This is a genomic window from Clavibacter sp. B3I6, from assembly GCF_030816895.1.
Classification (GTDB): domain Bacteria; phylum Actinomycetota; class Actinomycetes; order Actinomycetales; family Microbacteriaceae; genus Clavibacter.
On the sequence record NZ_JAUSYL010000001.1, the window covers coordinates 1,976,912 to 2,028,796 of the forward strand.

61 protein-coding genes and 3 pseudogenes (2 of these 64 only partly in view) are annotated in these 51,885 nt (G+C 74.2%); 23 read left to right on the forward strand and 41 right to left on the reverse strand.

Features of this window, described 5'->3' with window-relative positions; translation table 11 throughout:
• Together QFZ62_RS09405 and QFZ62_RS09410 are read right to left on the reverse strand one after the other, a co-directional pair.
• Nucleotides 1–966, reverse strand: partial view of an AAA family ATPase gene (locus QFZ62_RS09405; RefSeq protein ID WP_307504703.1) — the 5' portion only. The gene continues 273 nt to the left of window position 1, outside the view; the window shows 966 of its 1,239 coding nt (coding positions 1–966); the start codon lies at nt 964–966; the stop codon falls past the left edge of the window.
• A gap of 71 nt (nt 967–1,037) precedes the next feature.
• The gene (locus tag QFZ62_RS09410) at nt 1,038–1,496 is read right to left on the reverse strand and encodes an Lrp/AsnC family transcriptional regulator (RefSeq protein WP_307504707.1); all 459 of its coding nucleotides are present in this window, start codon (nt 1,494–1,496) and stop codon (nt 1,038–1,040) included.
• 94 nt (nt 1,497–1,590) lie between these two features.
• Between QFZ62_RS09410 and QFZ62_RS09415 the strand changes: the two genes are divergently transcribed.
• Nucleotides 1,591–2,010, forward strand: coding sequence for a rhodanese-like domain-containing protein (locus QFZ62_RS09415; protein ID WP_307504711.1), 420 nt, complete (start codon nt 1,591–1,593; stop codon nt 2,008–2,010).
• Here QFZ62_RS09415 and QFZ62_RS09420 read toward each other — a convergent pair.
• The 3 genes from QFZ62_RS09420 to QFZ62_RS09430 are packed head-to-tail and all read right to left on the reverse strand — an operon-like array spanning nt 2,003 to nt 3,792.
• Nucleotides 2,003–2,908 carry a serine hydrolase gene (locus QFZ62_RS09420; protein ID WP_307504714.1) on the reverse strand — a complete coding sequence of 302 codons (906 nt, stop codon included), beginning with the start codon at nt 2,906–2,908 and terminating at the stop codon, nt 2,003–2,005. The genes QFZ62_RS09415 and QFZ62_RS09420 overlap by 8 nt on opposite strands.
• Nucleotides 2,909–2,942: 34 nt before the next feature.
• Nucleotides 2,943–3,341, reverse strand: a complete 399-nt coding sequence (locus QFZ62_RS09425; protein WP_307504717.1) for an SRPBCC family protein — start codon at nt 3,339–3,341, stop codon at nt 2,943–2,945.
• Between the two features lie 49 nt (nt 3,342–3,390).
• Nucleotides 3,391–3,792, reverse strand: coding sequence for a helix-turn-helix domain-containing protein (locus tag QFZ62_RS09430; RefSeq protein WP_307504720.1), 402 nt, complete (start codon nt 3,790–3,792; stop codon nt 3,391–3,393).
• A gap of 90 nt (nt 3,793–3,882) precedes the next feature.
• On the opposite strand from QFZ62_RS09430, the gene QFZ62_RS09435 reads away from it, so the two are divergent.
• Nucleotides 3,883–4,293 (forward strand): Rid family hydrolase, encoded by a 411-nt coding sequence (locus QFZ62_RS09435; protein ID WP_307504723.1) that lies wholly within the window; start codon nt 3,883–3,885, stop codon nt 4,291–4,293.
• Nucleotides 4,294–4,329: 36 nt separating this feature from the next.
• Here the strand turns inward: QFZ62_RS09435 and QFZ62_RS09440 are convergent, their stop codons facing one another.
• Nucleotides 4,330–5,010 (reverse strand): SDR family NAD(P)-dependent oxidoreductase, encoded by a 681-nt coding sequence (locus tag QFZ62_RS09440; protein ID WP_307504728.1) that lies wholly within the window; start codon nt 5,008–5,010, stop codon nt 4,330–4,332.
• A 101-nt stretch (nt 5,011–5,111) separates the two neighbouring features.
• On the opposite strand from QFZ62_RS09440, the gene QFZ62_RS09445 reads away from it, so the two are divergent.
• Complete coding sequence (locus QFZ62_RS09445) at nt 5,112–5,969, forward strand: helix-turn-helix transcriptional regulator (protein WP_307504731.1); 858 nt, start codon at nt 5,112–5,114, stop codon at nt 5,967–5,969.
• A gap of 40 nt (nt 5,970–6,009) precedes the next feature.
• On the opposite strand, the gene QFZ62_RS09450 is transcribed toward QFZ62_RS09445, so the two are convergent.
• Complete coding sequence (locus QFZ62_RS09450; RefSeq protein ID WP_307504735.1) at nt 6,010–6,759, reverse strand: TetR/AcrR family transcriptional regulator; 750 nt, start codon at nt 6,757–6,759, stop codon at nt 6,010–6,012.
• Between the two features lie 86 nt (nt 6,760–6,845).
• Here QFZ62_RS09450 and QFZ62_RS09455 point away from each other — a divergent pair, with 86 nt between their 5' ends.
• Complete coding sequence (locus tag QFZ62_RS09455; RefSeq protein WP_307504738.1) at nt 6,846–7,694, forward strand: SDR family oxidoreductase; 849 nt, start codon at nt 6,846–6,848, stop codon at nt 7,692–7,694.
• A gap of 87 nt (nt 7,695–7,781) precedes the next feature.
• Here the strand turns inward: QFZ62_RS09455 and QFZ62_RS09460 are convergent, their stop codons facing one another.
• The 4 genes and pseudogenes from QFZ62_RS09460 to QFZ62_RS09475 all read right to left on the reverse strand — a co-directional run bounded on the left by QFZ62_RS09460 (nt 7,782) and on the right by QFZ62_RS09475 (nt 13,365).
• Nucleotides 7,782–10,136: a glycoside hydrolase family 3 N-terminal domain-containing protein gene (locus QFZ62_RS09460; protein ID WP_307504741.1), complete on the reverse strand. Its 2,355-nt coding sequence runs from the start codon at nt 10,134–10,136 to the stop codon at nt 7,782–7,784.
• Nucleotides 10,133–11,040 (reverse strand): annotated as a pseudogene (locus QFZ62_RS09465) (carbohydrate ABC transporter permease). Before QFZ62_RS09465 ends, QFZ62_RS09460 begins: the two are co-directional and overlap by 4 nt.
• Entirely contained in the window at nt 11,037–12,065 is a 1,029-nt protein-coding gene (locus QFZ62_RS09470) for a carbohydrate ABC transporter permease (protein WP_307504744.1), read from the reverse strand. The pseudogene QFZ62_RS09465 and the gene QFZ62_RS09470 overlap by 4 nt, the downstream one beginning before the upstream one ends.
• A gap of 10 nt (nt 12,066–12,075) precedes the next feature.
• Nucleotides 12,076–13,365 carry an extracellular solute-binding protein gene (locus QFZ62_RS09475; RefSeq protein ID WP_307504747.1) on the reverse strand — a complete coding sequence of 430 codons (1,290 nt, stop codon included), beginning with the start codon at nt 13,363–13,365 and terminating at the stop codon, nt 12,076–12,078.
• Between the two features lie 222 nt (nt 13,366–13,587).
• Between QFZ62_RS09475 and QFZ62_RS09480 the strand changes: the two genes are divergently transcribed.
• The 3 genes from QFZ62_RS09480 (at nt 13,588) to QFZ62_RS09490 (ending at nt 16,213) form a co-directional block, all read left to right on the forward strand.
• Entirely contained in the window at nt 13,588–14,595 is a 1,008-nt protein-coding gene (locus QFZ62_RS09480; RefSeq protein WP_307504750.1) for a LacI family DNA-binding transcriptional regulator, read from the forward strand.
• Nucleotides 14,596–15,459: 864 nt separating this feature from the next.
• Nucleotides 15,460–15,972, forward strand: a complete 513-nt coding sequence (locus QFZ62_RS09485; protein ID WP_307504752.1) for a tetratricopeptide repeat protein — start codon at nt 15,460–15,462, stop codon at nt 15,970–15,972.
• Between the two features lie 4 nt (nt 15,973–15,976).
• Nucleotides 15,977–16,213, forward strand: coding sequence for a hypothetical protein (locus tag QFZ62_RS09490; RefSeq protein WP_307504754.1), 237 nt, complete (start codon nt 15,977–15,979; stop codon nt 16,211–16,213).
• Here the strand turns inward: QFZ62_RS09490 and QFZ62_RS09495 are convergent.
• From QFZ62_RS09495 to QFZ62_RS09515, 5 genes are all read right to left on the reverse strand, one after another.
• Complete coding sequence (locus tag QFZ62_RS09495; RefSeq protein WP_307504757.1) at nt 16,210–17,577, reverse strand: MFS transporter; 1,368 nt, start codon at nt 17,575–17,577, stop codon at nt 16,210–16,212. The genes QFZ62_RS09490 and QFZ62_RS09495 overlap by 4 nt on opposite strands.
• Nucleotides 17,578–17,675: 98 nt before the next feature.
• Nucleotides 17,676–18,137: a hypothetical protein gene (locus QFZ62_RS09500; RefSeq protein ID WP_307504760.1), complete on the reverse strand. Its 462-nt coding sequence runs from the start codon at nt 18,135–18,137 to the stop codon at nt 17,676–17,678.
• Between the two features lie 108 nt (nt 18,138–18,245).
• Complete coding sequence (locus QFZ62_RS09505; protein WP_307504763.1) at nt 18,246–18,821, reverse strand: helix-turn-helix domain-containing protein; 576 nt, start codon at nt 18,819–18,821, stop codon at nt 18,246–18,248.
• A 54-nt stretch (nt 18,822–18,875) separates the two neighbouring features.
• Entirely contained in the window at nt 18,876–19,691 is an 816-nt protein-coding gene (locus QFZ62_RS09510; protein WP_307504766.1) for an anti-sigma factor, read from the reverse strand.
• Nucleotides 19,688–20,194 carry a sigma-70 family RNA polymerase sigma factor gene (locus QFZ62_RS09515; RefSeq protein ID WP_307504769.1) on the reverse strand — a complete coding sequence of 169 codons (507 nt, stop codon included), beginning with the start codon at nt 20,192–20,194 and terminating at the stop codon, nt 19,688–19,690. The genes QFZ62_RS09510 and QFZ62_RS09515 overlap by 4 nt, the downstream gene beginning before the upstream one ends.
• A gap of 191 nt (nt 20,195–20,385) precedes the next feature.
• Between QFZ62_RS09515 and QFZ62_RS09520 the strand changes: the two genes are divergently transcribed.
• Nucleotides 20,386–21,078 (forward strand): YceI family protein, encoded by a 693-nt coding sequence (locus tag QFZ62_RS09520; protein ID WP_307504773.1) that lies wholly within the window; start codon nt 20,386–20,388, stop codon nt 21,076–21,078.
• A 113-nt stretch (nt 21,079–21,191) separates the two neighbouring features.
• On the opposite strand, the gene QFZ62_RS09525 is transcribed toward QFZ62_RS09520, so the two are convergent.
• On the reverse strand, nt 21,192–21,566 hold the full coding sequence (locus tag QFZ62_RS09525) for a PH domain-containing protein (protein ID WP_307504776.1): 375 nt from the start codon (nt 21,564–21,566) through the stop codon (nt 21,192–21,194).
• A 72-nt stretch (nt 21,567–21,638) separates the two neighbouring features.
• Nucleotides 21,639–22,307, reverse strand: a complete 669-nt coding sequence (locus QFZ62_RS09530; RefSeq protein ID WP_307504779.1) for an SDR family oxidoreductase — start codon at nt 22,305–22,307, stop codon at nt 21,639–21,641.
• Nucleotides 22,308–22,429: 122 nt separating this feature from the next.
• On the opposite strand from QFZ62_RS09530, the gene QFZ62_RS09535 reads away from it, so the two are divergent.
• Nucleotides 22,430–22,906 (forward strand): hypothetical protein, encoded by a 477-nt coding sequence (locus QFZ62_RS09535; RefSeq protein ID WP_307504783.1) that lies wholly within the window; start codon nt 22,430–22,432, stop codon nt 22,904–22,906.
• Between the two features lie 9 nt (nt 22,907–22,915).
• Here QFZ62_RS09535 and QFZ62_RS09540 read toward each other — a convergent pair whose 3' ends face one another.
• Complete coding sequence (locus tag QFZ62_RS09540) at nt 22,916–23,365, reverse strand: HIT family protein (protein ID WP_307504786.1); 450 nt, start codon at nt 23,363–23,365, stop codon at nt 22,916–22,918.
• Entirely contained in the window at nt 23,362–23,988 is a 627-nt protein-coding gene (locus QFZ62_RS09545; protein ID WP_307504788.1) for a TetR/AcrR family transcriptional regulator, read from the reverse strand. The genes QFZ62_RS09540 and QFZ62_RS09545 overlap by 4 nt, the downstream gene beginning before the upstream one ends.
• A gap of 33 nt (nt 23,989–24,021) precedes the next feature.
• Between QFZ62_RS09545 and QFZ62_RS09550 the strand changes: the two genes are divergently transcribed.
• From QFZ62_RS09550 to QFZ62_RS09560, 3 genes are all read left to right on the forward strand, one after another.
• A complete protein-coding gene (locus QFZ62_RS09550; RefSeq protein ID WP_307504792.1) occupies nt 24,022–24,972 on the forward strand; it encodes a DMT family transporter in 951 nt (316 codons plus the stop codon).
• A 9-nt stretch (nt 24,973–24,981) separates the two neighbouring features.
• On the forward strand, nt 24,982–25,197 hold the full coding sequence (locus QFZ62_RS09555; RefSeq protein ID WP_307504794.1) for an AsnC family protein: 216 nt from the start codon (nt 24,982–24,984) through the stop codon (nt 25,195–25,197).
• 140 nt (nt 25,198–25,337) lie between these two features.
• Nucleotides 25,338–26,321: a serine hydrolase gene (locus tag QFZ62_RS09560; protein ID WP_307504797.1), complete on the forward strand. Its 984-nt coding sequence runs from the start codon at nt 25,338–25,340 to the stop codon at nt 26,319–26,321.
• A 22-nt stretch (nt 26,322–26,343) separates the two neighbouring features.
• Here the strand turns inward: QFZ62_RS09560 and QFZ62_RS09565 are convergent, their stop codons facing one another.
• The gene (locus tag QFZ62_RS09565; RefSeq protein WP_307504800.1) at nt 26,344–26,946 is read right to left on the reverse strand and encodes an AAA family ATPase; all 603 of its coding nucleotides are present in this window, start codon (nt 26,944–26,946) and stop codon (nt 26,344–26,346) included.
• A 66-nt stretch (nt 26,947–27,012) separates the two neighbouring features.
• Here QFZ62_RS09565 and QFZ62_RS09570 point away from each other — a divergent pair, with 66 nt between their 5' ends.
• From QFZ62_RS09570 to QFZ62_RS09580, 3 genes are all read left to right on the forward strand, one after another.
• Nucleotides 27,013–27,462 (forward strand): MSMEG_6728 family protein, encoded by a 450-nt coding sequence (locus tag QFZ62_RS09570; protein WP_307504803.1) that lies wholly within the window; start codon nt 27,013–27,015, stop codon nt 27,460–27,462.
• A 240-nt stretch (nt 27,463–27,702) separates the two neighbouring features.
• A complete protein-coding gene (locus QFZ62_RS09575) occupies nt 27,703–28,194 on the forward strand; it encodes an FBP domain-containing protein (RefSeq protein ID WP_307504806.1) in 492 nt (163 codons plus the stop codon).
• 88 nt (nt 28,195–28,282) lie between these two features.
• Entirely contained in the window at nt 28,283–28,621 is a 339-nt protein-coding gene (locus tag QFZ62_RS09580) for a YnfA family protein (protein WP_307504808.1), read from the forward strand.
• A 57-nt stretch (nt 28,622–28,678) separates the two neighbouring features.
• Here the strand turns inward: QFZ62_RS09580 and QFZ62_RS09585 are convergent, their stop codons facing one another.
• The 5 genes and pseudogenes from QFZ62_RS09585 to QFZ62_RS09605 all read right to left on the reverse strand — a co-directional run bounded on the left by QFZ62_RS09585 (nt 28,679) and on the right by QFZ62_RS09605 (nt 33,905).
• A complete protein-coding gene (locus QFZ62_RS09585; protein ID WP_307504811.1) occupies nt 28,679–29,896 on the reverse strand; it encodes a glycoside hydrolase family 26 protein in 1,218 nt (405 codons plus the stop codon).
• Between the two features lie 61 nt (nt 29,897–29,957).
• Nucleotides 29,958–30,632: a response regulator transcription factor gene (locus QFZ62_RS09590; protein ID WP_307504814.1), complete on the reverse strand. Its 675-nt coding sequence runs from the start codon at nt 30,630–30,632 to the stop codon at nt 29,958–29,960.
• Complete coding sequence (locus tag QFZ62_RS09595) at nt 30,629–32,014, reverse strand: sensor histidine kinase (protein ID WP_307504817.1); 1,386 nt, start codon at nt 32,012–32,014, stop codon at nt 30,629–30,631. The genes QFZ62_RS09590 and QFZ62_RS09595 overlap by 4 nt, the downstream gene beginning before the upstream one ends.
• A gap of 79 nt (nt 32,015–32,093) precedes the next feature.
• Nucleotides 32,094–32,927, reverse strand: coding sequence for an ABC transporter permease (locus tag QFZ62_RS09600; protein ID WP_307504820.1), 834 nt, complete (start codon nt 32,925–32,927; stop codon nt 32,094–32,096).
• A pseudogene (locus QFZ62_RS09605) lies at nt 32,924–33,905 on the reverse strand (ATP-binding cassette domain-containing protein). Before QFZ62_RS09605 ends, QFZ62_RS09600 begins: the two are co-directional and overlap by 4 nt.
• Nucleotides 33,906–34,090: 185 nt before the next feature.
• Between QFZ62_RS09605 and QFZ62_RS09610 the strand changes: the two are divergent.
• A complete protein-coding gene (locus tag QFZ62_RS09610) occupies nt 34,091–35,089 on the forward strand; it encodes a hypothetical protein (protein ID WP_307504822.1) in 999 nt (332 codons plus the stop codon).
• Here QFZ62_RS09610 and QFZ62_RS09615 read toward each other — a convergent pair.
• The 8 genes from QFZ62_RS09615 to QFZ62_RS09650 all read right to left on the reverse strand — a co-directional run bounded on the left by QFZ62_RS09615 (nt 35,086) and on the right by QFZ62_RS09650 (nt 42,540).
• Entirely contained in the window at nt 35,086–35,307 is a 222-nt protein-coding gene (locus QFZ62_RS09615) for a hypothetical protein (RefSeq protein WP_307504825.1), read from the reverse strand. The genes QFZ62_RS09610 and QFZ62_RS09615 overlap by 4 nt on opposite strands.
• A gap of 56 nt (nt 35,308–35,363) precedes the next feature.
• On the reverse strand, nt 35,364–36,020 hold the full coding sequence (locus QFZ62_RS09620; RefSeq protein WP_307504827.1) for an HAD family phosphatase: 657 nt from the start codon (nt 36,018–36,020) through the stop codon (nt 35,364–35,366).
• Complete coding sequence (locus QFZ62_RS09625) at nt 36,017–37,333, reverse strand: ROK family transcriptional regulator (RefSeq protein ID WP_307504830.1); 1,317 nt, start codon at nt 37,331–37,333, stop codon at nt 36,017–36,019. The genes QFZ62_RS09620 and QFZ62_RS09625 overlap by 4 nt, the downstream gene beginning before the upstream one ends.
• Before the next feature lie 20 nt (nt 37,334–37,353).
• Nucleotides 37,354–38,586, reverse strand: a complete 1,233-nt coding sequence (locus QFZ62_RS09630; protein ID WP_307504832.1) for a Gfo/Idh/MocA family protein — start codon at nt 38,584–38,586, stop codon at nt 37,354–37,356.
• On the reverse strand, nt 38,583–39,356 hold the full coding sequence (locus tag QFZ62_RS09635) for a ThuA domain-containing protein (RefSeq protein WP_307504835.1): 774 nt from the start codon (nt 39,354–39,356) through the stop codon (nt 38,583–38,585). Before QFZ62_RS09635 ends, QFZ62_RS09630 begins: the two co-directional genes overlap by 4 nt.
• 79 nt (nt 39,357–39,435) lie before the next feature.
• Nucleotides 39,436–40,317, reverse strand: a complete 882-nt coding sequence (locus QFZ62_RS09640; RefSeq protein WP_307504839.1) for a carbohydrate ABC transporter permease — start codon at nt 40,315–40,317, stop codon at nt 39,436–39,438.
• On the reverse strand, nt 40,310–41,299 hold the full coding sequence (locus QFZ62_RS09645) for a carbohydrate ABC transporter permease (RefSeq protein ID WP_307504842.1): 990 nt from the start codon (nt 41,297–41,299) through the stop codon (nt 40,310–40,312). The genes QFZ62_RS09640 and QFZ62_RS09645 overlap by 8 nt, the downstream gene beginning before the upstream one ends.
• Nucleotides 41,299–42,540 (reverse strand): sugar ABC transporter substrate-binding protein, encoded by a 1,242-nt coding sequence (locus QFZ62_RS09650; RefSeq protein WP_307504845.1) that lies wholly within the window; start codon nt 42,538–42,540, stop codon nt 41,299–41,301. The genes QFZ62_RS09645 and QFZ62_RS09650 overlap by 1 nt, the downstream gene beginning before the upstream one ends.
• Before the next feature lie 231 nt (nt 42,541–42,771).
• Between QFZ62_RS09650 and QFZ62_RS09655 the strand changes: the two genes are divergently transcribed.
• Both QFZ62_RS09655 and QFZ62_RS09660 read left to right on the forward strand, forming a co-directional pair.
• A complete protein-coding gene (locus QFZ62_RS09655; protein ID WP_307504848.1) occupies nt 42,772–43,317 on the forward strand; it encodes a dihydrofolate reductase family protein in 546 nt (181 codons plus the stop codon).
• 21 nt (nt 43,318–43,338) lie between these two features.
• Nucleotides 43,339–43,500 carry a hypothetical protein gene (locus QFZ62_RS09660; protein WP_307504851.1) on the forward strand — a complete coding sequence of 54 codons (162 nt, stop codon included), beginning with the start codon at nt 43,339–43,341 and terminating at the stop codon, nt 43,498–43,500.
• A gap of 46 nt (nt 43,501–43,546) precedes the next feature.
• Here the strand turns inward: QFZ62_RS09660 and QFZ62_RS09665 are convergent, their stop codons facing one another.
• From QFZ62_RS09665 to QFZ62_RS09680, 4 genes are all read right to left on the reverse strand, one after another.
• A complete protein-coding gene (locus tag QFZ62_RS09665; RefSeq protein ID WP_307504854.1) occupies nt 43,547–44,152 on the reverse strand; it encodes an NUDIX hydrolase in 606 nt (201 codons plus the stop codon).
• A 50-nt stretch (nt 44,153–44,202) separates the two neighbouring features.
• Nucleotides 44,203–44,583 (reverse strand): CrcB family protein, encoded by a 381-nt coding sequence (locus tag QFZ62_RS09670; protein WP_307504857.1) that lies wholly within the window; start codon nt 44,581–44,583, stop codon nt 44,203–44,205.
• Entirely contained in the window at nt 44,580–45,071 is a 492-nt protein-coding gene (locus tag QFZ62_RS09675) for a CrcB family protein (protein WP_307504860.1), read from the reverse strand. The genes QFZ62_RS09670 and QFZ62_RS09675 overlap by 4 nt, the downstream gene beginning before the upstream one ends.
• A gap of 88 nt (nt 45,072–45,159) precedes the next feature.
• Nucleotides 45,160–45,432, reverse strand: a complete 273-nt coding sequence (locus QFZ62_RS09680) for a hypothetical protein (RefSeq protein ID WP_307504863.1) — start codon at nt 45,430–45,432, stop codon at nt 45,160–45,162.
• A gap of 200 nt (nt 45,433–45,632) precedes the next feature.
• On the opposite strand from QFZ62_RS09680, the gene QFZ62_RS09685 reads away from it, so the two are divergent.
• The 3 genes from QFZ62_RS09685 to QFZ62_RS09695 all read left to right on the forward strand — a co-directional run bounded on the left by QFZ62_RS09685 (nt 45,633) and on the right by QFZ62_RS09695 (nt 47,681).
• Nucleotides 45,633–45,887: a DUF4287 domain-containing protein gene (locus QFZ62_RS09685; protein ID WP_307504867.1), complete on the forward strand. Its 255-nt coding sequence runs from the start codon at nt 45,633–45,635 to the stop codon at nt 45,885–45,887.
• A gap of 59 nt (nt 45,888–45,946) precedes the next feature.
• A complete protein-coding gene (locus QFZ62_RS09690) occupies nt 45,947–46,555 on the forward strand; it encodes a YdcF family protein (RefSeq protein ID WP_307504870.1) in 609 nt (202 codons plus the stop codon).
• Between the two features lie 112 nt (nt 46,556–46,667).
• A complete protein-coding gene (locus tag QFZ62_RS09695; RefSeq protein ID WP_307504872.1) occupies nt 46,668–47,681 on the forward strand; it encodes a LacI family DNA-binding transcriptional regulator in 1,014 nt (337 codons plus the stop codon).
• Between the two features lie 40 nt (nt 47,682–47,721).
• Here QFZ62_RS09695 and QFZ62_RS09700 read toward each other — a convergent pair whose 3' ends face one another.
• Entirely contained in the window at nt 47,722–48,936 is a 1,215-nt protein-coding gene (locus QFZ62_RS09700; RefSeq protein WP_307504875.1) for a Gfo/Idh/MocA family protein, read from the reverse strand.
• 170 nt (nt 48,937–49,106) lie between these two features.
• On the opposite strand from QFZ62_RS09700, the gene QFZ62_RS09705 reads away from it, so the two are divergent.
• Nucleotides 49,107–49,652 (forward strand): hypothetical protein, encoded by a 546-nt coding sequence (locus QFZ62_RS09705; protein ID WP_307504878.1) that lies wholly within the window; start codon nt 49,107–49,109, stop codon nt 49,650–49,652.
• 16 nt (nt 49,653–49,668) lie between these two features.
• Here the strand turns inward: QFZ62_RS09705 and QFZ62_RS09710 are convergent, their stop codons facing one another.
• Entirely contained in the window at nt 49,669–50,163 is a 495-nt protein-coding gene (locus QFZ62_RS09710) for a MarR family winged helix-turn-helix transcriptional regulator (protein ID WP_307504880.1), read from the reverse strand.
• 226 nt (nt 50,164–50,389) lie between these two features.
• Between QFZ62_RS09710 and QFZ62_RS09715 the strand changes: the two are divergent.
• A pseudogene (locus QFZ62_RS09715) lies at nt 50,390–51,025 on the forward strand (NADP-dependent oxidoreductase); the annotation flags it as partial.
• A gap of 179 nt (nt 51,026–51,204) precedes the next feature.
• Here the strand turns inward: QFZ62_RS09715 and QFZ62_RS09720 are convergent.
• Nucleotides 51,205–51,885, reverse strand: the 3' portion of a protein-coding gene (locus QFZ62_RS09720; RefSeq protein ID WP_307504885.1) for a TetR/AcrR family transcriptional regulator C-terminal domain-containing protein. The gene runs 108 nt beyond the window's last position; the window shows 681 of its 789 coding nt (coding positions 109–789); the start codon falls outside the window, past its right edge — the gene reads right to left on this strand; its stop codon occupies nt 51,205–51,207.

Below are 51,885 nucleotides of genomic sequence, written 5' to 3' on the forward strand. Positions count from 1 at the left end.
CGCGCCCCGCCAGCCCGCGTGGACCTCATCGCGGGTGATCGTGGGGCCGGACCCGGCGTACCAGGCACGCTCCCCGGCCAGCTGGAAGAGGAACGGCTCCCCGCGGCACAGGTCGACGACGGCGGCGGCGGCGGCCTGGTCCATGCGGACCCGGCGGGTGCGGCCGGATCCGTCCGCCACCTCCCAGCCGGGCACCACGAAGTCCTGCAGCGCGGCCCGGATGTCCTCGTCGTCGATGGCGGTGAGGACGGTCGTGCGGAAGCGCCGCGCGAAGGTGGCGCCCTTGTGGGCACCCGCCCGGTCCTCGAAGTCCGGCAGGCCCGTGAGGTACACCGCGATGGGCAGGGATCGGCGCACGTGACCGCCACCCGGGATCGCGACCTCCTCCTCGTGCGTGAGGGCGTCACCGAGGGCGATGAGCAGCTGGGAGAGCGTCCGCTCGTCGGTGAGGTTCTGCACCTCGTCGACGTGCACCAGCGCGACCCGGTCGTGCCGCATCGCCGCCCGACCCACCTCGACGAGCAGGGCGGTCAACGCCGTGTACGGCTCGGGGCCGCTCCGCTCGGATCCGCGCACCGTGAGCGACACCCCGGCGGCTGCGACCGTCTCCACCCGGGCGATGGCCTCCCGGATCCGCTTCTCCCGCGCAGCAGGGAGGCCCGCGGCACGCGCGAGCTCCAGCACGGCGGCCGCGACCGGCTTCAGCGGATCGGCGCCGAGGGGGATGCGGAGCTGCGGCGTGACCCAGTCCCCGTCGCGAGCCGCCATCTGGGCGATGCGCCGCACAAGCGAGGACTTGCCGAGACCGGGCTCCCCGAGCACCGTGCGCCCGCGCTCGGGCAGGCCGCGGAGCAGTCGAGGACGGACCACGTCGCGCCAGTCGCTGAGCTGCTCCGTGCGGCCCGCCCAGATCTCCGGGACCGTGTCCGAGCCGGGGCTGAACGGATTGTCCGTGGCATCGCGCATGGCGGTAATGTTATCAGGCGGTCACCATCTTGGTAATGTTATCAACCGCCTGCGGCGGCTCGAGTCCTTCGTCACGCCGGCCCCACGTGCCGCCCCGGCACCGGGCTCGAGTACACGACGTGGGTGGTGATCCCGCCGAGGACGGCGAGACGGCCCGTGATGCGCTCGAGGTCGCGCATCGACCGGGCGTGGACCTTGACGATGAAGCAGTCGGCGCCCGTGACGTGGTGCGCCTCGACGATCTCCGGCAGCTCCGCGACCAGCGCGTGGAACGGCCGGTAGTCGCCCGACGGATACGCGAGCCGCACGAACGCGGTCACGGCCCAGCCGAGCGCCTCGGGATCCACCGTGATGGAGTAGCCGGTGATGATGCCCGCGTCCGTGAGCCGGCGCACCCGCTCGGCGGTCGCGCTCGCCGACAGCGACACCGCCCGGCCGAGCTGCGCGACGCTCATCCGGCCGTCGCCCTGGAGCTCGGCGATGATCGCGTGATCGGTGGCGTCGAGGGTCAGCGGGGGATTCGTCGGCATGGGCCAGAACCTACCGGGCGATCCGCGGCCGGACGACCCGCATGCCGGGCGTCGCCCCTTCCTCGCGGGGCAGCCCGGCCGCTTCGATGGAGGCATGCAGACGACCCTCTCCGCCGTGGACTTCCTCACCGCCAAGCTGACCTACGAGACCGACCCCGCCGACCTCGCCGCGGACCGCGCGAGCGGCGCCGGGCCGCTCGTGGTGGACGTGCGATCCGAGGCGTCGTGGCGCCAGGGGCGGATCCCGGGGGCCCTCCACCTCCCCGGCGCCGAGATCGCCGCGCGTGCCGCCGCCGAGCTGCCCGACCCGGACGCGCGCATCGTCGTCTACTGCTGGGGGCCGGGGTGCAACGGCAGCACGCGCGCCGCCCTCGCGCTGGCGATGCTCGGCTACACGCGCGTGCAGGAGCTGATCGGCGGCTTCGAGTACTGGGCGCGGGAGGGGTTCGCCGTCGTCACCGACGAAGGGCGCACGCGCCGGGCGCCGGATCCGCTGGCGGCGCCGGTCAGCTGACGACGGGCTCGGCGGGCACCGCGTCCGCGACGGCCGCGACCGCCAGCTCCGCGAGCAGGTGGTCGCGCTCCTCCTCGTGCGCCGTGATGGTGATGACCGCGTCGCGCGATCCGTCCACCAGCACGTACTGGCCGTAGCGGCCGTCGAGGCGCCAGGCGTCGCCGGGGCCGTCCCAGGTCGCGAGGCCGTAGCGGGCGAACGGCGCCCGTGGATCGTCGTGGCCGGTGTCGACCCAGCTCGCGTGCATCCGGTCGATCCACTCCGCGCTCACGAGCTGCCGGCCCTCCCACGCGCCGCGGTCGCGGAGCAGCCGTCCGATGCACGCGAGCTCGCCGGTGCGGAGCTCCAGGCCGCTGCCGCCCACCACGAAGCCGAGCGGGCAGCGGTGCCACTGCGGGTTCCCGATGCCGAGCGGTGCGAACAGTCGCGGGAGCAGCCAGTCGCGGACGTCGCCGACCGCGGCGGCGAGCATCCGCATGGCGACGTAGGGGCTCGCGTCGCTGTAGCGGAAGGCGCGGTCGCGCGCGGGCAGCCCCAGCATCGCCTGCGCGAGGTCGGGGCCGGGCACGGGCTGGTCGCCGAACCAGGCGAGGTCGATGCCGCTGGTCATGGTGAGGAGGCGCTCGACGGTGACCTCCGCCACGCCGTCGCCGAGGTCGAGGTCGGGGAGCAGCTCGGGGACGCGCGTGTCGAGCCGGAGGATCCCCGCGTCGACGGCGATGCCCACGGCGAGCGCGCACACGCCCTTCGAGACCGAGTACACGTTCTCGCGGTCGTCGCTGCGCCAGCGGTGCGCGACCTCGTCGTCGCCGATCCGCACGACGACGCCGTACGCGCCGAGCCGCTCGCGGTCGATCCCCTCGACGAGGCGGGCGAGGGCGTCGGCGGCGGTGCTCATGGGTCCAGTGTGGCGGTGCGGCGGCGGCTTGACCTCAGCCGCGGGCGACCAGCGCCGCGAGCCGGTCGAGGTCCGCCGCGACGAGCGCCGCGTCTTCCGCGAACGCCTCCTCGGAGACGCCCGGCCGCCGGAAGAGCGTGAAGACGACCTCGCTGCCGTCGTCGTTCGGGAGGACCCGCAGCGGGTTGCGGACCACCGTGCCGTCGGGGAGGGTCACGTCGTGGTCGAGGATCCCGAGCTCGCGCGGCCCCGTGAACGCGATCTCGACGGCGCCCATCGGCGAGTCCGCCAGCCAGCGCCCGTCCTCCAGCCGGATCCCCGAGCTGACGCCCGCCGCCCACTCGGGCAGCCGCGCGGGATCCCCCGCCACGGCGACGACGGAGGCCACGTCGGCCTCGATGGAACGGGTGATGTGGAGTGCGGGCCAGGTCACGCTCCGACGGTACCGGGCAGCGGCGACCTGGTGGGAGGGGGATCCGTCGTCAGTCGACCGCGTCGTCGTACCGCTCGCGGGCCGCCTCGATGCGCGGCATGTGCTCGGCGGCCCAGGCGAGGAGCGCCTCGACGGGCGCGCGCAGGGTCTTGCCGAGCGGCGTGATGCGGTACTCGACCGCGACGGGCCGGGTGCTCAGCACGACGCGCTCGACGATGCCGTTCCGCTCGAGCCGGCGCAGGGTCGCGGTGAGCGACTTCTGGGTGACCGCGGGGATCGCGCGGCGGAGCTCGGAGAACCGGCGCGGCCGCTCGCAGAGCAGGTCGAGGACCTCGAGCGACCACCGGTCGAGCACCTGGTCGAGGAGCTCGCGGTGCGGCCTGGCGATGGCGAAGCGGTCGTCGGGGTCGTGCACGGCGTGGTCGTGCGTGGGCTCCGCGGTATCCGTCACGACACCCAGTCTCGTGGAAGCGACCGCCGGGTACCCGGTATCCAGGAGATACCGGCTCGATCCGCGGCCGGAACCGACGCAAGGAGCCCCATGCCCGTCCACCTCTCCTCCCCCGCCGGCCTGATGCAGCCGGTCCCCTACCACCACGTCGCCGTCGCGACGGGGTCCCGCCAGGTGCACGTGTCCGGCCAGATCGCGCGCACGGCCGACGGATCCCCGGTGGCGCCGGGCGACCTCGCGGGCCAGGTCGCGCACGCCCTCCGGAACGCGCACGCCGGGCTCGCGAGCGCGGGGGCCGGCTTCGGCGACGTCGTGCGTCTCACCTTCTATGTGACCGGCTGGACGCCCGACCGGATGGGCGCCTTCCTGGCGGGCGTCGAGTCGGTGGCCGCCGAGCTCGGGATGCCGAGCCCGATGCCGCCCGCGTCGCTCATCGGCGTGGAGATCCTGTTCGAGCCGGACGTGCTCGTGGAGGTGGAGGCGACCGCGGTGCTCGACTGAGGCCGAGCCGCGGCCGCCCTCCGACCCCGACGCGCGTCAGTACTCGATGCGCCCGTGGCGGCTGTGGAACTCGCCCGTGGGGCCGTCGGGTCCGACCAGCGCCAGCGCGACGGTCGCGTCGGTGCCCTCGGTCACCGTCTGGTGGCCCGTGTTGCCGTTGAACTCGGTCGCGGTGTAGCCGGGATCGCTCGCGTTCACGCGGAAGCCCGGCAGGTTCTTCGCGTACTGCACGGTGGCGGTGATCACCGCGGCCTTCGACGTGGCGTACGGGATCGTGAGCACGTGGCTCTCGTCGGTGCCCTCGCCGCGGAGGGCGCGCGGCCAGCCGACGCCCGAGGCGACGTTCACGATGACGGGCGCGGCGGATGCCCGCAGGAGCGGCAGCGCCGCCTGCGTGACCCGCACCACGGCGACGACGTTCGTCCGCAGCACGGCGAGCATCGCCTCCGGGGTCAGGTCGTCGACGCCCTGCGCCGTGCCGAGGATGCCGGCGTTGTTGACGAGCACGTCCAGCTCCGGCAGCGACGCCAGGGCGCGGTCGACGCTCGCCTGGTCGTCGACGTCGAGCTGGACGGGGTGGGCGCCGATGGCGCGGGCGGCGTCGCCGTCGGCGGTGTCGCGCATGCCGGCGTAGACGGTGTGGCCGGCCTCGACGAGGCGGCGGGCGGTCTCGAGGCCGAGGCCGCGGTTGGATCCGGTGATCAGTGTGGTGGTCATGTGTCGAGCCTGCAGCCCGCCCGCGTCGTCGCCCAGGCACCGGTCGACAGGGGGACCGCGGGTACCAGGGTGATCCGGCGGGCATCGCGCAGGATGGACCCATGACCGAATTCGCGGACGTCCTCCGCTCCTGGCGTGAGCGCGTGCAGCCGGCGGACGTGGGCCTGCCCGCGGGACCGCACCGCCGCACCGCGGGCCTCCGCCGCGAGGAGCTCGCCGCGCTCGCGGGCGTGAGCGTCGACTACGTCGTGCGGCTCGAGCAGGGCAGGGCCGCGAACCCGTCGCCCCAGATGCTCGGCGCGCTCGCCCGCGCCCTCCGCCTCACCGAGCGCGAGACCGACCACCTCCACCGCGTCGCGGGCGTCGCACCTCCGAGCCGCGGCGAGGTGCCGCGCCACATCCCGCCGGGCGTGCACCGGATCCTCGACCGGCTGGGCGACGTGCCCCTCGCGGTGTTCACGGCCACGCACGACCTGGTCCTCTGGAACCCGCTGTGGGCCGCGATCAACGGGGATCCGTCGGACCGCACCGGCTGGGACCGCAACCTCGTCTGGACCCACTTCACCCAGGGTCACGACGGCACCGACTTCGACGACGTGCACGAGGAGGAGTTCGCGCGCGACCTGGCGGCGGACCTCCGCACGGCCGTCGGCCGCTACCCCGCCGACCGGGCGCTCGCCCAGCTGGTGGCCCGGCTCCGCGCGGAGGCGCCCGCGTTCGAGGCGCGATGGGCGGAGGCGCGCGTCGCCGAGCACCGGTCGAGCCGCAAGACCGTCACGAGCACGCCGGTCGGGCCGATCACCATCGACTGCGACGTGCTCACGGTGCCGGGCAGCGACCTCCGCATCGTCGTCTACACGGCGGATCCCGGCAGCACCGACGAGGCCCGGCTCGACCTCCTGCGCGTCACGGGCCTGCAGGCGCTGACGACGGCGCCCGTGGAGGCGGCGGGGGCCTGACACGCGCTGATGCACGTGAGGGCGCGGACCCGCGTCGCGGTCAGCCCGCGGAGATCCGGTCCAGCCACTCGGCGAGGAGCGCGCGCTCGCCGGCGGTCAGCCGGTCCGCGTCCGCCACGTGCGCCCGCAGAGCCACGGCCCGCTCGACGAGGCCGGGCTCGTGCCGGGCGCGCGTGCGTGAAGGCGGCGTGCCCCCGTGGGGCGTGAGGATCCGCTCCTGCACCGCCTCCCACATGGCATCGACGAGGAGGCGGTCGCGCTCGGCGGCCGGCCGGCGGATGGTCGCGAGGAGAGCGCCGGTGGCGGCCGCGTGGATCAGCTCGACCGCCGTCGACTCCGCCACCCGCAGGCGCCCCGCGAGCGCGACGCGGTGCACGCGCTCCTCGAGCAGCGCGATGCCGGCGCGCACGGCGGGCGAGCCGGGTCCCCGGGCCGGATCGCTCATCAGCGCGTACAGCTCCGGGTTGTCGAGGGCGAAGGCGATGGTCGCGTCCCAGCCCGTCCGGAGGTCCTCGACGGCGTCGACCGCGCCCTCCGCGGCGGCACGGATCGCGACGGCCTTGCGGGCGGAGAACCGCGTCATCTCGCTCTCGGCGACGGCGTCGAGGAGGCCCTCCTTGTCGCCGAACAGCCGGTAGATCGTGGGCGCCTGCACGCCGGCGGCCTCCGCGACCGCGCGCGTCGTGACGGCCGTGCGCCCCTGGGCGCGGAGCAGGTCGGCGGCGACGTCCACGATGCGGTCGCGCGTGCCGGGACGCGGGTCGACGGGTGCGGTGGTCTCGGCGGGCATGGAACGACGATAACGCACGAGTGTTAGCGCATTGCTTCCCGTGCTACGTTCTGGGTGTTACCACTGATAACACGAGAGGCACATCCATGATCGTCATCACCGGAGCCACCGGCGCGCTCAACGGCGCTACCGCCGAGCACCTGCTCGAGCGTCTCCCCGCGGCCGAGCTCGCCGTCGTCGCCCGCGACCCCCGGGCGGCGCGGTCGTTCGCCGACCGCGGCGTCGAGGTCCGCCGCGGCGACTACGCCGACCCCGCCTCCCTGCCCGCCGCCTTCGCCGGCGCCGACCAGCTCCTGCTCGTCTCCTCCAGCGACCCGCGGGCGGACGCCGTCGCCCTGCACCGCACGGCGATCGAGGCGGCCGTCACCGCGGGAGCCGGCCGGATCCTGTACACGAGCCACCAGGGCGCCGCGCCCGACTCCCCCTTCGCCCCGGCCCGCGACCACATCGCCACCGAGCGGATCCTGGCCGACTCCGGCACCCCGTGGACGGCGCTCCGCAACGGGTTCTACCTGCACAGCATCGACCTGCTGCTCGGCGCATGGCGCGAGACGGGCGTCATCCGCGTGCCGGCCGACGGCCCCGTGTCGTGGACCTCGCGCGCCGACGCCGCCGAGGGCGCCGCCCGGATCCTGCTCGCGGACGCACCGCTCGACGGCCCCGTCACCCTCACCGCGTCCGCGGCCCCGACCATGGCGGAGGTCGCGGAGCAGGCGTCCGAGCTCGCCGGTCGCGAGGTCCGCCTCGAGATCGTCGACCCCGAGGACTGGATCGCCGGCCTCGTCGCCGTCGGCACCCCCGAGCCCGTCGCGCGCTTCCTCCTCGGCCTCCCCCAGGCGGCGGCCGGCGGGTTCTTCGCGGGCACGGATCCGCTCCTCGCCGACCTCCTCGGCCGCGCGCCCGAGTCGGTGCGCGACCACCTCGCCCGCGGCTGAGCCCCGCACGACGGAGCCGCGCACGACGGAGCCCCGGCCGCCGCGTCTCGAGGACGCGGCGGCCGGGGCTCCGTCGTGCGGGCGGGATCAGCTCGGCTCGAGCACCCGCTCCGACGCGGTGACCGGCGCGACGGACGTCCGCACGTACCGCTCGTCCGCGGTCGTGACGTGGTGCACGGATCCGGTGATCGCGATCGCGGTCCCCGTCTCCTTCACCGCGCTCGACGGGCCGACCCACAGCTCGACCGCGCCCGGCTCGACGATGCGGCGGTACCGCAGGTCGGTGAAGGCGAGGCGCGACGTGGGCACCGTGAAGGTGACCTCCGCCGTCTCGCCGGCCGCGAGGTCCAGCCGCAGGTAGCCGAGCAGCTGCGCGACGGGCCGCGTGACGCTCCCCTGCACGTCGCGGGCGTAGAGCTGCACGACGTCGGTGCCGTCGCGGTCGCCCGTGTTGCGGACCTCGACGGTCGCCGTGAACGACTCCCCCGCCGTGACCTCCGGCGACCCGACCGTGAGGCCGGTGCGCGCGAAGGTCGTGTACGACAGGCCGTGCCCGAACGGGAGGACGGGCGTGGGATCCGCGCTCGTCACCTCCGAGGGGCCCCCGAGGATCGGGTGCAGGTACGAGAACGGCTGCGCGCCCGCGGACCGCGGGAGCGACACCGGCAGGCGGCCCGACGGCGACACCCGGCCGGAGAGGACGCCCGCGATCGCGGATCCGCCCTCCTCGCCCGGGAAGAACGCCTGCAGGACGGCGGCCGGGGCATCCGCGCCCTCGATCGCCCAGGCCACCGCGTACGGCCGGCCGGTGAGCAGCACCAGGACCACGGGGGTCCCGGTGGCGCGCACGGCCTCGACCAGCTCGCGCTGGACGCCCGGGAGGTCGAGGCTCTCGACGTCGTTGCCCTCGCCGACCGTGCCACGGCCGAAGAGGCCCGCCCGGTCGCCGACGACCACGACCGCGAGGTCCGCACCGCGCGCGGCGTCCACCGCGGCGTCGAAGCCGGAACGGTCGTCGCCCTCCACGTCGGCGCCCTCGACGAGAACCAGCTCGCTGTCGGGCAGCTCGAGGCGCAGGGCCTCGGCGACGGTCGGGATCTCGAACCCGAGCGGCGTGCCCGGGTGGTGCGCGAGCACGTGGTTCGCGAACGAGTAGCAGCCCATGAGCGCCTCGGCGCTGTCGGCGTTGGGGCCGATCAGCGCGATGCGCCCGGGAGCCGGACGGTCCGCTGACGCGAGCGGCAGCGTGCCGTCGTTCGCGAGCAGCACCACGGACTCCTCCGCGAGGCGACGCGCGACGTCCCGGTGGGCCGGGGTGTCGAGGTCGATGTGCGCGGGCGGCTCGTCGAACGTCGCGTCGAGGAGGCCCAGCTCCTCCTTCTCGTCGAGCACGCGGAGCACCGCGCGGTCGACGAGCGACTCGTCGGCGAGCCCGGCGCGGATCCGCTCCGCCAGCGGCGCGAGGTACGCGTCGCCGGTGGGCAGCTCCACGTCGATGCCGGCGGCGAGCGCGAGCTCGGCCGCCTCGCCGCGGTCGCCCGCGACGGCGTGCATCACCTGGAGGAACGCGACGGAGAAGTAGTCGGAGACCACGACGCCGTCGAAGCCCCAGCGGCCGCGCAGGATGTCGGTGAGGTACTCGGGCGTCGCGCCGACGGGCGCGCCGTCGATCTCGGCGTACGAGTTCATGACCGAGCGCACCCCGCCGTCGAGCACCGCCATCTCGAAGGGCGGCAGCAGCACGTCCTCCACGAAGCGCGGGCCCACGTGCGCGGGCGCGTGGTTGCGTCCGGACTGCGAGACCGAGTAGCCGACGAAGTGCTTGAGCGTCGCGTGGATCCCCGCGGACTGCAGGCCCCTCACGTACGCCGTGCCGATGGTGCCGACCACGTACGGGTCCTCGGCGATGCACTCGTCCACGCGGCCCCAGCGGGCGTCGCGGATCACGTCGAGCACGGGCGCGAGGCCCTGGTGCACGCCGAGCTCCTTCATCGACCCGCCGATGAGCCCCGCCATCTCCTCCACGAGGCCCGGGTCGAAGGACGCGCCCCACGCGAGCGGCGTGGGGAAGGTCGCGGCCTGCCACGCGGCGAGCCCGGTGAGGCACTCCTCGTGCACGAGCGCCGGGATCCCGAGCCGCGTCTCCGTCTGCAGGCGCCTCTGCTCAGCCCACAGCCAGGACGCGCGCTCGACCGGATCCACGGGACGCGTGCCGTACACGCGGGTGAGGTGCCCGAGGCCGTGCTCGGTCGCCTCCTCGTAGCGGCCGGTCGTGGCCATCTCGCCCTGCATGGGCGCGACGACCTCGCCGCCCTGGTCGACCCAGTAGCCGACGATCTGCGCGAGCTTCTCCTCGAGGGTCATCCGCGCGTGCAGCTCGCGCACGCGGTCCGACACCTCGGGCAGCGCGACGGCGCCGGGGGCCGTCTCCGCCCCGGTCACCCCTTCACCGCGCCGGTGAGGCCGCCGACGATGCGGCGCTCGAAGATGGAGAAGAAGATGAGCGCGGGGATCATCGACAGCGACGTGAACGCGAGCACCTTGGCCGTGTCGACCGAGTACTGCGACGAGAACGACTGCACGCCGAGCGGCAGCGTGTACGCCGACGCGTCGCTGAGGATGAACAGCGGCAGCAGGTAGCTGTTCCAGCTGCCGATGAACGCGAGGATCCCGACCGTGATGACGCCCGGCATCGACAGCCGCACGACCATCCGGAAGAAGAACCCGAGTCGGCTGCACCCGTCGATGAACGCGGCCTCCTGGATCTCGTCCGGGATCGCCCGGAGGAACGGCACCAGGATGATGATCGTCGTCGGCAGCGCGAACGCGATCTGCGGGAGGATGATCCCCGGCAGCGAGTTCGTGAGGCCGAGCGACCGGATCACGATGTGTACAGCGGCGTGATGGCCACCGTGATGGGGAACATGAGGCCCGACGCGAAGACCGCGTAGAGCGCCCCCCGGCCGAAGAACGTGTACCGGGCCAGCACGTAGCTCGCCATCAGGCCGAGCACGACCGCGCCGAGCGTGGTGCCGAGCGCCGCGATGAGCGAGTTGCCCACCTGCCGCCAGAACAGCGAGCCCGTGAGGACGTCGAGGTAGTTCTGGATCTGCCACGGCGACGGGAAGCCTGCCGGGTCGGTCGTGATCTGCGCGTTCGTGCGGAACCCGCCGAGGATGATGTACGCCACCGGCGTCAGCATCAGGGCGATGAGCACGACCGCGACGAGGTACGGGATCGGGTTGTTGCCCTGCCCCGGCGTCTTCGCCCGCTTGGGCTTCGGCGCCTTGGCCGAGTAGGTGGGATCCAGATCCGCGTTGCGCGGAGCTGCGGTGGCGACGGTCACTTCTTCGCCTTCCTTCCTGCACCCGTGAGGGCGCCGGCGGTGTCGCGGTTGAGCACGAACCGCTGGTAGACGAGCGCGACGACCAGGGAGATGAGGAACAGCACCACGGCGACGGCGTTGCCGTACCCGTAGTTGCCGGATCCGCGCCCGTTCGCCACGAGGTACGTGGCCATGGTCGAGGTGCCCGCGGTGGCCGAGATGTACTGGCCCCAGATGATGTAGACGAGGTCGAACAGCTGCAGCGAGCCGATGATCGACAGGAACGCCCAGATGCGCAGCGTCGGCGCGAGCAGCGGCAGCGTGATGCGCCGCTGGATCTGCCAGTACGACGCGCCGTCGATGGCCGCCGCCTCGGAGAGCTCCTCGGGGATGCCCTGGAGGCCCGCGAGGAAGAGGATCACCGCGAAGCCGATGTACTTCCACGTGATGATCGTCATGAGCGACCAGATCGCGATGTCCGGGTTCGCCAGCCAGTCCTGCTGGAGGTCCGCCAGGCCGATGTTCGCGAGGAAGCCGTTGAGCGCGCCGGAGCCCTGGAGCATGAGGCTCCAGCCGGTGCCGACGACGACCTCGGAGATCACGTACGGGACGAAGATCAGCACGCGGATGATCGACTGGCCGCGCAGCTTCCTGTTGAGCAGCAGCGCCACGAGGATCGCGACCGGGCCCTGCAGCACGAGCGACAGGATCACGATGACCGCGTTGTGCATCAGGGCCTCGTGGAACGCGGGGTCCTGGATGATCGTGATGTAGTTCCGGAAGCCCACGAAGACCGTGGGCGGGCCGAAGCCCTGCCAGCTGAAGAAGCCGTAGTAGGCCGCCATCACCACGGGGTAGATGACGAAGCCCACGAAGAAGAGGAGGGCCGGGCCCACGAGGATCAGGACCTCGAGGCGCCCGGACCAACCCAGGCCGCGGCGTCGACCCTTCACCGCCGAGGGCGGCGTCGTCACGACGCCGCCCTCGGGGTGTGCAGGATCAGCCGCGGGACGCTGCTCGTCGAGCGAGCTCTCGCGGAGTGGCATGTCGGGTCGCCTAGGCCTTCTTGGCCGCGTCGCCGACGGTCTGGACGAGCTTCTCCGGGCTGCCGTCGCCCGCCATGAGCTCGACCACGCCGACGTTCATGGCGTTGCCGACGTTCAGGCCGTAGACCGTGTCGAGCCACTGGGAGACGTACGGGGCGTCGTTGTACGCCGCGAGGATCTCCTGGAGGTACGGCTCGGTGACCGCCTCCTGCGACGTCGTGTTCACGGGCGGGGCGTTGAAGGCCGCGTAGTACTCCTTCTGCACGTCCGACGTGGCGATGTAGTTGAGGAAGTCGACGCACTCCTTCGGCGCCTGCGCGGAGCAGGAGTAGCCGTCGATGCCGCCCATGATGGAGCCGGGCTCGCCCTTGCCGCCCTCGATCTCGGGGAAGGGGAACCAGGAGAGGTCCGCGAGCGGCTTCTGGTCGGGGGTCAGGCCCGCGATCACGCCGGGGTTCCAGGCGCCCATGAGCTCCATGGCCGCCTGCTTGTTGGCGATGAGGCCCGCTGAGCTGCCGGCGCCCTGCTGCGCCGCGGTGGTGAGGAAGCCCTCGTTGAAGGGATCCGTGCCCACGAGGTCCGTGAGGTCGTCGCCCGCCTTGATCCAGCAGTCGTCGCTGAAGTCCTTGTCCTTCGCGGCCTTCTCGAGCGTGTCGGAGCTGCACTCGCGGAGCGCGAAGTTGAAGTACCAGTGCGCGGCGGGCCAGGCGTCCTTGCCGCCGAGCGCGATGGGCGCGACGCCCGTGGCCTTCAGCTTGTCGACGGCCGCGTTCAGCTCGTCCATCGTCGTCGGGTTCTCCGTGATGCCGGCCGCCGTGAAGAGGTCCTGGCTGTAGAAGATGCCGCTGGGGAGCACGGCGACGGGCATGGCGTAGGCCTTGCCGTCGATCGTGTTGGCCTCGAACGAGCCCGCGGAGATCTCCTCCTTGGCGGTGGCGGAGATGCCGTCGGTGATGTCCATGATCTGGCCCGCGGCGACCGAGGCGGCGAGCTTGCCGCCACCGCGCTGCAGGAAGACGTCGGGGGCGTCGCCGGAGTTGAGCGCCGTCTGGAGCTTGCCGTCGAGGTCCTCGTTCTGGATCGACGTCGGCGTGATCGTGACGCCGGCGTTCGCGGCGTTGAAGTCGGCCGTGGTCTTGTCCCAGAACTCCTTGCCCGGGCCGGTGGTGGAGTTGTGCCAGAGCGTCATCTCGACGGGGCCGCCGTCGTCGCTGCTGCCGGAGCCGCCGCTGCAGCCGGTGAGGGCGAGAGCCCCCACGAGCAGGGCCGCGGATCCCGTGAGGATCTTCCGTGCCTTCATGTCGTCCTACCTGTCTCTTCTTTGAGCGCACCCTGGCGGGTGTCGGGGGTGTCGTGCACGGGCCGCGTGCCTGGTGCTGTGGTGGGGCCCGGACCGGTCCCCCTGTCGCGTCGTCGCGTCGTCGCTGCGTCGTGACGCGGGGCCGGTCGGGCCAGTCTCAGTCGCCCTCCGATCTTCGTCAAACGTTTTCGAAATCCTTTTCCCAGGCGTAGGGTCCTGTCCATGTCCCGCCGCCCCACCATCCACGACGTCGCCGCTGCCGCCGGCGTCTCGGTGTCGACCGTGTCCAAGGCGGTGAACGGGCGCTACGGCATCTCGGCGGACACCTCGAAGCGCGTGATGGAGGTCGTGGAGCGCCTCGGTTACGAGTCGAGCCTCGTCGCGAGCAGCATGCGCTCCCACCGCACGGGCGTGATCGGCGTGCTCGTGGCGGACTTCGAGCCGTTCAGCGCCGAGATCCTGAAGGGCGTGGGCGCCGCGCTCCGCAGGTCCCGCTACGACCTGCTCGCCTACAGCGGCTCCCGCCAGTCCGACGGCGCGGGCTGGGAGCGCCGGTCGCTCAGCCGACTGAGCGGCACCCTCATCGACGGCGCGATCATGGTCACCCCCACCGTCGTGACCGCCTCCACGGAGATCCCCGTCGTGTCGATCGACCCGCACACGGGGCCCGCCGACCTGCCGAGCGTCGAGTCGGACAGCCTCGGCGGCGCGCTCCAGGCGACCCGGCACCTCCTCGAGCTCGGCCACCGGCGGATCGGGTTCCTGGCGGGCCGCCCCGACCTCCGCTCCGCGAGCCTCCGCGAGGCCGGCTACCGGCGGGCGCTCCAGGAGGCGGGGATCGCGTTCGACCCGGCGCTCGTGCGCTCCGGGTTCTTCCTCACGGCCCCCGCGCGGGAGCCGGCGCGCGCGATGCTCTCCATGCCGGACCGGCCGACGGCGATCTTCGCCGCGAACGACCTCTCGGGCATCGCGATCCTGCAGGTGGCGGCGGAGCTCCTCATCCGCGTGCCCGAGGACCTCTCCGTGATCGGCTTCGACGACATCCCCGAGGCGTCGCAGATGACGCCGCCGCTCACCACCATCCGCCAGCCGATGCAGCGCCTCGGCACGACCGCGGTGGACCTGCTCATGTCGCTCATGGGCGGCACGGAGCCCGACGCCATGCGGGTGCAGCTGCCGACGCGCCTCGTGCGCCGCGCCACCACGGCGCCCCCGCCCCACCGCCGCTGACCGGGGCCCGGCGATGCGCGAGCCGGCCCACGACGGACGCGGAGCCCCGCGAGCCCGGCGCGCGCCCGCCGCACGTCAGACGACCGCCTGGGGACGAAGCCGGCTGCGCCGCCCGCGGTCCCGCTAGCTTTCGGAGCTCACCCGCGGGACGCACCCGACGTCACCAGCGCCGGGTCTCCCCACGACGAGGAAGGCTCACCATGCCCCTGCTCAACCGAAGCACCCGAACGAAGATCGTCGGCGCCTTGCTGACGACCGCTGCGCTCTCCGTGGGCGCCGGCGCCCTGCCTGCCACTGCCGCCCCGTCCTTCAACCCCGACCAAGGGTGGGGAACCATATTCTTCCGTCTGAGGGACGGCGTGAAGTCCGTCCGCGTCGCCGAGCCCGAAGGGGGATGGTCGCCTTGCGCCACGCCTGGCGAGGGAGGTACCACGGCGACCCTGTATCTTCCGCTCGACAGGACGTACTCGGCCCAGGGCTATACGGACACCCACTGCATGTCGCCCGTTGCCAACGCCCGCGGCGACATCGACGGCTCGGGGTCGCGGACCTACTACGTGCACCACTGGGGCTTCAAGAAGCAGTAGAGAACGACCATCGCCCGCTGACACCAGCGGCCCGGAACGGGGCAGCGCCCGAGTCGTGCAGCTCCGCTCCTCCCCGCACGGCCCCGTCGGCATCGCCGACGGGGCCGTCGCCCGTTTCCGGATCCACCTCGCCTCGGCCCGCCGCCCTACCGGATCCGCCATGTCCGGTCTCCTCCATCGTGTGGCGACGATGCCCCCTCCCCGAGGCGCCGCGCCACGGACGCGCTGGCGTCCGCGTCGCCGGCCTGGCGGCGCGCGACCCTGCCAGGCTCAGGGCATGGACCACGACGACTGGGACGACCGGGTCGCCGCCTTCTGGGCGAGCGCCGACGACGAGCGCGCGGAGGAGACGATCGCCGGGATGCGGGCGCTGGTCGCCGAGCGGCCCGACGGGGATCCGCGCGCGCTCTTCGAGCTGGCGTGCGCGCACGACCTCGTGGGGCGCGAGGCGGAGGCCGTGCCGCTGTACCGGGCGGCGCTCGACGGCGGGTTGGATCCGGAGCACCGGCCGTCCGCGGTGATCCAGCTCGCCAGCTCGCTCCGGAACGTCGGCGAGCCCGCGGAGGCGGTCGCCCTGCTCGAGGCCCTGCCCGACGACGCGGACGCGGCCGGACGCGAAGCCTTCCTCGCGCTCGCGCTGCACGACGCGGGCCGGCCGACGGAGGCGCTCGCCGTCGCCCTCCGCCGGCTCGCGCCGACGCTGCCCGGCTACGGTCGCGCCGTCGCCGCCTACGCGGAGGAGCTGGCCGGTCGCGCCCCGACGGCTCCGCGATCCGACCTGCCAGGCTGAGCGCATGGACGCCCGCCTGCCGTACCTCCTCGCCCTGCCCGTCCTCCTGTTCGGCGGGCTCGCCCTCCTCCGGAGCGGTCATGTCGTGCTGGGAGCTGCGGCGCTGATCCTCCTGGCCGTGGTGATCGTGCTCGCGCGTCGCACGCAGAAGGCCGACATGGCACGCGACGCCGCCGCCCATGTGGACGATGCGGACACGAGCGCGCCCGTGGACCGGGGCGGCGCGCGCGGGGAGGGCTAGGCGCCCGGGACCGTCCGAGCCGCGTCCGTCGTCGTCGCCGCATCGGGCGCCGCGTCCGGATCCGCCGCCTCGGCCTCCGCCTTCTTCGCGCGGGCCAGCCGGATCGCGGCGCGGCCCGACGGGAGCGAGACGGCCACGGAGATCACGATCACGGTGATGATGCCGGCCGCGACCAGCAGCGCCTGCACGCTGAACACGTCGGCGAGCGGGCCGAACGCGACCGCGCCGATGGGGGTCGCGAGCGCCATGACGATGCCGACGTAGCTGAAGACGCGGCCGTGCATCTCGGGCTGCACCGTCTCCTGCACGAGCGTCATGAACGGCGCCGAGAACAGCGGCACGAACAGGCCGATCGCGAACATGAAGCCGTAGAACACCCAGAGGTTCGGGCTGAGGCCGAGGCCGGCGGTGAAGATCGCGAAGCCGAAGCAGCTGACGATGATGAGCGTCATGCGGTCGGCCTTCGCGAGCAGCGTCGCCACGAGCGCGCCGCCGCCGAGCATCCCGACGCTGAAGGCGATCTCGAGCACCGTCACCATCCACACCTCGGTGCCGTAGGTGCGGGCGACCAGCAGCGGCGTGATGAACGACGGCGCCACGGTGAGCAGGAAGATGATCGCGAAGACGACGAGGAGCCAGCGCACGACCGGGTTCCCGGCGATGTAGCGCATGCCCTCGACGAGGTCCTCGCGGTAGCTCGTCGTCTTGTCGGCGATGGACGCCAGCGTCGGCACGGCGACCGACAGCAGGAACGCGATGCCGATGGCGGCCGTGATCGCGTCGACGAAGAACAGGGGCACGAGGCCGTAGGCGGCGAAGATCGCGCCCGCGGCGGCCGGCGCGAGCAGGGCCATGGCCGACTGGATGGTGCCGAAGATGCCGTTGATCCGCAGCAGCTGCTCGGGCGGCACGATCTGCGGGATCATCGCCTGCACCGCGGGCGTCTGGAACCCCGCGCCGACGGAGCGCACGGCGACCGCGAGCAGGATGATCCAGAGGTCGGTGACTCCGTTCATCATCAGCAGCGCGAGGGCGAGGGTGACGATCGCGATGGTGCTGTCGGAGATGATCACGAGCACGCGCCGGTTCATGCGGTCGGCGAGGGTGCCGCCGAAGATCGAGACGATGCCCTGCGGGAGGAACGCGGCGACGGCGTAGAGCGCGATCGCGAAGCCCGAGCGGGTCTCGAAGGTGACGTACCACATGACCGCGTACTGGACGAGCATCGAGCCGAACAGCGAGACGGTCTGGCCGCTGAGGAAGAGGGTCGCGTTGCGCTTCCAGCGGGCGGCGACGACGGCCGCGTCGGCCTCGCTCACGGCGGGCGTCTCGGGCACGTCGGCCGGGGCTGCCGGGTCGCTCATCGGATCCTCGCCTGCTCGCGTTTCCTCGGGTGTGGAGGGCACCAGGGTAGGGCGCGGCGCGCGCGGCGCGCCAGGGGGCGATCCGGTGGGAGCGCGGGTCAACCGTCCAGACGAGGCGCGGGCGGGAGCTCGCCGCGAGGCGGCACCCCACCGTCGAGGATGGCGTCCACCATGCGCATCGCCCTCTCGGTCATGCAGTCCCCGGGGTAGTAGGCCTCGAAGACCTCCTCCGCGCCGGCCAGGGAGTCGACACCGCAGATGACCAGGAGCTGCGCGATGTCCTCGTCATCGCGCCCCGGGCGATTCGCGTCGAGCTTCATCGCGAGCAGGGCCTCCGCAGATGCCAGCCGGATCGTCACGCCGTCCCGGTCGAAGATGGTGCGCCATTCGACCGGGCGCCCGTACAGCGGGAGGAAGCCCTTGCCTGCGTCGTTCAGCCAGTCAGCCTGCCATCCGCGCCTGCGAGCCATCAGCTGCAGCAGATCGGTGACGTCCGCGTCGAAGCGGATGCGCGCATCGATGTCGGCGGTGGTGTCACGGTCGAAGGACCCGAGCGACAACGCCGCTTACCCGAAGACCTGCATGTCCCCGGTCGTCCCCCGCTCCAGGAGGAGCGCCGCCAGCTCGCGCAGCCCCGACTCGAGGTCACCCCTGTCGAACACCGCCACCTAGACGCTCACCAGGGTGTCGGCGTCGAGGAGCACGCCATGCCGCAGGAAGGCTGCCGGTACACGAGCTCGATCCACGGGGATGACGTAGCGGCCCGAGCCGAAGGTCCATTCGTCCGACAGGCGTCGCTCGTCGGAGCGGACCCAGGCGGGCAGGGGGAGCCCCTCCTCCTGGAGTCGGTGCTCGACCAGGGCGGCGACGGCTGCGTCCCAGTGCTCGGCACCCGTGGGCGCCGGCTCGGCGATCGTGAGGGCGAACCGGACGCTCTCATGCTCGGCCGCGAGATCGTCGGCGAGCTGGATGAAGTGGCGCACGGCGTGATCGCCGCGCCGGGAAGCAAGACTTCGAGCGATGCCCTCCGCGGCGGCGGCGGCATCCGACCGCCGTGTCGGTATGGCGACGAGCTGATGGCCGGTCGACCGCAGGAGCCGCTCGACGGTCGTGGCGCTCGGGACGCGGCGCCCCGACTCGACGTCCGAGACGGTCGATTGCGCGACGCCCGAGATGCTGCTCACCTCCCGCTGCGACAGGCCGCTGGCACGCCGCGCCGCCTGGATCACCTGCCCGATGGACATGACCACCACCTCCACTGATAGCGCGCACGCTATCACGAGCTGGCGGCGCGTGGGCTAGAGGTCGCGGCTGGCCAGCACCACGTCGGAGTCGGAGGGGGTGATCTGGACCTCGCGGATGCGGTCGATGGGGATGCTCGAGGTGGCCGCGAGCTGGGTCGCCTCCGCCTCGCCCGCGCCCCACGAGGCGACGACCGTGCGGGTGCCGTCCTGGGCGATCGCGACGAGGTCGTAGGCGCCGAGCCCGCCGCCGCCGCCCGCGTACGCGCAGCTCCAGTCGAAGCGCGTGCCCCACGGCTTCGCCGTGACGGCGAGCTGGGCGGTGACGGTGTCGTCGAACTCGGAGCGCATGCTCACGGCGTCGGCGGGGAGGGCCGTGTCCGCCGTCGGGGTCGCGGTGGCGGTCGCGGTGGGACCCGCGACGGGCGCGCTCACGCCCGCCCGGAGAGCGGATCCGAGGCCGGCGCCGCCCACGAGCAGCACGACCGCGGCGGCCGCGAGGAGCCAGGCCCCCGCGCGACGGGACAGCGGGAGCGAGAAGGGCGCGGATCGCGACGGGCGGCGGCGACGCGGCACGCGGTGCCCGGATCCGGACCGGGCACCCGCGGCCGCGGCGGCGGCGGCGGGATCCGCGGAAGCCGGACCGGCGGCAGGGGCCGCGCCGGCCGCGTCCGGCTCGTCGAGGAGCGCGAGCGCGTCCTCGGCGGGCAGCAGCCGCAGCACGCCGGGCAGGCCGGAGAGCTCGGCGAGGGAGCGCATGCACGCGTCGCAGCCCTCGAGGTGGGCCTCGAAGAGCGCGCGGTCGGTGGCGCTCAGGCTGCCGAGCACGTACGCGGCATCCCACTCGTGGATGTCGTCGGCGCGATCGTTCATCGGGTGACTCCTCGTTCCTGCAGGGCGAGCCGGAGCGCCTTGAGCGCGTAGTGGAGGCGGGACTTGATGGTGCCGGGTGGGACGCCCTCCCGTTCGGCGGTCTCCACGACGGTCCGGCCGAGGTGGTAGCAGCTGACCACCGCGCGGCGGTGCTCGGCCGAGAGGGACGCGAGCGCCTCGGCGACGAGCAGGCGGTCGATGATGGCGTCGGACGCGTCGGCGACGGGATCCTCGGGCAGCGTGTCCGTCGGCGTCTCGCGGCCGCGCCAGGCGCTGCGGCGGTCGTCGATCACGAGGTTCCGGACGACCGTGAACAGCCAGCGGCGGGCGGACTCGTCGTCCTCGGCGAGGATCGCCGGCGAGCGCCAGGCCCGCAGCAGCGCCTCCTGCACGACGTCCTCGGCGAGCGCCGGATCGCCCGTCAGCCGCAGCGCGTAGCGCTGGAGCGCGGGTGCGTGCGCATCGTGCAGCGCCCGCATGCTGGCCGTGCTCTCCGTGGTCATCCGTGCCTCCTCCTCCCACGACGAGACGGACGGCCGGAAGGTTCACCGCGGTGGGGGAATGATCCCAGATCCACCCCGAAGCTGGCAGGACCCTGAGCGCGTGAACGTTCTCCGCGGCTGGTCCGTCGTCCCTGATGTCGGCGCATCTTCTCGCGGCGACCAGATGAGCACCATCCGGATCAGGAGACCCCATGCAGAAGAAGACCAAGATCATCCTCGGCACGAGCGCGGCCGTGGTCGTCGTGCTCGGCGTCACCGCCGCCGTGGCCGGACCGGTGTTCTACCGGGACGTCATCGTCGGCGCCCCCGCCGCCGCCCCGTCCGTCTCGGCCGCCCCCGCGGACTCCACGCTGGACACGAGCGACCTGTCCGGCGACTGGGCCATCGGCGCCGGCAGCACCGCCGGCTACCGCGTCGACGAGGTGCTCAACGGCACCGACGTGACCGTGGTCGGCACGACGGAGGACGTGTCCGGCACCATCACGGTCGACGGATCCACCCTCTCCGCCGCCACCGTGACGGTCGACGTCGCGAGCATCGCCACCGACCAGCCGCCGCGCGACTCGTACTTCCGCGACGAGGCCATGCAGGTGTCGCAGTACCCCGACGCGACGTTCACGCTCACGCAGCCGATCGACGCGGCCGTGCCCGCGAGCGGCGAGGTCTCCACGGTCGACGCGACCGGCGAGCTCACCATGCACGGCGTCACGCAGACCGTGACCGTACCGCTGCAGGCGGCGCTCTCGGGCGACGGCGTCCAGGTGAGCGGATCCATCCCCGTCACCTTCTCCGACTACGGCGTCGAGGCCCCGGATCTCGGCTTCGTCAGCGTCGAGGACCAGGGGACCGTCGAGTTCCTGGTGAAGGCCACGCCCGCGGAGTAGTCGCGGACCGGCCCTCGGGGCCGCCCCGGACGAGGGGAGGAGGAGCGCGTTCGGGTCGCTCCTCCTCCTCCTCTTCGCCGTGCGCGGGACCTGATGGACCCCGATCGGCGGGGTCAGTGCGCGTGCAGCACGGCCCACGCGATGAGGCCGTCGATGCGCCGGATGTCCGCGCCCTTGCCGAGCTTCACCTTGATGTGGCCGGCACGCGTCCAGAGCTCCAGCTCCGCGTTGAGGTCGAAGGTGCCCGCGTTCTCGGTCGACCACATGTTGATCGAGCTGTAGGGCAGCGAGTACAGCTCGACCTTCTTGCCCGTGATGCCCTGGGCGTCGCGCACGATGAGGCGCTTCGTCGTGAAGGTGGCGGAGTCGCGGAAGGTGCGGAACGAGGCGACCGCCTGCTCCCCTTCCACGAGCAGCTCGTGCACGTCGGCGGGCACGGGGATCTCGGCGGCGAGGGTCCAGGTCAGCAGGGGTGCGGTGGCTTCCATGCTCCGAGACTGGCAGCCGGGCACGTGTCGCGCAGGCCCCCATCAGGGCGACCCGCGCGATCGGATGTGCGCCTACTCGTCGTCCATGGTGGTGGCGAAGCGCCGGAACTCCCCGCGCTCGACGTGCATCGCCCACAGCGCGTCGGCGAGGACCTGCGGGTCCTTCTTCGGGTGGCCGGGCCGGATCGCCCCGGGGATGATCAGCTGACCGACGTGGATCCCGTCGCCCGCGAGCGCCTCGTGGATCATCTGGCCGTAGGCGGTCTCGCCCGCGAAGCCGATCGAGGTGCCGGCGAATTTGGGCAGCGGCTGCACGGCCGTGCCGCCGTTGACGAACAGCACGGTGCCGCGGCCGAGGACGCGCATCCCCTGGAGCACCTGGTGCACGGCGGCGACCGGGGCCTGGATCGAGAACTCGAACGCGCCGACGAGGTCGCCGGGCGTGGTCTCCAGCACGGGACGCAGGAACTCCTTCTGCGGGAGCGGGCTGTACTGCAGGACCTCGACGGGGCCGAGGTCCTGCGCGGCCCGGTCGAGCGCGGCGGCGAGCGCGACGTGGTCGCGGACGTTCGCCGCGTAGCCGCGCGCGGCGATCCCCTCGTCGGAGAGGGTGCGCGCGAGGTCGTCGACGCGCTCCTGGCTGCGCGAGAGGAGGGCGACGGCGAAGCCCTCGGCTCCGAAGCGGCGGGCGACGGCGGCGCCGAGGCCGGTGCCGGCCCCCACGATGGCGAGTGTGGTCATGGTGCTCCTCCTGAAGGGTGGATCGCGGCGCCCGGGCATCGGTGCGCTCGGGACGCGTCCCCTCGACGCTAGGCCGTCCGGGCGGCGGCGTCCGAGGAGGGGCCGCCCGATAGCGTGGCCGGATGCAGCTGACCCCCGAGCTCGCCGCGCAGCTCGCCCGGGTGCCGCGGACGCACGACGGCCTCCTCGCGCCGTGCCGGATCACGCTGCGGTCGGGCCACGTGCGCGACCGCGTGCTCGTCGGCGAGCGCGGGGCCGTCGCGCGCGCCGGCCACCGCGTGCGCGCCGCCTTCGAGGTCGAGGACGTCGCGCGCATCGAGGACAGCCCGCTGCGGCTGCCCGCGGAGCTGGCCGAGCGGATCCACGCGGCGGGCGAGTCGGGCATGGGGTACCTGCGGTTCCTCGTGCGGATGCGCGACGGATCCACCCTGCCGTTCGTCACCGCCGGCTCCGCCGACTTCCCCGCCTGGCCGCCCGGGGTCTCCCCCGCCGACGCCGTCGACGTGGTCCCGCACGGCGGCCGCGAGCTCCTCCTGCACCGCCCGCCGACGCCGCACGAGAGCGCGGCGCCGTCGCTCTGGCTGCTGTACGACGCGTAGGGCTGCGTCTCAGGCGGGGAGGGCCTCCCGCAGCAGCCGCGCGAACGGCAGCCGCTCCTCGGGCGGCGCGAACCCGGGCAGCGGATCGGACCGGTACAGGTCGTCGTCCGGGAAGCGCGGGAAGACGTGGACGTGCAGGTGGAACACGTCCTGTCCGCCCGCCGGCTCGTTGTGCTGGCGCGTGGAGATGCCGGAGCACCCGTAGGTAGCCCGCATCGCGACGGCGACCTCCTGCACCAGGTCGACGACCCCGTGGTGATCCTCGCGCTCGATCGCGTACAGGTCGGCGACGTGCGTCCGCGGCACCACCAGGGCATGGCCCCGGTTCCGCGGCCACCAGCGCGGCGCGATGACGGCGACGGCCCGCTCGCGCTCGGCGACGACGTCCGGCGGAAGCGGCGCCGCCATGGGCTCGCCCGTCAGGAGAGCGCAGAACGGGCACATCGCGACGTCGCTCATCGACCGGCCGCAGCCGGGATCGCCGCCTCGAGGATCCCGCGGGCCGCGTCGCGCGCCGCCTCGAAGGGTCGGGCGAACGTGCGCATGCCGACCGTGACGAGGGCGCCCTCGTAGAGGAGCATCAGGCTGCGGGCCGTGGTGGCGGGATCCGCGGCGCCGGCCTCGCGGCACGCGTCGCGGATCAGCTCGAGCATCCACGCCTTCTGCCGCATGACCTCGGGGAGCACGTCGTGGCCGTCGTCGTCGGCGTCCGACGCCTCGGCGCCCAGCTCGGCGCGGGCGTTGATCGCGCCGCAGCCCTTGGGCAGGTTCGCGTCCGCCCACGTGATGGCCGCGTCGAACAGCGCGAGCACCCGCGGGATCCCCGGCTCGGGCACCCGCGCGAGGTGCGCCTCGAGGTGCGCGCGCCACCGGGCGTCGCGGTGCTGCAGGTACGCGACCACGAGCCGCTCCTTGGAGCCGAAGCGGTCGTAGATCGTCTTCTTCGTCACGCCCGCGGCGGCCGCGACCGCATCCACGCCGACCACGTGGATCCCCCGCGCGTAGAACAGCTCGGACGCCGCGTCGAGCACGCGGCGGGCTCCCGGGGTGAGCGGGGCGAGGTCCGGGGCGGGGGTGCGCATGCCATCACTATACCGATCTGTATAGTCGACCTCATGACCAGTACACAGATCGGTATACCTCGACGCCTCGTGACCGTGGCCGCCGCGGCCGGGTTCGTGCTCGCGTGGAGCTCCGGCTTCCTCATCGCGGCCATCGGCACGGTCGAGGTGCCCGCGACGACGCTGCTCCTCTGGCGCTTCGCGCCGCTCGCGGTGGTGCTCGCGGCGCTCGTCGTCGTGACCGGCGCGGCCCGCGGGATCGCCCCGCGGACGCTCGGCCGGCAGGCGCTCATCGGCGGCTTCGCGCAGCTCGGCTACTGCGCGTTCGTGTACGCGGCGATCGGCGCGGGGATCGCGACCGGCACCACGGCGCTCATCGACGCGGTGCAGCCGCTCGTCGTCGCGACCCTCGTGGGCCCGCTGCTCGGGCTGCGCGTGCGCGGCGCGCAGTGGGGCGGGCTCGCGCTCGGCGCGGTGGGGGTGGTGCTCGTGGTGCGGTCGCAGGCGGGGGCGGCGGATGCGGATCCCGTCGCGTACCTGCTCCCCGCGGCGGCGATGGCGTGCCTCGTGGCCGGCACGTTCCTCGAGCGCCGGTCCAACGGGCGGCCGCCCGTGCTCGTGACCCTGACCGTGCACGTCGCCGTCACCTCGGTGGCCCTGCTGGTCGCCGCCGCCGCGACGGGGACGCTCGCCCCGCCCGCGGATCCCGCCTTCTGGATCACCACCGTCCTCGCCGCCCTCGTGCCCACCCTCGGCGCCTACGGCCTGTACTGGTGGCTGCTCGAGCGGGTCGGGATCACGGCGCTCAACGCCCTGCTCTTCCTGGTCGCCCCGACCACGGCGGCGGCGGGCGCGCTGCTGCTCGGTGAGCGGATCACGCTCGTGACGCTCGCCGGGTTCGCGCTGTGCGGCGCAGGAGTGGCCGTGGTGCTGGCGACGGAGGGGCGGCGACGCACGTCGCCGTCGGCCCGCCCCGCCCGGCCGGCCCGCGCGGCCGTCAACTAGCATCGACGGATGACCGCGGACGGACTGCAGGGACTCGTCGCCTCCCTGCGAGACCAGGGCCCGGCCGACGCCCTCCGCACCGTCGCCCGGCTGCGCGGCGAGCTCGCGCGCACGGAGGCGGGCCTCGTCCGCAGCGCGCGCCAGGCCGGGCTCTCCTGGGAGGCCATCGCGGAGTGCCTCGGCGTGACGAAGCAGGCCGTCCACCGCCGGTACGGCAAGCAGTAACGCCGGCCCCGCGGACGTCAACACACGTTGACGCCGTCCCTCGGTTCCGCTACCGTCGGCCGGGAGGATCCGTCAACACACGTTGACGACCGTGGGCCGCGGAGGCCGACGGCGGATCCGGCATCGGAGGAGGCGACGACGTGACGGCACGCGGATGGACGGGGGACGCGGAGCTGCTCGGCCCGGTCGGGCGGGCGCTGCGGACGTCGTGGCCGGCGGCGGTGGCGGTGGCCACGCCCGGGCGGGTGCTCGTCGCGACGACGCGCGCCGCGCCCGAGCGCGCCTACGAGATCGGATCGGTCGGCAAGGCGCTCACGGGCATGCTGTTCGCCGACGCGCAGGAGCGCGGCCTGGTCACGCCCACGACCGCGCTGGGCGACCTGCTCCCCCTGGCCGACCACGGCCCGGTGGCCGGCGTGACCCTGGCCTCCCTCGCCGTGCACCGCTCCGGGCTCCCGCGGCTGGCCCCGGGCATGCACGTGCTCCGCCGCAGCATCGCCCTCTCCCTGCGCGGCGCGAACCCGTACGGCGAGACGCTCGACGAGCTCCTCGAGCAGACGCGCGGTGTGCGGCTCGGCCCCGCGCGGCCCCGCTACTCGAACCTCGGCTTCGAGCTGCTCGGGCACGCCCTGGGCAGCGCCGATGGCCGCGGGTACGGCGGGCTGCTGCGCGGCGTCCTGGGCGACGGCTGGTCGACCCCGGCCCGCCCGGAGGACCTCCGCGAGGTCGACCTGCGCGGATCCTCGCGGACCGGCCGACCGGTCGAGCCGTGGACGGGCGAGGGCCTGGCGCCCGCGGGCGGGATCCGGGCGAGCGTCGGCACCGTGGGCGCGCTGCTGCGGGCGATCCTCGACGGGTCGGCCCCGGGGATCGTGGCGCTCGACCCCGTCGCCGACTTCTCCTCGCGCGTGCGCATCGGGGCCGGGTGGATCACGCTCGCCCACCGCGGCCGTCCCGTGGCGTGGCACAACGGGATGACCGGCGGATTCGCCAGCTGGGTCGGCGTCGACCGCGCGGCCGGCGTCGGCGTGGGCGTGCTCTCCGCGCGGTGCCAGGGCGTCGATCGCGCCGGGTTCCGGCTGCTCGAGGAGTTCGCGGCGGACGGGGCGGCGACCCGGGGCTGACGCGGCTCCGGGACCGCGGCTCCTACCCGGAGCCGGCCGGACGCACCGGCGGCGCCGGAGCCGGCGGCGCGGACCGCGGCAGCCCGCGCAGCCACACGTCGATCTCCCGGGTCGACCGCAGGCGCACGATCCGCAGGTGCGGGTGCGCGATGGCCGCCCGCACGATGCGCTGGCGCAGCTTCGCCCGCCCCTTCCACCCCCAGCGGATGATGTGCTCCGGGTCCGTGAGGATCGTGTGGAGAGGCGGCTCCACGTTCCCGTGCCAGAGCGGCACGCGGTACCAGCGGCGGTGCAGCGTGCGGCGGATCAACCGACCCATCTGCACCGCGACCGGCAGGTCGAGCCAGACCAGCGTGTCCGCGCGCGACGGCAGCAGCTCCCCGAGCTGGGTCGTGTACTGCCACTCGCTGACCCAGGCGTTCCGGGAGGAGAAGGCCTCGACGTCGTCGCGGAAGCCGGGCAGCTCCGTCCAGCCGGGCCCGTGGAAGAGGGAGTCGAGCTCCCGGTACGGCACGCCGGTGCGCACGTGGATGCGCCGGGCGAGCGTGGACTTGCCGGTGCCCGCGGGCGCGCCGAGGAGGATGCGCCGGGGCGGCGGATCCAGGCGGTCGAGTGCTCCGAGCATCCGCCGATCCTAGGGGGCGCGGGTGGGGCGGCACCGGGATCCGCCCCGCCGGAGTTGACTGGTCGGATGCAGACGTTCCTCCCCTACCCGGACCTCGCGGCGAGCATGGCGGTGCTCGACGACAAGCGGCTCGGGAAGCAGCGCGTCGAGACGCTCCAGGTGATGAAGGCCGTGACCGTCCCGGGCTACGGCTGGCAGAGCCACCCCGTCACGCGCATGTGGCGCGGCTACCGGCCCGCGCTCATGGAGTACCAGGAGGCGACCTGCGCCGAGTGGATGTCCCGCGGCTTCGCCGACACCTGCTTCGAGAAGACGCTCGTGATCCTCGCCGAGGTGCCCGAGGACCTCGCCGCCTACACCGAGGGCCGCATCGCGCAGCCGCCGTGGTGGGGCCGCGAGGAGCTGCACCTCTCGCACCGCTCGAAGCTGCTGGCGAAGGCGCCGGCGCTGTACCGGCCGGCGTTCCCGGAGGATCCGGACGACCTCGACTACGTGTGGCCGGGCGCGAGCGCGTGATCCGCGTCCCTGCGCCCGGGGTAGCCTCGACGCGTGAGCAGCACCAGCAGCGCGACGCCCTCGGGGTGCGGGGAGGTCGTCGGCGGCTCGTCCGTCGGCACCAGGTAGTCACCGGATCCGCCGCCGTCCCCCCTCGGGGCCGGCCCGTCCCGGCGCGCCGTCGATCCGCGAGGATCCGGACGCCGACCCCCTGACACCCGTTCCCGCGGCACCGCCGCGACCCCGCACGAAGGGCACCCCATGCTCCCCCTGACCGAATCCGACATCCGCGCCTCCCTCGTCAACGCGTCCCAGCGCGAGGCGCGCGACCTCCACCTCCCGGAGGGCTTCGCCGACCTCCGCTGGGACCGCCTCGACTTCCTCGGCTGGCGCGACCCGAAGGCCCCGCAGCGCGGCATCGTCGTCGTCCCCGTGGGCGACCGCCTCGTCGGCGTGATGCTCCAGCAGGCGAGCGCCGCCCCGCGGTCGCGCGCCCAGTGCACCTGGTGCCAGGACGTGCGGCTCCCCGCTCCCGTGGTCTTCTACGGCGCGCGGCGGGCCGGGGCCGCGGGCCGCAACGGGAACACCGTGGGCACGCTCGTGTGCGCCGACTTCGAGTGCAACGCGAACGTGCGGAAGCCGCGCCCCATCCCGTACCTCGGCTTCGACCCCGAGGCGGCGACCGCGCAGCTCATCGACGACCTGCGCACCCGCGTGGCGGCGTTCGCGGCGGACATCGCGTCGACGGCCTGACGGGCTGAGGCGCGGACGCGCTGAGGGTCGGACTGGCTGACCGCCGGGGCGGCTGCCCTGCACCGCGCGGATCCGCCAAGCTCGGGGCATGCTCCTGCGCACCGTGATCCTGTTCGCCCTCGCCGCGGTCGCCGAGATCGGCGGCGCCTGGCTCGTCTGGCAGGCGGTGCGCGAGGGGCGGCCGTGGTGGTGGGCCGGGCTCGGGGTGATGGCGCTCGGCGCGTACGGCTTCATCGCGTCGCTGCAGGAGGACGCGTCCTTCGGGCGGATCCTCGCGGCGTACGGCGGCGTGTTCGTCGCGGGATCGCTCGCGTGGGGCGCCGTGGTGGACGGCTACCGGCCGGACCGCTGGGACGTGATCGGCGCGGTGATCTGCTTGCTCGGCGTCGCGGTGATCATGTTCGGGCCGCGCGCGCAGGGCGCCTGACGCGCATCCGATGCGCCCGCCCGCGGCCGCCCGCGCGCCGGTGGGAGACGGACCGCGTCAGCCGGCCGCGTCGGGAGCCGCGGTGGTCGGCAGCGCGCACGGCTCGGGATCGGCGCCGAAGCGGAGCCACTCCGGGAGCTCCGCGGCGAACGCCTCGCGGGTGACCGCGTCGCCGAGCACGGTCCAGTCGACGCGCTCGCCGACCTCGGCCTCGTCCTTGTCCCACTCGAACCAGTTGACCATCTTGAGCTCGGGGAAGCGGGTCGCGGTCTCCTCCGACAGCACCTGCGACCACCACGCCCGCTTGATGGCGCGCTCGCCCGCCGCGTCCCCGCGCGGCACGACGAGGGCTGCCGTCTCGGGGATCGCGACCGGCTTGCCGTGCTCGACGCCGTACACGCCGTAGAAGTCGGGCACCGCGGTCTGGTCGCCGTCGAGCCCGTCGTACTCGCCGGTGAGCTGTGCGGCGAACTTGCCCTCCTCGGGGAGGACGTTCTCGCCCCAGGGGTGCTTCGAGCCCCAGTGGTACAGGGACATGCCGACCCAGTCGACCGCGTCGTCGCCCGGGTAGTAGGGGGCGTACGGGTCGTCGGCGATCGTGAGGGCGCCGTCGCCGTCCGTGTCGAGGATCGGGAACGCGGCGCTGTCGGGCGCGGCCGCGGCCGGGCCGCCTTCGAAGGGGTACCCGCCGCCCTCGTTCGGCGCCCACATCGTGGCGCTGCCGGGCGCACCCGCGTGCAGGGCGTCGGCCATGCGGCGGAAGGCCGCGACGTACTCCTCCGGCTGCTGGCCCCACGCGTACCAGGAGCCGTTCATCTCGTGGGCGAAGCGGACGACGACGGGCACTCCCGTGCGCTGGATCCCGTCGACGAGCGACGCGACGTCGGCGGCCACGTCGTCGGTGACGGCCGCGAGCCCCTCGCGCGGCTCGAGCGTGAGCAGCAGCGTGCCGCCCATGCCGCGCACCTGCTCGCCGGCGGCGCGGACGTTCTCGAGGTCCGTCGCGTCCATCGGCACGTCGGCGAACGACACGGCGACCCCGGGGTCGCGGCCGAGCAGGTCCGCGTACTCGGCGAGGGTCTGCTGACCCCAGTCGGGGTTCACGCCGAACAGCGCGCCGTCGGCGGGGACGGCGTCGGCCGCCGTGCGCGTGACGCAGGAGGGCAGCTCGGGCTCGCCGGGCGCGCACCCGGCGAGGAGGGCGAGGCCGGCGACGCCGAGGCCCGCGATCAGGGGGACGGACGAGAGGCGACGGCGGCGCGGCGAGGAGGACATCGCTCCCAATTATGAGGGCGGGGAAACGCCGATCCGTGCGCGCGCGGCGAACCGTGATCACTCACTCCGCCCCGGCGCGCACCAGGCCCGTCTCGTAGGCGAGGACGACGGCCTGCACCCGGTCGCGCACGCCGAGCTTGGCGAGGATCCGGCCGACGTGCGTCTTCACGGTCGCCTCGGCGAGGAACAGGTCGCCCGCGATCTCCGCGTTCGAGCGCCCCTCGGCGACGCGGCGCAGCACCTCCGTCTCGCGCGGCGTGAGGGCGGCGAGCCGGGGGTGGATGCCCGCGGCGGCCGGCGCGGATCCCACGGGCAGCACGTCCGCGAACATCTCCAGCATCCGCCGGGTCACCCGCGGTGCGACCACGGAGTCGCCGGACGCCACGACGCGCACCGCGGAGGCGAGCTCGGCCGGGGTCGCGTCCTTGAGGAGGAACCCGCTCGCGCCCGCGCGCAGGGCGGCGAAGGCGTGCTCGTCCACGTCGAACGTCGTGAGGATGAGCACGCGCACGTCCGGGTGCTCGGCCACGATCCGGCGGGTCGCCTCGATGCCGTCGACGCCCGGCATCCGCACGTCCATCAGCACCACGTCGGGACGGAGCGCGGCGACCTGGTCGATCGCGGTGCGCCCGTCGGCGGCCTCGCCCACGACCTCGAGGTCGGCGGCGCTCTCGAGCACGAGCCGGAAGCCCATGCGCACCAGCGACTGGTCGTCCACCAGCAGGATCCGCGTCATCGTCCGTCCTCCTCATCGTCGTCGTGGTCCCACGGGAGCTCGGCGCGGACGCGCCAGCCCCGGCCGTGCGGGCCGGCCTCCACGGTGCCGCCGAACGCGGCCGCGCGCTCGCGCATGCCGAGCACGCCGCGTCCGGATCCGAGGGCCGGCTCCCCGGCGACGCCCGCGCCCCGGTCGGTCACGTCCACCTCGATGCGGCCGGGCGCGCGGCGGACCGCCACCTCCACGCCCGCGGTCGCCGGCGCGTGCCGGAGCACGTTGGTCAGCGACTCCTGCACGATGCGGTGCACGGCGAGCTGCAGCGTCGCGTCGGCCTCGAGGAGCCGGGCGTCATCGAGGCCGGACGCCCGGACGGGCAGCCCGGCCAGCCGGAAGCGGTCGACGAGCGGGGCGATGTCCGGGATCCCGGGCAAGGGCGCGACCGACGGCTCCCCGCCGTCCGCGCCGGTCCCGCCCGGCGCCTCCCCGTCCAGCACGCCGAGCACGCGCCGCATGTCGCCGAGGGCGGTGCGGCCGGTCGCGACGAGCTCGTCGAGGGCGAGGCGGGCGCGGTCCGGCGCCCAGTCGAGCGCCATCGACGCGCCGCCGCCGAGGGCCACCATGACGGAGATGCCGTGCGCGACGACGTCGTGCATCTCGCGGGCGATGCGCGCCCGCTCGGCGGCCTGCGCCAGCCGGGTGCGCTGCTCGGCCTCGCGGGCCACGGCCTCGGCCGCCTCCACCAGGCGCGCCACGTGCAGGCGGCGGCTCCGGACGCTCGTGCCGACGGCCACGGCGAGGAGCGCCAGCACCAGCACGGGCAGGGCGATCTGCTGCCAGCCGCCGAGGGACGGATCCCGCGCGAGGGCGGCCCCGGCGGTCGGCTCGACCCGGCCGAGCCCGCTCATGATGGAGCCCACCTGGATCGGCAGGGGCAGCACCCGGGCGGTGGCGAGCATCGCGAGGACCGCGGGGACGCACACGGCCCACGTGATGAGGGGACGACGGGCGACCGCGACGGCGTACAGGGCGAGCGCCAGCCCCAGCTCGAACCCGGACGACGTGCCCGTCAGGGCGAGGGCGGCCAGCCCGAGGACCGCCATGCCCGCCGCGACCAGCACGGGACGGCGGCGTCGCCACGCGAGCAGCGCGCAGCCCGCGACCGTGAGCACCAGCGAGGCGGCCTGCATGCGGAGCACCTGCTCTCCGCCGAGGTGCGCGGAGAGCGAGTGCATGGAGTCGGCGCCCATGCCGACGGCCAGCGCCCAGGCCGCGAAGCAGGCGACGAGGACGACGTCCATCGCGACCGGCCGCCGCGCGAGGAACCGGCCGATCGGGCCGAGGCGCCGCACGTGCAGCTCGCGGAGGAGGGGCGCGGGCCCCGGCCCCGGCCCCGCGCTCACGCTCGCTCCTGGATCATCGTGAACACTCTGGCAGGTGGCGGACTCCCGGCGGGGTGCCGCGAGCGCGAGGGCTCGCGCATCAGGCATCCCGGCGCCGCAGCAGCACGACCGCGACGGCGAGGACGCCGACGACCCAGACGAGCATCACGCCGTACCCGCCCCACGGCGTCAGCTCCGAGCTGTTCGAGACGGTGATCACCGAGCCGACCGCGTCCGAGCGGAGCAGGCGGCTGCCCGCGCTCGACGGCAGGTGCGCGGCGAGGGACTGCAGGGGCGCCCACGGGATCGCGGCGAGCAGGTTCTCGACCACGAGCAGCAGGCCGACCACGACGGAGATGCCGGCGGCGGGGCTGCGCACGAGCATGCCGATCCCGAAGGCGAGCGCGGCCACGGCGCCGAGGTAGAGGGGCGTGCCGAGGACGAGGCGGGCGTCCTCCCCGCGGGTCAGGTCGATCGACATGCCCGTCGGCCCGAACCAGGGCGCGCACGCGGCCCAGGCGGCGAGCACCGCGACGGTCGACGCGGCCACGACCACGAGCACCACCACGAGCAGCTTGGCGAGGAGCGCGCGCACCCGCATGGGCGTGACGGTGAGGGTGGTGCGGATCTGGCCGGACCCGTACTCGCCCGCCACGACCATCACGCCGAGGATCGCGAAGGCCAGCTGCGCCAGCGCGACGCCGCCGGTCGCGTACGCCGCGCCGACCATGCCCTCCGAGCCGACGGCCTCCGGGACGCGGGCGATGCTGATGACGCGGGAGACCGCGAAGGCCGGCACGACGGCGGTGCCGAGCGCGAGGATCCACCAGGTGGAGCGCAGCGACCGGAGCTTGATCCACTCCCCGGCGACGAGCCGACGGAACGTGGCGGGCTGGACGGCCGTGCGATGCACGGTCGAGACGACGGCGGTCATGCGGGTCCTCCGGTGGTGGGGGTGCGGGCGGCGGTGGCATCGGCAGGGGCGGTGTCGGCGCGGGCGGCCGATGCGGCGGAGCGGTGCTCCACCTCCCCCGCGGTCAGCTGCAGGTACGCCTCCTCGAGGGAGACGTGGACGGGTGCGAGCCCGTGGAGGACGATGCCGGCGGATGCGGCGAGCGCGGCGATCTCCGGGGCGTCGATGCCGGTGGCGTCGAGCACGTCGTGCTCCACGGCGACCGCGCCGACGCCCGGCCGCCCCGCGAGCTCGCGCTCGAGCTCGGGCCGCATGGGCGTCCGGACGCGGACGGTCCGGGTCTGCGCGCGCTCCACCACCTCCCGCGTGGGGGCGTCGACGATCACGCGACCGCGGCCGAGGATCAGCAGGTGGTCGGCGGTGAGGGCCATCTCGCTCATCAGGTGCGACGAGAGGAGCACCGTGCGCCCCTCGGCGGCGAGGCCGCGGAGGAGGGTGCGGATCCAGTGCACGCCCTCCGGGTCGAGCCCGTTGACCGGCTCGTCGAGTATCAGGGTGCGCGGGTCGCCGAGGAGCGCGGCGGCGATGCCGAGGCGCTGCCCCATGCCGAGCGAGAAGGTGCCGACGCGGCGGCGGGCGACGCTCGCGAGGCCCGTCATGTCGAGCACCTCGTCGACGCGGGCGGGGGTGGATCCCGTGCGTGGCCGCCAGCGAGAGCAGGTGCGCTCGCGCCGACCGGCCGGCGTGCACGGCCGTCGCGTCGAGCAGCGCCCCCACCTCCCCGAGGGGCGCCCGGTGCTCGGCGTACCGCCTCCCGTTCACGGTGACGCGCCCGGACGTGGGCCGGTCGAGGCCCACGATCATGCGCATCGTCGTGGACTTCCCGGCGCCGTTCGGCCCCAGGAACCCCGTGACGACGCCGGGTCGGACGGTGAAGTCGACGTGGTCGACCGCGCGTCCTCCCGGGTGGTCCTTGGTCAGGCCGGTTGCCTCGATCATGTGCCCTCCTCTGCTCGGCTCCTCGAGCCTGACGTCGGGCCGCGGCAGGCGGGACGACCACGAGGACCAGATCGGGCCGGCGGCGCCCTACGCCGCGGGGATGACCCGCTGCGTCCCCGGGCGCACGCGGACGGGACCCGATCGGGGGCGGGCGGGCGGCGGGCGCGCGTCGCTAGCGTGGGCGGATGACCACGCCCGACACCCCTCCCGCCGTCCGTGCCGAGGGGGCGGGCCACCGTCGCAGCGGGGCCGGCGGCGTGCTCCTCGCCCTGGCCGTGGGCGTCGCCGCCGCCGTGCTCGGGCTGCTCCCCTGGATCGTCGCGGGCCTCCGCCTGCCACCGCAGAACCTGTGGGCGGAGGACGTCGCCTCGCCCGCGGACATGCCCATCGCGCTCCTGCCGCTCAACCAGTACACGGCCGCGCTGCTGGCCGCGGTGATCGTGGTCGGCGGGGCCGCCGCCGGAGTCGCCGCCCGGATCCTCCGGCCCCGGCTGCCCCGCGCGGGCGCGTGGCTGGTGGTCGCGGGGCTGGTCGTCGCGCAGGCGGCGGCGCTCGTGCAGACCGCGCGCGTGACGGCCGACGGCCTGGGCATGGACGACCCCCAGCCCGCGGGCGTCGACCGCACCGGGGCCGTGATCAGCGAGGCGCAGGTGTACCTCGTCGCGTTCGTCGCGGGCACGGTCGCGGCCATCGCCCTGGCCGCGGTCGTCGCCCTCGTGCTGGCCCTCGCCCCCGCCGGGGTCGCCGTGGTGGCGGCCGCCGTGCCCGCGGTCCTCCTCGCCACATGGGTGTCGGGTGCCGTCCCGCCGACCGAGGCCTGGTCCTCTCCGGTGGTGCCTGTCCTCACCGCCGTGGCGCGGTGGGTGCCGCCCGTCGCGCTCGGGCTCGCCGTCGCCGCCACGGGACTGCGCGGCGTGGGCCGGATCGTCGGCTCCGTGATCGCGGTCGTCCTGCTCTGGGTGGGGTCGGCCGTCGTCATCGCGGTGTCCTCCGCGCTCGGCACCCGGTCCCTCCTCCGCTATCCGCTCGAGCTCGCCGACTACGCGGGCGCCGTGTTCATCGCGGCCCTCGGCTCGCCCGCGCGGGTGCTGCCGGAGCTCGCGGTGCTCGTCGCGGTCGCGGTCGTGGGGGCTGTCGTCGTGCGGCAGCGGCACCGGCAGCGGCAGCCGCGCCCCGTCGGCTAGCGGCGGCCGCGTCCCGAGCCCGCGCGACGGCCGAGGAGGTGCGCGGCGAGGAAGCACGCGGCACCGAGGCCGAAGAGCCCGGCCACGACCCAGCTGGCCGAGGCGGCGGGGTCGACGGCCGCGCGGACGGCGTTCGCCACGGCGATCACCCCGAAGAGGACGGTCATGACGAGGGCGTACCGCCGCCCGCGGGAGGAGGCCGGCCCCGAGGTGCTCATGCGCACCAGCCTAGGAGCGGCGGATCCCCACGCGGACGAGAGCAGGAGCGCCGCCGTCACCCCACGAGGTCGCGCAGCAGGTCCGGCAGCTCCGCCATGTCGTGGAACACGGTCGCGCCCGCGTCGCGCAGCCGCTCGGCCGGCGTGAGCCCGCCCGCGTAGCCGAGCGCCCGCATCCCCGCCGCGAGGGCGCCCTGCACGCCGAACGGGCTGTCCTCGACGACCACGCAGCGCGACGGGTCGACGCCCATGCGCGAGGCGGCGAGGAGGAAGAGGTCGGGCGCGGGCTTGCCGTGCTCCACCTCGGTGGCGCTCGAGATCCGGCCCTCGAAGCGCGGGAGCAGGCCCGTGCGGGCGAGGTTCGCGCGGATCTTCGGGTGCCCGCCGCTGGAGGCCACGCACGTCGGCGTCGCGATGCGGTCGAGCGCGTCCGCGATCCCCGGCACCGGCTGCAGGTGCGCGGCGAACGCGTCCGCGTACCGGTGCGCGTACGGCGCGTCCCAGTCGTCGGCGAGGGGACGGCCGAGGTGCGCCGCGACGTCCGCCGTGAAGTCCGCGTGCGACCTCCCTATGAAGCGGTCGACGATCTCCGCCGTCGTGAGGCGCCAGCCGAGCTCCGCGAGCACCTGCCGGTCGATCTCCACGGCGAGCACCTCGCTGTCGACGAGCACGCCGTCGCAGTCGAGGATGACCAGGTCGACGGGCGCGTTCACGCCGTCGTGCGCTCCGCGTCGGCGGCCGCCTGCCGGGCCACGCCGGACGGATCCACCAGCACGCGCGCGAAGGCGAGCTCGGCCGCGCCGATCATCAGCCGGTCGGGCCCGAGGGCGGCGCGGCGGATGCGGAGGGCCTCGCGCGCGCCGGGGAGCGCCTGGGCGGTGGCGCGGGCGAGGATGCGGTCGGGGTCCGCCGCGTGCAGCGACCCGAGGAACCCGCCGAGCACCACGAGCGACGGGTTGAAGATGTTGACGACGTTCCGCAGCGCCACCGCCAGGTTGTCGATCTGCCGCTCCACCTCGGCGGTGACGGCCGGGTCGCCCGCCTCGAGCGCCGCCTGGAGCACGTCGCCCAGCTCGTCGGCGCGGGCCCGCGGGAGGCCCGTGACCTCGAGCAGCGCGTCCTGGCCGACGGTCGTCTCGAGGCAGCCCACCGCGCCGCAGTGGCAGAGCTCGCCGCCCGAGTCGACGAGGGTGTGGCCGAGCTCGCCGCCGTAGCCCTCCGCGCCGCCGAACGGGCGCCGGCCGATGAGCACGCCTCCGCCGACGCCGCTCGCGCCGCCGTTGAGGTAGACGAGGTCGTCGACGTCGCGGCCGGATCCGAAGCGCCCCTCCGCGACGGCCGCGAGGCTCGCGTCGTTGGCGGCGAGCGCCGGGAGGCCCGTGGCCTCGGCGAGGAGCGCGGCGAACGGCTCGTCGACCCAGCCGAGGTGCGGCGCGAGGCGCACCATCCCGCCGTCGAAGCGGACGAGGCCGGGCACGGCGACGCCGATGCCGAGCACGCGCGCGTCGGGCCGGGTGGCGCGGAGGTCCGCCCGGATCTCGGCGATGATCGCGCTCGCGAGCTCGGCGGCGCGCGCGGCCGTAGGGATCCCGTCGGTGTCGCGGCGGACGCGCCGCTGCACGACCCCGTCGAGGCCCACGAGCCCGACGGTGACCGCGTCGATCTCGGGGTTCACCGCGAGGACGACGACGCGCGGGTCGGCGGAGACGATGGGGCTCGGGCGGCCGACGCGGTTGGTGCCGGGCGGCTCCGACTCGATCACGAGGCCGAGCTCCTGCAGCTCGCCCACGAGCGCCGCGATGGTCGAGCGGTTGAGGCCCGTCTCGCGGGTCAGCTCGGAGCGTGACGCGGGGCCGGTCTCGTGCACGATCTGGAGCACGGTCGCGAGGTTCGAGCGGCGGACGTGGTCGGGCGTGGTGCCGCGGGAGCGGGGATCCGGCGCGAGCGGCACGGCCCGGGCGGGATCCGCGACCGGCGCGAGGGCCGCGGGGACGCGCTCGGCGTCGCCCGTCTCGTGCCCGGTCACTGGATCCCCACCCGACGAGGCTACCCGGCGGCGGCCGGGCGGACGACGGCCGCGGCCCCCGCGGACACCTGCCCGCGCAGCGCCCGGCGCACGCCCGCGCCGCTCCAGGAGGCGAGCCGCGCGCGCACGTCGTCGCGCCGCTCGTCGCTGAGGGCGGTCGCGTGCGCGCGCTCGAGCACGTCGTCGATCGCGACCCGCGCGCCCGTGTCCTTCGACTCGATCGCCGCCTCCACCATGGCGAGGCTCATCACGTTGCCGTGCACCTCGCCGTGCGGACGCTCGCCGGTGCGGAGCGCGCGCACGAACGCGCGAAGCGATCCGGCGATCTCCACGCCCACCGACTCTGCGGCCTCGGGCTCCGCGGGCGGCCCGTCGGGCGCGTCCGTGATGTCGCTCGTGGGCGCGTGGTCGCCGTCCCAGCGGGCGGTGCCGTGCGCGCCGCTCATCCGCCACGATCCGTTCCACGAGGTCTCGTCGCCCGGGCTGCACCAGCTGCCCGTGTAGACGTACCGCACCCCGCCCTCGAACGCGAAGACCGCGGTGGCCGCCGCGTCGCCGCGGTACCAGCTCCAGTCCGGGTTGTAGGACTCGCAGTAGACGCCCACCGGATCCGCGTCGAGCAGGTACCGCACGGCGTCGAACTGGTGCACGGCCATGTCGAGGAGGAGCACGTCGTCCATCTCCTCGCGGAACCCGCCGAAGTGCGGGGCCTTGAAGAACTCGGTGGTGACGATGCCGACGCCGCCGAGGTCGGCCGCCCGTCGCTTGAGCGCGACGAGGTGGTCGTTGTACCGGCGCGACTGGCTGACCATGAACAGCTCGCCCGTGATCTCCGCGGCCGCCGCGAGCGACAGCCCCTCGGCGACCGTCAGCGCGACGGGCTTCTCGCCGAGCACCGGCAGGCCCGCGAAGAGCGCCTGCGTGGTGACGGGGTGGTGGGCGCGCGGGATGGTGACGTCGATCACGGCGTCGGGCCGCACCCGCTCGATGATCTCGCCGAGGTCCGTGGACCACTCCGCGGTGGCCCCGTGCGCGGCGGCGCCGGCCTGCGCGGCCTGCGCGTCGAGGTCGACGACGCCCACGAGCTCGACGTCGGGATCCTCCGCGACGGTCCGGAGCCACGCCTGGCCCATGCCGCCGGCGCCGACCTGCACGACCCGGAGGCGCGCGCCGTCCGCGGGCGCGACGACCCGGTGCGCGGCACCCTCGGGCTCCGCGGCGCGTTCCGCGGTGCGCTCCGTCGTGTCCGTCATCGCTCGAGCGCCCCGGCGTAGTCGGCGCCCTGGAAGAACTCGCCGGACTCGTACCGCAGCAGCGTCGGCGTCGCACGCTCCTCGGTGGCGCGCGCCCACTCGCAGGCGTTCGCGATCACGCGGCGCACGTCCGGGTGGTGGTAGACGGGGAAGTCCTGGTCGCCGGGCGAGAAGAAGAAGATCCGGCCGAAGCCGCGGCGGTAGGTCATGCCGCTGCGGAACACCTCGCCGCCCGTGAAGCCGGAGATGAAGATCAGCTCGTCGGGCGTGGGCACGTCGAAGTACTCGCCGTACATCTCCTGCTCGTCGATGACGATCGGGTTCGGCACGCCCCGCGTGATGGGGTGCTGCGGGTTCACGGTCCACACCAGCTCGCGGTCGTGCTCGCTGCGCCAGCGGAGGGTGCAGGTCGTGCCCATCAGCTTCGTGAAGATCTTCGACCAGTGGCCGGAGTGCAGCACGATGAGGCCCATCCCGGCGAGCACGTGGCGGTGCACGCGCTCGACGATCTCGTCGTCCACCTCGCCGTGGGCGGCGTGGCCCCACCAGGTGAGGACGTCGGTGCGGGCGAGCAGCTCCTCGGTGAGGCCGTGCTCGGGCTGGTCCATGGTCGCGATCTCGACGTGCGCCTCGGGCAGGTTCTCCTGCACGCCCTCGGCGACGGCGCCGTGCATGCCGGTCGGGTAGCGCTCCTGCACGTGCTGCTCGATCTGCTCGTGGCGGTTCTCGCCCCAGACGGTGACGCGGAGCGGGGAGGTGGTGTCGGTCATGGTCGTCCTTCTCTACATGCGGTGCGGATGGCGGAGGATGCGGGAGCGCGGTCGGGCGCGCGCGGCCGGGCGGGCCCGGTCACTTGACCGCGCCGCCCGTCGCGCCCGCCGCGATGAAGCGCTGCGCCGCGAGGAGCAGCACGATCGCGGGGAGCGACGCGAGCACGGCCGTCGCCATCACCGTGCTCCAGTCCGCGGTGTACGTCCCGATGTACTGGTAGATCCCGAGGGTGATGGGGCGCACGTCATCGGTCGTGGTGAGCGTGAGCGCGAACAGGAAGTCGCTCCAGGTGAAGAGGAACGTGAAGAGCCCGGCCGTGATCACGGCGTTGAGGCTCACGGGCAGCACGATCGAGCGGAAGGCCCGGAAGTTGCCGGCGCCGTCCACCTTCGCCGCCTCGATGATCGACGGCGGGATGTTCGCCATGAACGCCCGCATGATGAGGATCGCGAACGGGATGCCGGCCGTGGAGTCCGCGAGGATCAGGCCGGGGATCGAGTTGAGCAGCCCCACGTCGTTGTACGCGGCGTACAGCGCGTTGGCGACGACGATGCCGGGGATCATCTGCGAGATGAGGATCCCGAAGAGCACGATGTTGATCCACTTGAACTTGAACTGCGCCAGCGCGTAGGCCGCCGGCGTCGCGATGGCAAGGCTGAGCACGACGCTGCCGAGCGCGATCACGAGGCTCGTGCCGAGCGCCCGCCCCTGCTCGCTGAGCGCCGTCGCGTACCCCTCGAACTGCGCCTCGAACGGGAACCACGCGGCCTGGATCGCCGGGCCCGCGGGCTGCAGGGAGATGTTCACCATCCAGTAGACGGGGAACAGCATGAGGGCGAGGATCACGACGCCGACCACCGTGGAGATCCAGCTCCGCTCGGGGCGCGGGCGGCGGGATCCGACGGGGCGCGGCATGCGGCCAGGCGCGGAGGCGGCGACGCGGGCGGCGGTGTCAGTCATCGACGGCCTTCCTGTTCGCGCGGAGGTAGACCACCGCGAACACCGCCGAGATGGCGATGAGGATGTTGCTGAGGGCGGCGCCCGACCCGAAGTCGAACTGCTGGAACGAGAGCGTGTACGACTGCGTCGCGATGGTCTGCGTCGCGTTCGCGGGCCCGCCGTTCGTGAGGCCGAGGATGATGTCGAGCACCTTGATCGTGTAGACGACGCCGAGCACGAGCACCACGCCCACCACCGGTCGGAGCAGCGGCCAGGTGATGTGGCGGAACCCCTTCCAGCCGGTCGCCCCGTCGAGGGAGCCGGCCTCGTACAGCTCCGGCGGGATGTCCTGCAGGCCGCCGTAGAGGATGGTCATGTTGAACGGGATCCCGATCCACACGTTCACCGCGATCACGGTGATCAGCGCGAAGGCCGGGCTGGTGAGCCACGGCACCGGGTCCTGCACGAGGCCCGTGCCGAGCAGCGCCTGGTTGAGCACGCCCGAGTCCTGGTCGAGGATCCACTTCCACACCGCGCTCGAGACGATGAGCGGAAGCAGCCACGGCAGGAGCAGCAGCGCGCGGATCAGCCCGTTGAGCGGGAACGACCGGCGGAAGAACAGCGCCAGCACGAGGCCGATCACGAACTGGCCGGCGATGGACCCCGCGGTGAAGAGGAACGTGTTGAGGAGCGCCGTGGAGAAGATCCCCGACGAGAGCACGGACGCGTAGTTCGCGAACCCGACCCACGGCGCCTCGCCCGTGTAGAAGGTGGTCGTCGTGTACTCCTGGAAGCTCATGACGACGTTCTTCACGACCGGGTAGCCGAAGAAGAGCACGAGGTAGACGACCGCCGGCACCAGGAACATCGCCTGGAAGAAGCGCTCCCACCTCCAGCGGGGCCGGCGGGGCGCGGGCCGCGACGAATCCGTCGCGGCACCGGCGCCCCGGGCCCGTCCGGTCGCCTCGGCGACCGGACGGGCCGGGACGGCGGTCGTCGCCATCAGCCCTGCTCGGCGTTCTTCAGCGCGTCCTCCGGCGAGGACTGGCCCGTCAGCGCGGACTGCACGGCCGTGTAGATCTTGGTGGCGGCCTTCGGCCACTCCTCGCCGAGCTCGCCGGTGCGGGCGCGGGCGTCGGCGACGAGGTCGACGAACACCTGCTCCTCGGGCACCTGCTGGCCGAACTCCGTGGCGACGGCGGTCTTCGACGGGATCGTGAAGCGCTTGCTGGCCATGTCGAGCTGGTTCTCGTCCGAGTTGAGGCACTCGACGACCTTCGCGGCCACCGCCTGCTTCTCCTCGTCACCGGTCTGCGGGACGGTCCACACCTCGCCGCCGAGCGGGGCCACGGCGGTGCCGCCGGCCTCGGGCGCGGGGATCTTCGCGATGCCGTACTCGACGCCCGACTCGGTGAGCGCGGGGATCTGCCACGGGCCGTTGATCATCATCGCCGTCTTGCCGGCCATGAACTGGTCGTTGACGTCCGACTGGGTCCAGTTGACGACGCTCTGCGAGGCCGAGCCGTCCTTCACGAGGTCGGTCCAGAGCTGCAGCGCCTCCGCGGTCTCGGGGGTCGCGATGTCCTTCTCGTCGCCGCCGTTCGACCACATGAAGGGCAGGAACTGCCAGGTGCCCTCGTAGGTGGCGTTGGCGTCCATCGCGATGCCGTAGCGGTCGCCGTCCTTCAGCGCGGCGGAGGCGGTCTTCAGCTCGTCCCACGTCGTCGGCGGCTGGATGCCCGCATCGGCCAGCATCTGCGTGTTGTAGAAGAGCGCGATGGTGTTCACGGTGGGCGCGAGGCCGTACGTCTTGCCCTCGTAGGTGCCCGCGTCCACGACGCCCTGCGCGTAGCCGTCGGTGGAGATGCCGAAGTCCTCGAGCGGGGCGAGCGCGCCGGTCGCGGCGATCTGCTGCAGGTCGGGGTTGTCGAGCATGAGCACGTCGGGCAGCGTCCTCGACGACGCCTGCTGGAGCACCTTCTGGATGAGGCTCGAGCCGGGGATCGACGTGCGCTTGATGCTGACGCCGAGCGACTCGCCGCACTTCGTGAGCGTGGCGCCGATGACCTCGTTGTCGTTGCCCTCGTTGTAGTAGTCGGTGACGGTGATCTCCGAGGGGCTGCCGCCCGAGGAGGTGCCTCCTCCGCCGCCGCCGCCGGAGCAGCCGGCGAGGACGAGGGGGACGGTCGCCGCGAGGGCGACGGCGCCGGTGAGGCGGCGGCGGGCGGTGGATCGAGGGGACATCGCGGGGTCTCTTCCTTGAGGTGGCGGTCGGTCCGGGCCTCGACGACACCGTGATCCGCCAGCTCCGCGCGCATCCGGGAGGCGTCGTCGCGCACCCGATGGCGGCGACGCTACCCCGGATCCGTCCTCCTGTAAAGCGGTTAACCGGAAAGCTTGCGCCGCCGTGCCCCTGGACGCGGGGAGCCGGCGCCGGGATCATGACGAGCACACCGCGAGCTCGAGGAGGAGCCCATGCGCAAGCTCACCGCCGGTCTGTTCACGTCCGTCGACGGCGTCGTGGAGTCGCCGAACCTGTTCCAGGGCGACTACTTCGACGCCGAGCTCGGCGCGGGGATGGGCCGCTTCATGGCGCAGGTCACCACGGCCGTGCTCGGCCGGCACGGATACGAGGAGTGGTCGTCGCACTGGCCCGGTGCCCCGGCGGACGACGCGTTCGCCGCCTTCATCAACCCGATCGAGAAGCTCGTCGCCTCGCGGACGCTCAGCGGCGCGCTCGGCTGGAACGCGCGCCTCATCGAGGGCGACGTGGCCGAGGCGCTCACCGCGCTGAAGCGCACCGATGGCGGCGACATCGCGGTCTTCGCCAGCATCTCGCTCGCCCGGCAGCTGCTGTTCGCGGGGGTGCTCGACGAGCTGACCCTCATGGTCCACCCGGTCGTCGCCGGGGCCGGCCGCCGCCTGTTCGGGCCCGACGACCCGATGACGCGGCTGGAGCTCGTCGGCTCGGAGATCACGAGCCGGGGCAACGCCGTGCTCACCTACGCGCGGCGGGACTGACCGCACGCCGAGGCCCTCGAGGTGCGCGGCGAGGTCCGTACGACCAGCGCGGCCGGCGACTACGCCATCACGACCGACACCGTGATGGGCGCCGTGTCGAACGGGATCGGCAGCGACACGTCGTCGCCGCGCTCCTCCGTGCTCGCGACGACCATGGGCGACATCACGGTCGACGCGCGCTGACGACGCATCGTCCGCAGCCCCGCCGTGACGTCCGCTGCCGCGGGGGTCACGGCGTCGTCGCGTCCGCCTCGGCCGGCCCGAGCGGCGGCAGCAGGCCCTGCTCGGCGGCCGCCGCGCGGGCGATGAGCAGGGTCGGGTCCTCGACGCCGCCCGCGGCGATGAGGGCGTCGAGCTCGGCGACGGGCATCCGCACGAGGCGCACCTGCTCCGACGGGTCGGAGCGGTCGGCGGTGCCCGCGGTGGTCGGGGCGGTGCAGGCGAACACGTGGATCGGCCAGGACGCGCGGCCCGGGTTCACGGCGTAGGTGCGGAGGTGGCGGAGTTCCGACGCGACGAGGCCCAGCTCCTCCTCGAGCTCGCGGCGGGCGGCGTCGGCGGGCTCCTCGTCGGCGTCGCCCGCGCCGCCGGGGAGGTCGAGGATCCACCGCCCGAGCGGGTAGCGGAACTGGCGCGCGAGCAGCACGTCGTCGCCGTCGACGACCAGCGTCGCGACCGCGAACGGCACGCTCTCGTCCACCTCGTAGCGGGACGCGGACCCGTCCGGCAGGAGCACGTCGTGCTCGACGAGCGCGACGCGTCCGCGGTGCAGGTCGCGTCGGCCGGTGGTGGACCAGGGGCGCTCGGGCTCGGGCTGCGGATCGGCGCGCGTCATCCCGCGAGCCTAGAGCGCGTCCGGAGCGGCGCCCCCGAGCGCGGGCGCCGTCAGAGCCCGGATCCCACCAGGATCCCCAGGCCCGCCGCCGCGATGGCGACCACGAGCATCCCCACGCCGTTCGCGAGCGCGGCCCCGACGCGTCCGGCCTGCGCCAGCCGCACCGTCTCGAGGCTCGCGGTGCTGAAGGTCGTGTAGCCGCCCATCAGGCCGCCGCCGAGGATCAGGAGCAGGTCGTGCGGGAGGCCGGCCTGCGCGGCGGCGCCGGTGAGGAGGCCGAGCCCGAACGAGCCGGTGACGTTGATCACGGTCGTGCCCACCGGGTACGCGCCGCCCACCCGACCGCGGACCGCGCCGTCGACGACGAGGCGCAGGGCGGATCCCGCCCCGCCCGCGAGGCAGATGAGCGCGAAGACGAGCGGGCCGGTCACGACGGCGTCCCCGTGGCGCGGCCCGCGGCCGAACTGCGATGCAGCGCCGCCCCCGTCGCGATGCCGGCGACCGACGCCGCGGCGCCCCCGACGAGCGTGACGCCTGCGTACGCGAGCGCCGTGCCGAGCGCCGGCCCGGTGAGCACGGCCGCGTCAGTGGCGAGCGAGCTGTAGGTGGTGAAGCCGCCGAGCACGCCCGTGCCGACCAGCAGCCGGATCCCGCGGCGCCGCCCCGCGTCGGGCCCGCGCCGGGCGAGCGCCTCCAGCAGCGCGCCGAGCGCGAAGGCGCCGACCACGTTGATCAGGAGGATCGTCAGCGGGAAGCCCCCGGCCGGGGCGGGCCAGGTGAGCGCGAGCGCCTCGCGGATGCCGGTGCCCGCCGCGCCGCCGAGCGCGACGAGGCCCAGGGACGACCAGCGGAGATGGACGGGACGACCGGGGTCGACGTGCGCCGCGGGGAGGTCGAGCGGCGCGGCGTCGTCGGTCATGCGGTCTCCCCTCTCGGCGGCCGCACCATTGAACCACGCGCCCGGGGACCTCCCCGGGCGCGCGTGGGACGGCCCGGTCGACCGTGGCTCAGTCGAGGGCGTACAGGTCGAGGTCCATCCGCATCGGGATGGGCCAGGGCTCGGAGGCGTCCTCGTCCTGGCGCTCGTGCACCTCGAAGCGGACCGCGGAGCGGGGCGTCACGAGCACGGACACCTTCACGTTCCCGCTCGTGATGAATTCGACGAACTGCGATCCGGCGTTCGCGGCCGCGACGATGCGCTCCTTGAGCCGGCCGACGTCCTCGCCGTCCTCGAGCTGGAAGCCCTGCCCGTCGATGCGGATGGTGGTGGTGGTGTGCATGTGACCCTCTGTCGAGCTGCGCCGGGGGAAGGCCCGGCGTCCTGCCGGAGCACCACGGGGTCTGGGCGAATGCTCCGGATGCCGAGGCTACGCGGCGGGCGACGGGCGGTCACCCCCTTGACAGGGACGCCAGTGGTGACACCCGCGCCGCGGACCGGGCCGCCCTGGCGGGGACAGGCGCCCGCCGGTACCGTCGCACCATGAACGCCCACGGCATCGTCGCCCCGCCCCCGCCGCCCGAGGGGCGCAAGGCCATGGGCCCCGCCTCCTACTTCCCGAGCATCGAGCGGACCTACGGGCAGCCGGTCCAGCACTGGATCGACCTCGCCGACGCCCGCCTCGACGACGAGCCGCACATGCAGGTCGTCGCCTGGCTGAAGGCGGAGCACGGCCTCGGCCACGGCCACGCCAACGCGGTCGTCGCCTTCGTGAAGGCCTGTCGCGCGTCGGCCTGACCGGCGCCCGGCCGCCCGCACCCCCCGCGCCGCCGTCGGCGCGCCCGTAGCCTGGGCGCATGCGGACCCGTCGGATCGTCGTCGTCGCGTCGACCTCGCTCCTCGCCGCGGTCGCCGCGGTGCTCCTCGCGAGCGAGGGGATCCACCGGCTCGCCAGCACGCGCGGCCTCGGCCACCCGCCGAGCTCGGGGGGCCGCGAGGCGGTCGTCGTGCTCGGCTTCGGCGACGCCGGGCCGCGCGCGAACCGCGTCAACCGGTACCGCGTGCGGGCGGCGCTCCGCTCCATCGACCCGCGGGCCGCGTCCACCGTTCTGGTGCTCTGCGGCGGATCCGTGATGGGCGACGAGCCCGAGGCCCGGATCCTCGCCCGCTTCGCCCGCGACGAGCTCGGCTACCGGGGCCCGATCGCCCTCGAGGAGGACAGCCGGAGCACGCGCGAGAACGTCCGCAACGCGATCCCGCTCCTCGAGGACGCCGACGTGATCCGCATCGCCTCCGACCCCGTGCACGCGGAGGAGGCGCGCCGGATCCTCCGCGGCCTCCGCCCGGACCTCGCCGACCGCCTCGCGCGCGCCGAGGACTACCGCGTCGGGGAGGTCGCCTGGATGAAGCCGCTGGCCATCGCGGTGGCACTCCTCCGCCGGGCGCGGGACGCGTCCCGCGACTGAGCCGCCTGACCGAGCCGCCCGGCCGCGCCGCGTCGCGCGCCGGTCCCCGCTATACGCTGAGCAGGCGTCCGCCTGACGCGCCGCCCGACCGCGAGGAGCCGCCATCCCGACCATGCGAGAGGTCGCCGCACGCGCGGGGGTCTCGATCGCCACGGTCTCTTTCGTCGTCAACGGCACCAAGGCCGTCTCGGAGCCGACGCGCCGCGCGGTCACCGCGGCGATGCAGGAGCTCGGCTACCGCAACAACGTCGTGGCCCGCGCCCTCGCGAGCAAGCGCACCCGGATCGTCGCGCTGCTGTTCCCCGCCGACGTGCAGCGCCTCAGCCGCATCGCCCTGGACATCTTCATGAGCGCCGCGACGCGCGCCTCGGAGCTCGGCTACCACCTGGTGCTCTGGCCCACCGGCACGTCGCCCGACGACGTGTCCGACCTCGTCAGCGGCCGGCTCGTCGACGGCGTCATCGTGATGGAGGTGCGCCTCGACGACGGGCGCATCCGCGAGCTGCAGGCCCTCGACGTGCCGTTCGTCTCCATCGGCCGCACCGAGGACACGACCGCGCTGCCCTTCGTCGACATGGACTTCGAGCGCACGGTCGCCGAGGGCATCGACCACCTGCACGGCCTCGGCCACCGCCGGTTCGGGCTGATGGTGGAGGACCTCGAGGGCGGGCCCCTGCGCGGCTACGGGCCGACCACGCGCACCGAGCGGGCATTCCGGGCGGAGACCGCCGCGCGCGGGCTCCCCGCCGAGGTCGTCCGCTGCCCGCCGACGCCCGTGGGCGGCCGCGCGGCCGCGGGCGAGCTGCTGGCCGCGGACCCGGGCATCACCGCGGTGATGCTCCTCAACGACCAGGCCGCCCGCGGGCTCATCTCCGGGCTCGGCGAGGCGGGCCGGAGCGTGCCGGACGACGTGTCGATCCTGTCGCTCGCGACCTCCACCGAGGTGGGCGCGCTCGTCGAGCCGGCGCTCAGCACCATGGACGCGCCCGGTCCGGAGCTCGGGCGCCTCGCCGTGGAGACGCTCCTCGCCCGGCTCGACGGATCCGCCGACGAGCTGCCGCACGCGCTCCTGCCCTGCCGGCTGCACGTGGCCGCGTCGACCGGGCCGGCGCCGACCGCCCGCTGACGGCCGGAGCGCCCGCGTCGGCGGGCAGCCCGTGCCGGCGTCAGCTCCCCGCGGGGTCCACCGTCGTCCACGCGCTGCCGTCGGCCGAGCTGCGCTCCACCGCGTCGAGCACGCGCTGCACGCGGAGGCCGTCGGCGAACGACGGCTGCGGCTCGCGGCCCTCGGCGATGTCGTGGACGAGGTCGCGCACCTGGTGGCTGAACGCGTGCTCGTAGCCGAGGCCGTGGCCGGTGGGCCACCACGCCGCCGTGTAGGGGTGCTCGGGCTCGGTGACGAGGATCCGGCGGAAGCCCAGCCGGTCGGCGGGCGCGGTCGCGTCGTACAGCTCGATCTCGTTGAGGCGCTCGAGGTCGAAGGAGATGGCGCCGTCGGATCCGCTGAACTCCAGCCGCAGCGCGTTCTTCCGGCCGGTGGCCATGCGGGTCGCCTCGAAGCTCGCGAGCGCGCCCGAGGAGAGCTTCCCGGTGAAGTAGGCCGCGTCGTCGACGGTCACCTTCCCGCGCTCGCTCGACGCGACGCCGCCGAGGCCGCGCGTCTCGGCCAGCAGCGGGCGCTCCTCGACGAAGGTGCGGAGCAGGCCGCTGACCGCGTCGAGCGTGTCGCCGGTGATGAACTGCACGGCGTCCACGATGTGCGCGCCGATGTCGCCGAGCGCGCCGGACCCGGCCGCCTCCTTGTCGAGGCGCCAGGTCATGGGGCCCTCGGCGTCGGTCAGCCAGTCCTGGAGGTAGAGCGCGCGCACCTGGCGGAGCTCGCCGATCGCGCCCTGGGCGACGAGGTCGCGCGCGAAGGTGATGGCCGGCACGCGACGGTAGCTGAAGCCGACCATCGCGCGGATGCCCTTGGCGGCGGCCCTCTCGGCGGCCGCGGCCATGATCTCGGCCTCCTCGACCGTGTTCGCGAGCGGCTTCTCGCACAGCACGTGCTTGCCGGCCTCGAGCGCCGCGACCGCGACCTCGACGTGCGTGCTGCCGGGCGAGCAGATGTCGACGACGTCGATGTCGTCGCGCTCGATCGCGGCGCGCCAGTCGGTCTCGGCGCGGTCCCAGCCCCAGCGGTCCGCGGACTCCTGCGTGCGGGCCTGGTCGCGGCCGACGACGGACACCATCCGCGGCGCGAGCGACAGGTCGAAGAACGCGGGGGCGACGCGCCAGGCCTGCGAGTGGGCGGCGCCCATGAAGCCGTGGCCGATCATCGCGACGCCGAGGGCGCCTCCGGTCTCGGGGGCGGACGCTGCGGGCTGCGTGTCGGACATGGGACTCCTTCGTCTCCTACGGGGGTGCGGATCCGCGTGCAGGTGATTCGTTGCGGGTCGCGTCAAATGTACGGGGCGGCCGCCGGGCCTGACAAGGCGGCCGCCCGACCCCTCGACCCCGGGGCGACCGCCGTCCTAGGGTGGAGGCGACCCGGCCGGAGGGGGACGACATGATCCCGCTGGACTTCCCGCGCGACGTCGCCTTCATGGCGGCCGTGTTCGGGATCGCGACGTTCGCCTGGGCCGGTTGGGCGCAGGAGCGTCCGCCGCGCACCGCCTGGCGCATCGTGCTCGGCGCGCTCGCGCTGGTCGGCCTCGCCGTGGTGGGGCTCACGCTGCCCGCCGCCATCCGCGACTGGGAGACGCCGACCGCGCTCGTCGTGGACTCGGCGCCGTTCGCGGTCTACGTCGCGATGGTCGCCGTCGAGCTCGTCGCCGGGGGGATCGCCGCCGCCGTCCTCGTCCGTCGGGGAGCACCGGAGCTCGTGGCCCCCGTCATCATGATCGTCGTCGGGATCCACTGGATCCCCATGATCTGGGTGTTCCAGCAGCCCGTGCTCGCGCTCATCGCCGCCTGGTGCCTCCTGGTGGGGATCGCGGCCTTCCTCCTCCCGCGGGACCGGCAGGCGCCGAGCTTCTGGTGCGGGATCCTCGGCGCCCCGGCCCTGCTCGCCGTGGGCGTCGCGTGCGCCGTGACGTACGCCGCCCGGCCCTAGCCCGACCGAGGCGTGCTCAGCCCTTCCGGCGGCGTGACGCGGACCGCGGCGGCGCGGCGCGGAGGTGCTCGGTGACGCGGCCGAGGATCCGCGCGAGGTGGCCGGCGTCGGCGTCCGACAGCGGCGCGAAGAGGAGCCCGTGCACGGTCCGGATGTGCCCGGGGAACACGACGGCGAGCACCTCGCGGCCCGCGTCGGTGAGGGCGACCACGGTGCTGCGCTCGTCGTCCGGCGACGGCGACCGGGTGACGAGCCCGCGCTGCTCGAGGAGCTGCGCCTGGTAGGTGAGGCCGCTGCGGCTGTAGACGACGCCGTCGGCGAGGTCGGTCATGCGCAGGTGGCCGTCCGGCGCGTCGCCGAGCCGCGCGAGCAGCTGGAACTGGACGTAGCTGAGGCCGCCCGCGTCGCGGAGCTGCGCCTCGACGGCGGGGCGCAGCAGGCTGCCGACCTCCGTGAAGGCGAGGTAGGCGCCGAGCTGCGTCGGCGTCAGGGATCGGGGGGCGTCCGTCATGGATCCCATCCTAGGTGTTGCTTCGCATTCGAAGCAGTGTTAGCGTCGCGTCATTGCTTCGAACTCGAAGCACTAGACGAAGGGCAAGACCATGAAGGCAGTGCAGTTCCAGGAGATCGGCGGACCCGAGGTCCTCCACGTCGTCGACGTCACGGCGCCCGAGCCGGGTGCCGGGCAGGTGCGGATCCGCGTCGCCGCGTCGGCGTACAGCGCGGCGGACGCCGGCATGCGAGGCGGCTTCCTGCCCATCCCGATCCAGCTCCCGCACATCCCCGGCTACGACGTCGCGGGCACCGTGGACGCGGTCGGCGAGGGCGTGACGGGCGTCGCGGTGGGCGATGAGGTCGTCGCCTTCCTCCCGATGGAGCGCGACGGCGCCGCCGCCGAGCTGGTCGTCGCGCCGGCCGAGGCCGTGGTCGCGGCGCCCACGAGCATCCCGCTGGCCGACGCGGCCGCCCTGCCCTCGGTCGCGCTGACCGCGTGGCAGGCGCTCGTCGACGACGGCCGCCTCGAGCGGGGCCAGCGCGTGCTGATCGTCGGCGCCGGCGGCGTGGTCGGCAAGTACGCCATCCAGCTCGCGAAGCGCCTCGGCGTGCACGTGATCGCGACCGCCAGCCCCCGCAGCGAGGCGGCCGTCCGCGCCGCCGGAGCGGACCAGGTCGTCGACCACACGACCACCGACCTGCTCGGCGCGCTCGACGGGCAGGTCGACGTGCTGCTCAACCTGGCGCCGATCGAGCCGGAGCTCTTCGCGTCCTACGTCGCCGCGGTGCGCGACGGCGGCACCGTGGTGAGCACGACGGCCTTCATGGCGACCCCCGGCGACGACGCGCGCGGCGTGCGCGCGGCCACCGTGTTCGTCCGCCCGGACCGGGAGCGGCTCGCGGAGCTGGTGGCGCTCGTCGACGCCGGCGCGCTGACGGGTGGAGGTCACGCGGCGCATCGCGCTCGACGAGCTCCCCGCGCTGCACGCGGAGGCCGAGGCGGGGCGGATCGCCGGGAAGGTGATCGTCCTCCCCTGATCCGCTGCCGCCGGATCCGCTACTGCGAGAGCTCGCGGTCGAGCCGGTCGAGGAGCGCCTCGAGCGAGACCTCGAACTCCTCGTCGCTGCGGTCCTCGCTGAGCAGCTCGCGGAGGCGGCGCACCTCGGGCGCCGAGTCGAGGGTCATGCTGCCGTCGCCCTCGGGGATGGCCGCGCCGCCCTCGTCGAGCGGCTCCTCGGCGGGTCCCGCCTCCGCGCCGCGCACCACGGACTGCAGGAGGAGCTGGCCGAGCAGGAAGCTGCTGAACGCCCGGTAGGCGTTCACCGCCTGCGGATCCGTGAAGCCGTTGCGGGTGAGCGCGGTGAGGAACCGGTCGACGACCTCCACGCTGCGGAGCGGGGGCCGGAGCCAGGGCGCGGCCGGGTGCCGGGTCGCCACGAGCGGGAACGCCTTCGGGTGGTCGGTCGCGATCCGGCGCACCTCGTGCGCGACGGTCTGGAGGAACGCCTGCCAGTGCTCCCCCTGCGCCTCGTCGAGACGGGCGGTGAGGTGCCCCATCAGCGAGGCCACGATGCCCTCGAGGAGGTCCTCCTTGCCGTGCACGTAGCGGTAGAGGGACATGGCCTCCACGCCGAGCTCCTGCGCCAGCGACCGCATCGACAGGCCCTGGGTGCCGGAGCGGTCGATCTGCCCGAGCGCGGTCTCGACGATGAGCTCGCGGCTGAGCTTGGCCGCGGT

Bases quoted from the DNA above. Each gene is read 5' to 3' on its own strand.
- QFZ62_RS09710 (WP_307504880.1), bottom strand. From the start codon at position 50,163: ATGACGGACGCCCCCCGATCCCTGACGCCGACGCAGCTCGGCGCCTAC.
- QFZ62_RS09565 (WP_307504800.1), bottom strand. From the start codon at position 26,946: ATGCTCGGAGCACTCGACCGCCTGGATCCGCCGCCCCGGCGCATCCTC.
- QFZ62_RS09435 (WP_307504723.1), top strand. From the start codon at position 3,883: ATGCCCGTCCACCTCTCCTCCCCCGCCGGCCTGATGCAGCCGGTCCCC.
- QFZ62_RS09555 (WP_307504794.1), top strand. From the start codon at position 24,982: ATGACCGCGGACGGACTGCAGGGACTCGTCGCCTCCCTGCGAGACCAG.
- QFZ62_RS09540 (WP_307504786.1), bottom strand. From the start codon at position 23,365: ATGAGCGACGTCGCGATGTGCCCGTTCTGCGCTCTCCTGACGGGCGAG.
- QFZ62_RS09685 (WP_307504867.1), top strand. From the start codon at position 45,633: ATGAACGCCCACGGCATCGTCGCCCCGCCCCCGCCGCCCGAGGGGCGC.
- QFZ62_RS09535 (WP_307504783.1), top strand. From the start codon at position 22,430: ATGCAGCTGACCCCCGAGCTCGCCGCGCAGCTCGCCCGGGTGCCGCGG.
- QFZ62_RS09600 (WP_307504820.1), bottom strand. From the start codon at position 32,927: ATGACCGCCGTCGTCTCGACCGTGCATCGCACGGCCGTCCAGCCCGCC.
- QFZ62_RS09590 (WP_307504814.1), bottom strand. From the start codon at position 30,632: ATGACGCGGATCCTGCTGGTGGACGACCAGTCGCTGGTGCGCATGGGC.
- QFZ62_RS09470 (WP_307504744.1), bottom strand. From the start codon at position 12,065: ATGCCACTCCGCGAGAGCTCGCTCGACGAGCAGCGTCCCGCGGCTGAT.
- QFZ62_RS09550 (WP_307504792.1), top strand. From the start codon at position 24,022: ATGACCAGTACACAGATCGGTATACCTCGACGCCTCGTGACCGTGGCC.
- QFZ62_RS09655 (WP_307504848.1), top strand. From the start codon at position 42,772: ATGCGCAAGCTCACCGCCGGTCTGTTCACGTCCGTCGACGGCGTCGTG.
- QFZ62_RS09675 (WP_307504860.1), bottom strand. From the start codon at position 45,071: ATGACCGACGACGCCGCGCCGCTCGACCTCCCCGCGGCGCACGTCGAC.
- QFZ62_RS09505 (WP_307504763.1), bottom strand. From the start codon at position 18,821: ATGTCCATCGGGCAGGTGATCCAGGCGGCGCGGCGTGCCAGCGGCCTG.
- QFZ62_RS09450 (WP_307504735.1), bottom strand. From the start codon at position 6,759: ATGCCCGCCGAGACCACCGCACCCGTCGACCCGCGTCCCGGCACGCGC.
- QFZ62_RS09520 (WP_307504773.1), top strand. From the start codon at position 20,386: ATGCAGAAGAAGACCAAGATCATCCTCGGCACGAGCGCGGCCGTGGTC.
- QFZ62_RS09485 (WP_307504752.1), top strand. From the start codon at position 15,460: ATGGACCACGACGACTGGGACGACCGGGTCGCCGCCTTCTGGGCGAGC.
- QFZ62_RS09640 (WP_307504839.1), bottom strand. From the start codon at position 40,317: ATGACTGACACCGCCGCCCGCGTCGCCGCCTCCGCGCCTGGCCGCATG.
- QFZ62_RS09695 (WP_307504872.1), top strand. From the start codon at position 46,668: ATGCGAGAGGTCGCCGCACGCGCGGGGGTCTCGATCGCCACGGTCTCT.
- QFZ62_RS09650 (WP_307504845.1), bottom strand. From the start codon at position 42,540: ATGTCCCCTCGATCCACCGCCCGCCGCCGCCTCACCGGCGCCGTCGCC.
- QFZ62_RS09645 (WP_307504842.1), bottom strand. From the start codon at position 41,299: ATGGCGACGACCGCCGTCCCGGCCCGTCCGGTCGCCGAGGCGACCGGA.
- QFZ62_RS09445 (WP_307504731.1), top strand. From the start codon at position 5,112: ATGACCGAATTCGCGGACGTCCTCCGCTCCTGGCGTGAGCGCGTGCAG.
- QFZ62_RS09665 (WP_307504854.1), bottom strand. From the start codon at position 44,152: ATGACGCGCGCCGATCCGCAGCCCGAGCCCGAGCGCCCCTGGTCCACC.
- QFZ62_RS09415 (WP_307504711.1), top strand. From the start codon at position 1,591: ATGCAGACGACCCTCTCCGCCGTGGACTTCCTCACCGCCAAGCTGACC.
- QFZ62_RS09475 (WP_307504747.1), bottom strand. From the start codon at position 13,365: ATGAAGGCACGGAAGATCCTCACGGGATCCGCGGCCCTGCTCGTGGGG.
- QFZ62_RS09575 (WP_307504806.1), top strand. From the start codon at position 27,703: ATGCTCCCCCTGACCGAATCCGACATCCGCGCCTCCCTCGTCAACGCG.
- QFZ62_RS09580 (WP_307504808.1), top strand. From the start codon at position 28,283: ATGCTCCTGCGCACCGTGATCCTGTTCGCCCTCGCCGCGGTCGCCGAG.
- QFZ62_RS09630 (WP_307504832.1), bottom strand. From the start codon at position 38,586: ATGACGGACACGACGGAGCGCACCGCGGAACGCGCCGCGGAGCCCGAG.
- QFZ62_RS09440 (WP_307504728.1), bottom strand. From the start codon at position 5,010: ATGACCACCACACTGATCACCGGATCCAACCGCGGCCTCGGCCTCGAG.
- QFZ62_RS09585 (WP_307504811.1), bottom strand. From the start codon at position 29,896: ATGTCCTCCTCGCCGCGCCGCCGTCGCCTCTCGTCCGTCCCCCTGATC.
- QFZ62_RS09700 (WP_307504875.1), bottom strand. From the start codon at position 48,936: ATGTCCGACACGCAGCCCGCAGCGTCCGCCCCCGAGACCGGAGGCGCC.
- QFZ62_RS09420 (WP_307504714.1), bottom strand. From the start codon at position 2,908: ATGAGCACCGCCGCCGACGCCCTCGCCCGCCTCGTCGAGGGGATCGAC.
- QFZ62_RS09705 (WP_307504878.1), top strand. From the start codon at position 49,107: ATGATCCCGCTGGACTTCCCGCGCGACGTCGCCTTCATGGCGGCCGTG.
- QFZ62_RS09545 (WP_307504788.1), bottom strand. From the start codon at position 23,988: ATGCGCACCCCCGCCCCGGACCTCGCCCCGCTCACCCCGGGAGCCCGC.
- QFZ62_RS09455 (WP_307504738.1), top strand. From the start codon at position 6,846: ATGATCGTCATCACCGGAGCCACCGGCGCGCTCAACGGCGCTACCGCC.
- QFZ62_RS09690 (WP_307504870.1), top strand. From the start codon at position 45,947: ATGCGGACCCGTCGGATCGTCGTCGTCGCGTCGACCTCGCTCCTCGCC.
- QFZ62_RS09680 (WP_307504863.1), bottom strand. From the start codon at position 45,432: ATGCACACCACCACCACCATCCGCATCGACGGGCAGGGCTTCCAGCTC.
- QFZ62_RS09635 (WP_307504835.1), bottom strand. From the start codon at position 39,356: ATGACCGACACCACCTCCCCGCTCCGCGTCACCGTCTGGGGCGAGAAC.
- QFZ62_RS09615 (WP_307504825.1), bottom strand. From the start codon at position 35,307: ATGAGCACCTCGGGGCCGGCCTCCTCCCGCGGGCGGCGGTACGCCCTC.
- QFZ62_RS09515 (WP_307504769.1), bottom strand. From the start codon at position 20,194: ATGACCACGGAGAGCACGGCCAGCATGCGGGCGCTGCACGATGCGCAC.
- QFZ62_RS09530 (WP_307504779.1), bottom strand. From the start codon at position 22,307: ATGACCACACTCGCCATCGTGGGGGCCGGCACCGGCCTCGGCGCCGCC.
- QFZ62_RS09525 (WP_307504776.1), bottom strand. From the start codon at position 21,566: ATGGAAGCCACCGCACCCCTGCTGACCTGGACCCTCGCCGCCGAGATC.
- QFZ62_RS09495 (WP_307504757.1), bottom strand. From the start codon at position 17,577: ATGAGCGACCCGGCAGCCCCGGCCGACGTGCCCGAGACGCCCGCCGTG.
- QFZ62_RS09410 (WP_307504707.1), bottom strand. From the start codon at position 1,496: ATGCCGACGAATCCCCCGCTGACCCTCGACGCCACCGATCACGCGATC.
- QFZ62_RS09490 (WP_307504754.1), top strand. From the start codon at position 15,977: ATGGACGCCCGCCTGCCGTACCTCCTCGCCCTGCCCGTCCTCCTGTTC.
- QFZ62_RS09480 (WP_307504750.1), top strand. From the start codon at position 13,588: ATGTCCCGCCGCCCCACCATCCACGACGTCGCCGCTGCCGCCGGCGTC.
- QFZ62_RS09570 (WP_307504803.1), top strand. From the start codon at position 27,013: ATGCAGACGTTCCTCCCCTACCCGGACCTCGCGGCGAGCATGGCGGTG.
- QFZ62_RS09510 (WP_307504766.1), bottom strand. From the start codon at position 19,691: ATGAACGATCGCGCCGACGACATCCACGAGTGGGATGCCGCGTACGTG.
- QFZ62_RS09610 (WP_307504822.1), top strand. From the start codon at position 34,091: ATGACCACGCCCGACACCCCTCCCGCCGTCCGTGCCGAGGGGGCGGGC.